This is a genomic window from Pseudoalteromonas sp. A25 (genome assembly GCF_009176705.1).
GTDB lineage: Bacteria > Pseudomonadota > Gammaproteobacteria > Enterobacterales > Alteromonadaceae > Pseudoalteromonas.
The window spans coordinates 207,501-265,171 of the sequence record NZ_AP021846.1; the positions used below are offsets into that span (position 1 = coordinate 207,501).

At 43.6% G+C, this 57,671-nt stretch carries 50 protein-coding genes and 2 rRNA genes (2 of these 52 cut by a window edge); 37 read left to right on the forward strand and 15 right to left on the reverse strand.

Going from position 1 to position 57,671, the window contains the following annotated elements:
• Both GDK41_RS00985 and rrf read left to right on the forward strand, forming a co-directional pair.
• Nucleotides 1-1,970, forward strand: a 23S ribosomal RNA gene (locus GDK41_RS00985) (it extends 915 nt beyond the left edge of the window).
• A gap of 191 nt (nt 1,971-2,161) precedes the next feature.
• Nucleotides 2,162-2,276, forward strand: a 5S ribosomal RNA gene (gene rrf, locus GDK41_RS00990).
• 189 nt (nt 2,277-2,465) lie between these two features.
• Here the strand turns inward: rrf and GDK41_RS00995 are convergent.
• The gene (locus GDK41_RS00995) at nt 2,466-3,110 is read right to left on the reverse strand and encodes a DUF2959 domain-containing protein (RefSeq protein WP_152084661.1); all 645 of its coding nucleotides are present in this window, start codon (nt 3,108-3,110) and stop codon (nt 2,466-2,468) included.
• An 85-nt stretch (nt 3,111-3,195) separates the two neighbouring features.
• Here GDK41_RS00995 and GDK41_RS01000 point away from each other — a divergent pair, with 85 nt between their 5' ends.
• The 3 genes from GDK41_RS01000 (at nt 3,196) to dtd (ending at nt 5,560) form a co-directional block, all read left to right on the forward strand.
• Nucleotides 3,196-4,092, forward strand: coding sequence for a virulence factor BrkB family protein (locus GDK41_RS01000; RefSeq protein WP_152084662.1), 897 nt, complete (start codon nt 3,196-3,198; stop codon nt 4,090-4,092).
• A gap of 9 nt (nt 4,093-4,101) precedes the next feature.
• Nucleotides 4,102-5,046, forward strand: coding sequence for an alpha/beta fold hydrolase (locus GDK41_RS01005; RefSeq protein ID WP_232056498.1), 945 nt, complete (start codon nt 4,102-4,104; stop codon nt 5,044-5,046).
• Nucleotides 5,047-5,122: 76 nt separating this feature from the next.
• Entirely contained in the window at nt 5,123-5,560 is a 438-nt protein-coding gene (dtd, locus tag GDK41_RS01010) for a D-aminoacyl-tRNA deacylase (protein ID WP_152084663.1), read from the forward strand.
• On the opposite strand, the gene GDK41_RS01015 is transcribed toward dtd, so the two are convergent.
• On the reverse strand, nt 5,557-6,246 hold the full coding sequence (locus GDK41_RS01015) for a spermidine synthase (RefSeq protein WP_152084664.1): 690 nt from the start codon (nt 6,244-6,246) through the stop codon (nt 5,557-5,559). The genes dtd and GDK41_RS01015 overlap by 4 nt on opposite strands.
• A 158-nt stretch (nt 6,247-6,404) precedes the next feature.
• On the opposite strand from GDK41_RS01015, the gene GDK41_RS01020 reads away from it, so the two are divergent.
• Complete coding sequence (locus GDK41_RS01020; protein WP_152084665.1) at nt 6,405-7,298, forward strand: bifunctional GNAT family N-acetyltransferase/hotdog fold thioesterase; 894 nt, start codon at nt 6,405-6,407, stop codon at nt 7,296-7,298.
• Nucleotides 7,299-7,368: 70 nt separating this feature from the next.
• On the opposite strand, the gene GDK41_RS01025 is transcribed toward GDK41_RS01020, so the two are convergent.
• Nucleotides 7,369-8,109, reverse strand: a complete 741-nt coding sequence (locus GDK41_RS01025; RefSeq protein WP_152084666.1) for a substrate-binding periplasmic protein — start codon at nt 8,107-8,109, stop codon at nt 7,369-7,371.
• Nucleotides 8,110-8,218: 109 nt separating this feature from the next.
• Nucleotides 8,219-9,025: an AraC family transcriptional regulator gene (locus GDK41_RS01030; protein ID WP_152084667.1), complete on the reverse strand. Its 807-nt coding sequence runs from the start codon at nt 9,023-9,025 to the stop codon at nt 8,219-8,221.
• A 76-nt stretch (nt 9,026-9,101) separates the two neighbouring features.
• Here GDK41_RS01030 and GDK41_RS01035 point away from each other — a divergent pair, with 76 nt between their 5' ends.
• Nucleotides 9,102-10,295 (forward strand): MFS transporter, encoded by a 1,194-nt coding sequence (locus tag GDK41_RS01035; protein ID WP_152084668.1) that lies wholly within the window; start codon nt 9,102-9,104, stop codon nt 10,293-10,295.
• A gap of 16 nt (nt 10,296-10,311) precedes the next feature.
• Here the strand turns inward: GDK41_RS01035 and GDK41_RS01040 are convergent, their stop codons facing one another.
• Entirely contained in the window at nt 10,312-11,202 is an 891-nt protein-coding gene (locus GDK41_RS01040; RefSeq protein WP_152084669.1) for a LysR family transcriptional regulator, read from the reverse strand.
• Between the two features lie 99 nt (nt 11,203-11,301).
• On the opposite strand from GDK41_RS01040, the gene GDK41_RS01045 reads away from it, so the two are divergent.
• Together GDK41_RS01045 and GDK41_RS01050 are read left to right on the forward strand one after the other, a co-directional pair.
• Nucleotides 11,302-12,513: an MFS transporter gene (locus GDK41_RS01045; protein WP_152084670.1), complete on the forward strand. Its 1,212-nt coding sequence runs from the start codon at nt 11,302-11,304 to the stop codon at nt 12,511-12,513.
• On the forward strand, nt 12,513-13,034 hold the full coding sequence (locus GDK41_RS01050) for a GNAT family N-acetyltransferase (protein ID WP_152084671.1): 522 nt from the start codon (nt 12,513-12,515) through the stop codon (nt 13,032-13,034). Before GDK41_RS01045 ends, GDK41_RS01050 begins: the two co-directional genes overlap by 1 nt.
• Before the next feature lie 33 nt (nt 13,035-13,067).
• Here GDK41_RS01050 and GDK41_RS01055 read toward each other — a convergent pair whose 3' ends face one another.
• Both GDK41_RS01055 and GDK41_RS01060 read right to left on the reverse strand, forming a co-directional pair.
• Entirely contained in the window at nt 13,068-13,739 is a 672-nt protein-coding gene (locus GDK41_RS01055) for a DUF1707 SHOCT-like domain-containing protein (RefSeq protein WP_152084672.1), read from the reverse strand.
• A 246-nt stretch (nt 13,740-13,985) separates the two neighbouring features.
• Complete coding sequence (locus GDK41_RS01060) at nt 13,986-16,028, reverse strand: glycoside hydrolase family 97 protein (protein ID WP_152084673.1); 2,043 nt, start codon at nt 16,026-16,028, stop codon at nt 13,986-13,988.
• 187 nt (nt 16,029-16,215) lie between these two features.
• On the opposite strand from GDK41_RS01060, the gene GDK41_RS01065 reads away from it, so the two are divergent.
• Both GDK41_RS01065 and GDK41_RS01070 read left to right on the forward strand, forming a co-directional pair.
• Nucleotides 16,216-16,854 carry a methylamine utilization protein gene (locus tag GDK41_RS01065; protein WP_152084674.1) on the forward strand — a complete coding sequence of 213 codons (639 nt, stop codon included), beginning with the start codon at nt 16,216-16,218 and terminating at the stop codon, nt 16,852-16,854.
• Nucleotides 16,832-18,079: a hypothetical protein gene (locus GDK41_RS01070; RefSeq protein ID WP_152084675.1), complete on the forward strand. Its 1,248-nt coding sequence runs from the start codon at nt 16,832-16,834 to the stop codon at nt 18,077-18,079. The genes GDK41_RS01065 and GDK41_RS01070 overlap by 23 nt, the downstream gene beginning before the upstream one ends.
• 58 nt (nt 18,080-18,137) lie before the next feature.
• Here the strand turns inward: GDK41_RS01070 and sthA are convergent, their stop codons facing one another.
• Both sthA and GDK41_RS01080 read right to left on the reverse strand, forming a co-directional pair.
• Nucleotides 18,138-19,580: a Si-specific NAD(P)(+) transhydrogenase gene (gene sthA, locus GDK41_RS01075; RefSeq protein ID WP_152084676.1), complete on the reverse strand. Its 1,443-nt coding sequence runs from the start codon at nt 19,578-19,580 to the stop codon at nt 18,138-18,140.
• Between the two features lie 37 nt (nt 19,581-19,617).
• Nucleotides 19,618-20,763 (reverse strand): acyl-CoA desaturase, encoded by a 1,146-nt coding sequence (locus GDK41_RS01080; RefSeq protein WP_152084677.1) that lies wholly within the window; start codon nt 20,761-20,763, stop codon nt 19,618-19,620.
• Between the two features lie 107 nt (nt 20,764-20,870).
• On the opposite strand from GDK41_RS01080, the gene fabR reads away from it, so the two are divergent.
• The 13 genes from fabR to GDK41_RS01145 all read left to right on the forward strand — a co-directional run bounded on the left by fabR (nt 20,871) and on the right by GDK41_RS01145 (nt 38,262).
• On the forward strand, nt 20,871-21,479 hold the full coding sequence (fabR, locus tag GDK41_RS01085) for an HTH-type transcriptional repressor FabR (protein WP_152084678.1): 609 nt from the start codon (nt 20,871-20,873) through the stop codon (nt 21,477-21,479).
• Between the two features lie 368 nt (nt 21,480-21,847).
• The gene (locus GDK41_RS01090; protein ID WP_152084679.1) at nt 21,848-25,111 is read left to right on the forward strand and encodes a M4 family metallopeptidase; all 3,264 of its coding nucleotides are present in this window, start codon (nt 21,848-21,850) and stop codon (nt 25,109-25,111) included.
• 105 nt (nt 25,112-25,216) lie between these two features.
• Nucleotides 25,217-27,199, forward strand: coding sequence for a Hint domain-containing protein (locus tag GDK41_RS01095; protein WP_152084680.1), 1,983 nt, complete (start codon nt 25,217-25,219; stop codon nt 27,197-27,199).
• 38 nt (nt 27,200-27,237) lie between these two features.
• Nucleotides 27,238-28,473 carry a hypothetical protein gene (locus GDK41_RS01100; protein WP_152084681.1) on the forward strand — a complete coding sequence of 412 codons (1,236 nt, stop codon included), beginning with the start codon at nt 27,238-27,240 and terminating at the stop codon, nt 28,471-28,473.
• Between the two features lie 10 nt (nt 28,474-28,483).
• Nucleotides 28,484-29,329, forward strand: a complete 846-nt coding sequence (locus GDK41_RS01105; RefSeq protein WP_152084682.1) for a GEVED domain-containing protein — start codon at nt 28,484-28,486, stop codon at nt 29,327-29,329.
• A 10-nt stretch (nt 29,330-29,339) separates the two neighbouring features.
• Nucleotides 29,340-30,821 carry an internalin gene (locus GDK41_RS01110; RefSeq protein ID WP_152084683.1) on the forward strand — a complete coding sequence of 494 codons (1,482 nt, stop codon included), beginning with the start codon at nt 29,340-29,342 and terminating at the stop codon, nt 30,819-30,821.
• Nucleotides 30,822-30,883: 62 nt separating this feature from the next.
• The gene (locus GDK41_RS01115) at nt 30,884-31,933 is read left to right on the forward strand and encodes a hypothetical protein (protein WP_232056499.1); all 1,050 of its coding nucleotides are present in this window, start codon (nt 30,884-30,886) and stop codon (nt 31,931-31,933) included.
• A 402-nt stretch (nt 31,934-32,335) separates the two neighbouring features.
• On the forward strand, nt 32,336-33,883 hold the full coding sequence (leuA, locus tag GDK41_RS01120; RefSeq protein WP_152084684.1) for a 2-isopropylmalate synthase: 1,548 nt from the start codon (nt 32,336-32,338) through the stop codon (nt 33,881-33,883).
• On the forward strand, nt 33,880-34,956 hold the full coding sequence (gene leuB / locus GDK41_RS01125) for a 3-isopropylmalate dehydrogenase (RefSeq protein WP_152084685.1): 1,077 nt from the start codon (nt 33,880-33,882) through the stop codon (nt 34,954-34,956). The genes leuA and leuB overlap by 4 nt, the downstream gene beginning before the upstream one ends.
• Nucleotides 34,957-35,011: 55 nt before the next feature.
• Nucleotides 35,012-36,412, forward strand: a complete 1,401-nt coding sequence (gene leuC, locus GDK41_RS01130; RefSeq protein ID WP_152084686.1) for a 3-isopropylmalate dehydratase large subunit — start codon at nt 35,012-35,014, stop codon at nt 36,410-36,412.
• The gene (leuD, locus tag GDK41_RS01135) at nt 36,412-37,011 is read left to right on the forward strand and encodes a 3-isopropylmalate dehydratase small subunit (RefSeq protein ID WP_152084687.1); all 600 of its coding nucleotides are present in this window, start codon (nt 36,412-36,414) and stop codon (nt 37,009-37,011) included. Before leuC ends, leuD begins: the two co-directional genes overlap by 1 nt.
• A 126-nt stretch (nt 37,012-37,137) precedes the next feature.
• Nucleotides 37,138-37,731, forward strand: a complete 594-nt coding sequence (locus GDK41_RS01140) for a hypothetical protein (RefSeq protein ID WP_152084688.1) — start codon at nt 37,138-37,140, stop codon at nt 37,729-37,731.
• 114 nt (nt 37,732-37,845) lie between these two features.
• Complete coding sequence (locus GDK41_RS01145; protein WP_152084689.1) at nt 37,846-38,262, forward strand: globin family protein; 417 nt, start codon at nt 37,846-37,848, stop codon at nt 38,260-38,262.
• 25 nt (nt 38,263-38,287) lie between these two features.
• On the opposite strand, the gene GDK41_RS01150 is transcribed toward GDK41_RS01145, so the two are convergent.
• A complete protein-coding gene (locus GDK41_RS01150) occupies nt 38,288-38,668 on the reverse strand; it encodes a hypothetical protein (RefSeq protein ID WP_232056500.1) in 381 nt (126 codons plus the stop codon).
• Between the two features lie 63 nt (nt 38,669-38,731).
• Between GDK41_RS01150 and GDK41_RS01155 the strand changes: the two genes are divergently transcribed.
• Nucleotides 38,732-39,184: a tellurite resistance TerB family protein gene (locus tag GDK41_RS01155; protein ID WP_152084690.1), complete on the forward strand. Its 453-nt coding sequence runs from the start codon at nt 38,732-38,734 to the stop codon at nt 39,182-39,184.
• 86 nt (nt 39,185-39,270) lie between these two features.
• Here the strand turns inward: GDK41_RS01155 and hemN are convergent, their stop codons facing one another.
• The 5 genes from hemN to hslR form a co-directional block, all read right to left on the reverse strand.
• Nucleotides 39,271-40,641, reverse strand: a complete 1,371-nt coding sequence (hemN, locus tag GDK41_RS01160; RefSeq protein ID WP_152087473.1) for an oxygen-independent coproporphyrinogen III oxidase — start codon at nt 40,639-40,641, stop codon at nt 39,271-39,273.
• Nucleotides 40,642-40,760: 119 nt separating this feature from the next.
• Nucleotides 40,761-42,791, reverse strand: coding sequence for a methyl-accepting chemotaxis protein (locus GDK41_RS01165; protein WP_152084691.1), 2,031 nt, complete (start codon nt 42,789-42,791; stop codon nt 40,761-40,763).
• A gap of 252 nt (nt 42,792-43,043) precedes the next feature.
• Nucleotides 43,044-44,582: a phosphoenolpyruvate carboxykinase gene (locus GDK41_RS01170; protein WP_152084692.1), complete on the reverse strand. Its 1,539-nt coding sequence runs from the start codon at nt 44,580-44,582 to the stop codon at nt 43,044-43,046.
• 261 nt (nt 44,583-44,843) lie between these two features.
• Entirely contained in the window at nt 44,844-45,689 is an 846-nt protein-coding gene (hslO, locus tag GDK41_RS01175; RefSeq protein ID WP_152084693.1) for an Hsp33 family molecular chaperone HslO, read from the reverse strand.
• A 10-nt stretch (nt 45,690-45,699) separates the two neighbouring features.
• Nucleotides 45,700-46,110 (reverse strand): ribosome-associated heat shock protein Hsp15, encoded by a 411-nt coding sequence (hslR, locus tag GDK41_RS01180; RefSeq protein ID WP_152084694.1) that lies wholly within the window; start codon nt 46,108-46,110, stop codon nt 45,700-45,702.
• 209 nt (nt 46,111-46,319) lie between these two features.
• Here hslR and gspC point away from each other — a divergent pair, with 209 nt between their 5' ends.
• From gspC to GDK41_RS01240, 12 genes are all read left to right on the forward strand, one after another.
• Entirely contained in the window at nt 46,320-47,207 is an 888-nt protein-coding gene (gene gspC / locus GDK41_RS01185; RefSeq protein WP_152084695.1) for a type II secretion system protein GspC, read from the forward strand.
• A gap of 27 nt (nt 47,208-47,234) precedes the next feature.
• The gene (gspD, locus tag GDK41_RS01190) at nt 47,235-49,304 is read left to right on the forward strand and encodes a type II secretion system secretin GspD (protein WP_152084696.1); all 2,070 of its coding nucleotides are present in this window, start codon (nt 47,235-47,237) and stop codon (nt 49,302-49,304) included.
• 136 nt (nt 49,305-49,440) lie between these two features.
• Complete coding sequence (gene gspE / locus GDK41_RS01195) at nt 49,441-50,868, forward strand: type II secretion system ATPase GspE (protein ID WP_442960203.1); 1,428 nt, start codon at nt 49,441-49,443, stop codon at nt 50,866-50,868.
• Nucleotides 50,869-50,870: 2 nt separating this feature from the next.
• Nucleotides 50,871-52,097 carry a type II secretion system inner membrane protein GspF gene (gene gspF / locus GDK41_RS01200; RefSeq protein WP_152084697.1) on the forward strand — a complete coding sequence of 409 codons (1,227 nt, stop codon included), beginning with the start codon at nt 50,871-50,873 and terminating at the stop codon, nt 52,095-52,097.
• A gap of 66 nt (nt 52,098-52,163) precedes the next feature.
• Nucleotides 52,164-52,583, forward strand: a complete 420-nt coding sequence (gspG, locus tag GDK41_RS01205; protein ID WP_152084698.1) for a type II secretion system major pseudopilin GspG — start codon at nt 52,164-52,166, stop codon at nt 52,581-52,583.
• Nucleotides 52,584-52,605: 22 nt separating this feature from the next.
• Nucleotides 52,606-53,193 (forward strand): prepilin-type N-terminal cleavage/methylation domain-containing protein, encoded by a 588-nt coding sequence (locus tag GDK41_RS01210; RefSeq protein ID WP_152087475.1) that lies wholly within the window; start codon nt 52,606-52,608, stop codon nt 53,191-53,193.
• Complete coding sequence (gspI, locus tag GDK41_RS01215) at nt 53,193-53,567, forward strand: type II secretion system minor pseudopilin GspI (protein WP_152087476.1); 375 nt, start codon at nt 53,193-53,195, stop codon at nt 53,565-53,567. The genes GDK41_RS01210 and gspI overlap by 1 nt, the downstream gene beginning before the upstream one ends.
• Nucleotides 53,567-54,271, forward strand: a complete 705-nt coding sequence (gene gspJ, locus GDK41_RS01220) for a type II secretion system minor pseudopilin GspJ (RefSeq protein ID WP_152084699.1) — start codon at nt 53,567-53,569, stop codon at nt 54,269-54,271. The genes gspI and gspJ overlap by 1 nt, the downstream gene beginning before the upstream one ends.
• Nucleotides 54,268-55,251, forward strand: coding sequence for a type II secretion system minor pseudopilin GspK (gspK, locus tag GDK41_RS01225; protein ID WP_152084700.1), 984 nt, complete (start codon nt 54,268-54,270; stop codon nt 55,249-55,251). Before gspJ ends, gspK begins: the two co-directional genes overlap by 4 nt.
• A complete protein-coding gene (gene gspL / locus GDK41_RS01230) occupies nt 55,248-56,456 on the forward strand; it encodes a type II secretion system protein GspL (RefSeq protein WP_152084701.1) in 1,209 nt (402 codons plus the stop codon). Before gspK ends, gspL begins: the two co-directional genes overlap by 4 nt.
• Entirely contained in the window at nt 56,453-56,929 is a 477-nt protein-coding gene (gene gspM / locus GDK41_RS01235; RefSeq protein ID WP_152084702.1) for a type II secretion system protein GspM, read from the forward strand. Before gspL ends, gspM begins: the two co-directional genes overlap by 4 nt.
• Nucleotide 56,930: 1 nt before the next feature.
• Nucleotides 56,931-57,671, forward strand: the 5' portion of a protein-coding gene (locus GDK41_RS01240) for a type II secretion system protein N (RefSeq protein WP_152084703.1). It continues 18 nt past the right edge of the window; the window shows 741 of its 759 coding nt (coding positions 1-741); its start codon is at nt 56,931-56,933; its stop codon lies beyond the right edge, outside the window.

Genomic DNA, 57,671 nt, shown 5'->3' on the forward strand with positions numbered 1-57,671 from the left:
ATATCCGGGAGACACACGGCGGGTGCTAACGTCCGTCGTGAAGAGGGAAACAACCCAGACCGCCAGCTAAGGTCCCAAAGTGTATGTTAAGTGGGAAACGATGTGGGAAGGCTAAAACAGCTAGGAGGTTGGCTTAGAAGCAGCCACCCTTTAAAGAAAGCGTAATAGCTCACTAGTCGAGTCGGCCTGCGCGGAAGATGTAACGGGGCTAAACATACCACCGAAGCTGCGGCTGCGAACTTTGTTCGCGGGGTAGGGGAGCGTTCTGTAAGCGGTTGAAGGTGTACCGGGAGGTATGCTGGACGTATCAGAAGTGCGAATGCTGACATGAGTAACGATAATGCGGGTGAAAAACCCGCACGCCGGAAGACCAAGGGTTCCTATCCCATGTTAATCAGGGTAGGGTAAGTCGACCCCTAAGGCGAGGCTGAAGAGCGTAGTCGATGGGAAACGGGTTAATATTCCCGTACTTGGAATAATTGCGATGGGGGGACGGAGCAGGCTAAGTAAGCATGGCGTTGGTTGTCCATGTGAAAGTGTGTAGGCTGGCGACTTAGGAAAATCCGGGTTGCTAAGGCTGAGACACGAGACGAGCCACTACGGTGGTGAAGTTACTGATGCCCTACTTCCAGGAAAAGCCTCTAAGCTTCAGATTATTTCGAATCGTACCCCAAACCGACACAGGTGGTCAGGTAGAGAATACTAAGGCGCTTGAGAGAACTCGGGTGAAGGAACTAGGCAAAATCGTACCGTAACTTCGGGAGAAGGTACGCTGACATTAGGTGAAGAGCTTCGCGCTTGGAGCTGAAGTCAGCCGCAGTGACCAGGTGGCTGGGACTGTTTATTAAAAACACAGCACTGTGCAAAATCGTAAGATGACGTATACGGTGTGACACCTGCCCGGTGCCGGAAGGTTAATTGATGGGGTTAGACTTAGGTCGAAGCTCTTGATCGAAGCCCCGGTAAACGGCGGCCGTAACTATAACGGTCCTAAGGTAGCGAAATTCCTTGTCGGGTAAGTTCCGACCTGCACGAATGGTGTAACCATGGCCACGCTGTCTCCACCCGAGACTCAGTGAAATTGAAATCGCAGTGAAGATGCTGTGTACCCGCGGCTAGACGGAAAGACCCCGTGAACCTTTACTACAGCTTGGCACTGAACATTGACCCTACATGTGTAGGATAGGTGGGAGGCTTTGAAGCACAGACGCTAGTTTGTGTGGAGCCGACCTTGAAATACCACCCTTGTAGTGTTGATGTTCTAACTTAGGTCCCTTATCGGGATTGAGGACAGTGCCTGGTGGGTAGTTTGACTGGGGCGGTCTCCTCCCAAAGAGTAACGGAGGAGCACGAAGGTTGGCTAAGTACGGTCGGACATCGTACGGTTAGTGTAATGGTAGAAGCCAGCTTAACTGCGAGACAGACACGTCGAGCAGGTACGAAAGTAGGTCATAGTGATCCGGTGGTTCTGAATGGAAGGGCCATCGCTCAACGGATAAAAGGTACTCCGGGGATAACAGGCTGATACCGCCCAAGAGTTCATATCGACGGCGGTGTTTGGCACCTCGATGTCGGCTCATCACATCCTGGGGCTGAAGTCGGTCCCAAGGGTATGGCTGTTCGCCATTTAAAGTGGTACGCGAGCTGGGTTTAGAACGTCGTGAGACAGTTCGGTCCCTATCTGCCGTGGGCGTTTGAGAATTGAGAGGGGCTGCTCCTAGTACGAGAGGACCGGAGTGGACGAACCGCTGGTGTTCGGGTTGTGATGCCAATTGCATTGCCCGGTAGCTACGTTCGGAATCGATAACCGCTGAAAGCATCTAAGCGGGAAGCGAGCCTCGAGATGAGTTCTCACTTTAACTTTAAGTTAACTGAAGGGCCGTTGAAGACTACAACGTTGATAGGCTGGGTGTGGAAGCATGGTGACATGTTAAGCTAACCAGTACTAATTACCCGTGAGGCTTAACCATACAACGCCAAAGTGGTTTTGCACGTTAGAAGTTAGTATTACTAGAGTAGTGTTTTACGAATTATCAGAATTTCCGAATTTAAGAATTAAACAAGGTGAACGACGAAGCGGTATCGCGAAATTGATTCACCTTGCGCAAATGGAATGCTCGTGCGATGCACGATGTCATTAAACATTTGCACTAAGAATTTGCTTGGTGAACATAGCGTTTTGGAACCACCTGACCCCATGCCGAACTCAGAAGTGAAACGAAACAGCGTCGATGATAGTGTGGCAGCTGCCATGTGAAAGTAGAACATCGCCAAGCACCTAATTAGAGAAAGCCCGATTCGAAAGAGTCGGGCTTTTTTGCGTTTGGGGTTTATAGGTTTTGATAAGCGCAGCGCCATCCAACATTTGAGGTGAGCTCATTGGCATTCGACAAACTGGCCCATTTTACCTTGCGCAAAGGAAGCAATCTCACTGAGTTCGATGTCGTTAGCCCTTTACACATTAATTATTTATTACTGTTCATTTGTTCAATAAACTTATTAGAATCTGCAATGGAGCGGTTCATATCATCAATGAGTGTTTTAATATCTGTTTGTAGGTTTTTGAATTCGCCTCTGATCGCTGCGATAGCTTGGGCATTTAGGTTATGTTTTAGATACAAAACATTGTCTTTTAATGACGCGAGCACCGGCTGCATCTTGCTTTCACTGCTGCGCATTGACCTTAGCAATCTGTCAAACTGACGCTGTGTTTGTTTTAACTTCTTTTCACTTTCACGCTTGAGTTTATCACTAGAATATTGTGTCAATTCGTCTTGCCACTCATCAAAAAGGGCCTGTGCAACATCTTCAACTTTATTAATATTTACACTGACTTCTTCTGCCGATGCTAAGCTTGCTTCATAGTCATCATTTAATTGCTCATAGGCTGATTGTAACTCGCCTCCATCAAAATTGATGAGTGTACTGAGCCTTTCAAGGGCTGATTGAAACTCTTGTTGCGACTCTTGCTGTGATTCTTTTGTCGCTTCAACTCTATCAACTAGTATTTCGCGTTTGTGTATGCCTACTTTCTCCATAGCTGAGTAGTATGCTGTTTGACAACCAGAGAGCATGCAGACGAATGTTGTCACAAGTGTAAAGTGTTTCATATTAAGCCTATTTAATATCCATCATGCTGTAAATTATGTAACTGATTGCTATGATGTGCAAAGTGTTTCGAGAAATTAAGCAATTATGAATTTTCAGTTTGAAGTTTGGCCAGACAAAATTAAACAAATAATAGTGATGCAACCTAGATGGTGGCGATGTTATTTCTCTCGCTGTATTGAAGATCAGATCACTATTAATGCGGGTTATCTAGCATATGTAACATTGTTATCTCTTGTGCCTTTAATAGCTGTCGGTGTGGCTATATTTTCAGCGTTTCCTGGTTTTGAAGATACGCGACTGGCGATAGAGAACTTTATTTTTAATAACTTTGTACCAACATCTACAGACAGCATTAAATCACATATAAGCGCATTCACAGGTAACGCTAATCAAATGACAGCTGTGGGAATTGGTTTTCTTGCGAGCATTGCTTTGCTGCTGATACGCAATGTTGATGCTGCCCTTAATCGCATTTGGCGAGTCGAAAAAAAGCGACCATTAATGATCTCGTTTGCAATCTATTGGATGGTACTTACATTAGGCCCTGTTCTGTTAGGAGCGAGTATTGGTGTAACCTCGTATATTGTTTCATTAGTATCGTTCGCTGATCAAGGGATCCCCGGCTTCAGTGGCTTTTTGTTGAAACTGTTGCCTTACGCAATTTCTATGGCTGGCTTTATTATGCTCTATACTTTAGTGCCTAACACTCGAGTATCGTTTCGTGCCGCGGTGCCAGGTGCATTATTTGCTGCAATGCTATTTGAATTGTCAAAAAAAGGCTTCGCTGCTTATATCAGTCACTTTCCATCTTACGAAGTGATTTACGGGGCGTTAGCAACCGTGCCGATTTTGTTTGTCTGGGTCTACTTATCATGGGTAGTTGTACTCTTAGGGGCAGAGTTTACTGTGTGCTTGAGTGAACACGATTCTTGGTTCAATGAGCTAGATGAACAAAGTGAGGAGCAAAATATTTCCAGTTAAAGAGGTGTCATGATGGCACAAGGTTATCGAGTTGGAGAAGTATCCCGTCAATTTCATTTTGCCGTAGGTGATGGTCATCAAATCTATGTAGAAGAATATGGAAAAGCCGATGGTTTACCCGTCATCGTTAATCATGGCGGTCCAGGATGTGGGCTCAGTCGTGATTCAGCACAGTACTTTAACCCACAACGTTATCGTATAATTTTGTTCAGTCAAAGGGGCTGTGGCGGCTCCACACCACTGGAGCTTGATAACAACACACCAAAACATCTGGTCAGTGATATCGTGAGCTTATTAGATCATTTAGAAATTAAACAATCTGTTTTAGCTGGCGGCTCGTGGGGGGCTACTTTAAGTTTGTTGTTTGCTCATCTATATCCTGAACGAGTTAGAGGGTTAATTTTGTGGGCAAGCTTTTTAGCAACAGACGATGATTTGAGGTGGCTTTATTCAACACAAGGAGCGGGAGCACAGTTTTATCCGGAAAGTTACAGCGCATTTAGTCAAGGGCTCAGCTGTGAACACGACATTTTAGCTTATTATAGAGACGCTTTGTTTAGCCAAGACGAGTTGTTACAGCATAAGGCTGCACAGCATTGGCATGACTGGGATAGACAGGTCACAATGGCTGCATCGCTCAGTCGCTATCACTTAGAGCAACCAAGTTGTATTACCCAACAAGCAAAACTGATGTGTCATTACTTTAGCCCTGAAATATTTTCACAGCTCAAAGGTTTAGATATAGCGCCAGATGCTCTAAGAGGCATACCTAGTTGGTTTATTCATGGACGTCATGACCTTGTTTGCCGATTTGCGCCGGTGCAAAGGCTCGCTGAAGAACTAAACGCACAGTTATATATATTGGATGGCTTGGGGCACAGCGGTGCTAATGACGCTTACTTTGAAGCGATACGACGGGCAGCGGATTTACTCGCCTGTAAATTACACACTTAATTATATGATAGCTAGCGATTATCTGGTCATTCCCCTATAGTTGTGCACTTTGTTGTTGGAAATAAAGGGGAAGTGAGTGCAAGGTCTTATACAGAGGGTGTCGCAGGCGAAAGTTGAAGTAGATGGCCGAATTGTTGGTGAGATTGGCACGGGCATACTGGTGTTGTTAGGTGTTGAAAAAAATGACGATGTAGGTCATGTTACCAAGCTACTGCACAAGATCAGTAACTACCGTATTTTTACCGATACAGAAGGTAAAATGAATCTGAGCCTTAGGGATATTTCAGGGCAGATGTTGGTGGTATCACAATTTACGTTAGCTGCTGATACAAGAAAAGGCATGCGTCCCAGCTTTTCATCAGCGGCCACACCAGAGCAAGCGAGGCATTTATATGAGTTATTTGTTGCGCAAGCAAAAGAGTCTGGCCTACCGGTTGCAACAGGAGAGTTTGCTGCTGATATGCAAGTAACATTATGCAACGATGGGCCTGTTACGTTCAATCTGACTGTTTAGCGTTTAATAGCAATAATATGATTTGCGTAATCTGTAACAGTTTCTATATGTGGCTTTTTGCCAAAATTAGTGATGAGTAAATGTTCTAGATGCTGCTTTTGAGATGCATGCTCACATAGAAAGTTAATGAATAGCCAGCCATTGGCATTAAGTGCGGCGCGTAATAGTTGGTAAAATGGGTGTTGATATAAAAAAAGTGGTGCGTCTAGTTCACTAAATAGGTCTAAGATGATCCAGTCATAGCTTTTTTTGCCTGAAAGTGCGGTATCGGCATTCATGCACGCGACATTGCAACCTTGTTCAGTACTAAAGTATTTTTTATAACAATGAACGATGTCTGGGTTATTATCTACAGAAAGGACTTTACAATCTGGATAAGTTACATGCAGATAGTCTCTAATAGCGCCCCCTCCAAGGCCTAGCTCTAACACATTTTTTGGCGATGGTAGATCGCGCCATATTTTTTCAAGTACTTGTAAATGAGGAAAAAGGAGGTGCTCTGGGTGGTTTCTCTCCACCACAGATTGTAAGGTGTTATTGATCAGCAACCAGCGCAGAGTTTTGTCCTGTCTTACCTGAATACTGACATCGCCGTGTTTGTGCCAATAAAGCAGATGCCCTAACTGATGGCTTTGCTGGACAAACTGGTTGGCGATCGTGCCGCTTGCAGTTACAAAATTATGCATAGTAACATGAGCATAGCTTAGGTTTTAAATTGTGCACATTTTGTGTGGTATTTTTTACACTCTTAAATCGGCTTCTGCCAGTAGAGTATGTTCAGATACTAAGATTTCTTGTATGGTTTATGATTCATCAGCACGAAAAATGAATAACAGGAGTACATATGTTTAAGGTTAGCTCACCTCAAAGTAGTGAAGACTGGCAAGCTTATTATCAATTGCGTTGGCAGGTACTCCGTGCCCCTTGGGGGCAACCTAGGGGCTCTGAGCAGGATGATTTAGAGCAAGAATCTGAGCATTTGTACATCAAAAATAATGAAGGAGAGGTGTTGGCGGTTGCGCGTTTGCACTTTAATAATCAACAGCAAGCACAAGTTCGCTACATGGCGGTATCAGAACAGCACAGAGGTCAGCATTTAGGAAGCCGTTTATTACATGAGCTAGAGAAGAGCGCTTGGCGACAAAACGCTGAAGAACTTGTGTTATTTGCTCGGGAGCGGGCATTGGCTTTTTATGAACGACATGGCTATCAGATGGTTGAAAAAGCACATCTTGCTTATAACGATATCCAACACTGGAAGATGGTAAAACAAAAACCAACAGAACCAGGCTGGTTTCGCCACCCAGATTGGACGCAAGTTTTACAAAACACATGGCGAGAATCGATTCCGATCAGTGACGCTATGGGAATAAAAGTTGAAAGCTATACCGACTGGCAGTTTTCAACTCGCGCAGATCTAAAAGCAAATTTAAACCTTCATAATTCTATGTTCGCGGGTTCAATTTATAGTATGGCCACGTTAACAGGATGGGGCGCAACGTATTTGGCACTCAAAGAGCGGAACCTTGAAGGAAATATCGTCCTCGCCGATGCGAATATTAAATACTTAAAACCTCTCACTACGGCACCGAGTGCAACGGTGTCTATAGCCGATTGTAAAGGTGTACTCGATGAAGTCACAAGCCAAGGTAAGGCCAAGTACTATGTGCCTGTGAAGGTCTATGATGGCGATGTATTGGTTGCGACATTTGATGGGACATTTGTTGTCGTAAAATGAATGAGAAGCGAGTGAACACTCGCTTTTAGTAGCAAATAGTGAGTGCTTGCAGGAGTAAATCGCTCACTATTTATTGTAAGTTATACTTCGTTAGTAATTGCTGGATCAGGCGTTGGGAATTGAGTTGCGCTGCTCGGGTATCGAAGGTTTGCATCATAGCGTCAATACTATGTTGGTTTTTTGTCGCAGGTGTAAAGGCCATGAATATTTCTGTTCTACTCACACAGCCTGCTAGTTTATAGTCATGCCACATATTTGCCTGTTTAAGCTCATAGCGCGTTGAGTTTTTGGTAAACAAGAATGCATCGATACGTTTTTTGGATAGCATTTGCGCGCTCTGTTTAATGTACCTTTCATGATATGGCTGGAAGACAAACTGCTCAGTGTGGTTTGACACATATTGGTTTAGCTCCTCAATGGAAGTGTCAATCGCAATACCTATTTGCATTTTATTGAGTGAATCAACACCCCGATACTGCCATTGATTGTCTGCAGTGGTAAAAAAACACATTTCTTGCTGCCCAACCGCAGTATTGGGGTAGCGTAATTGCGGCGCTTCTGCTTTTGCTGGTGCCAGAAGGGCATGGTACTTACCTGCGAGCACATATTTAATTGCTCTTGACCAAGGGAAGTAGTCTATTTTGAGTTGATAATCTGAATTGCGATAAATTTCTTCGACTAAATCTATTACATAGCCTTTTTCTGTTTGTTTTGGGCATATTTGTGGACACCAATCGATGGCTGCCACTTTGATAGTTTTAGCAAAAACACTGGTATTGAAAATGAGGAACATTAACAGCCATACTCTCATTACTAATCCTCGAAGTAATAAATAGATGTTTATTATTGTAATGCTTTAACTTTAGGCGATGATGTAGATAAATGACAGCTCGTCTTGTGGCCTTGATTAGGCAGCCACTTTATTTTCGTAAATATTGTCCAGGGGTGCAGTTAAACACTTTTTTAAAGGCGGTATTAAAGGCTGAGCTTGACTCAAAGCCAAGTTGCTCAGCGATGATTTGTTGGCTGTAACCAGCTTCAATCATTTCGACTGCCCGAAGCCCTCTTAGTTTTTGTTTCCACTGACTGAAGTTCATCGTAAAACTTTTATTGAATAGACGATTTAGTGTTCGAGTTGAGGCTCCAACTTCTTCACCCCACTGTTGCAATGTTTTATTGCAACCAGGGTTGGCATAAAGCTCGCTTATTATGGGTAGTAACCGAGAGTCTTGAGCGGTTGGCATAAAAAAGGCGCTGGTTGGCGCTGACTCAAGTCTGTCTATAAAAACGTCGATAAAGCGTCGTTTTTTTTCATCAGGTGTATAGTTAGGATCCCATTGACATATTTCTAAAATAATCGCTTTGAGCAGCTCGTCTACATGCAGAAGTTTGGCTTTGTGACCTAACACGTCTACATATTCATCATCAATGTATACACTTCGAAAGTGTCCACCGTAGCGGCAAAACGTTTCGTGAGGTAAGTGTGGCGGTAGCCAAAGCGCCTGATTGGGAGGAATAACAAAATTACCAGCAGGTGTACTAATACTCATTACTCCATTACTGGTGTAGGCAAGTTGCCCCCATGTATGTTGGTGAGTTTGTACATGCTGCCAAGGCGGCATGCTGCTTGCCCTAGGGTAAACGGGTTTGCCAAGCGCCTTTAAATTGAATCGCGTTCTTATACTTACCCATTTAGATGTTGTCTGATCTGATAAACTTTCTGTCATAGTGTTACATTTTGGTCATGTCAAAGTGAGCATACAATGAGCAGCATATACAATCAATGTGCTTATTGGAGAGACAATGGAAGAGATACCTAATCAAAAATGGAAAACCCCCTTTGGTTTTTTGACTTTAGCAACTATTGTGATGGCCGTCACATTCGCAGCTTGGACTGCATTGCTAAATAACTTTGCCATAGAGGCTGCTCAGTTTACAGGGGCCAATATGGGAATGTTGCAATCGTTAAGAGAGATCCCTGGCTTTTTAGCTTTCACAGCTGTCTTTATCTTGTTGGTTTTAAAAGAACAAACATTTGCCTTAGTCAGTTTATGCTTGCTGTCAGTGGGGGTTGCGATCACTGGTTTTTTTCCCACAATTTATGGTTTATATGCAACAACAGTACTGATGTCGATTGGCTTTCACTATTTTGAAACGCTTAATCAATCATTAAGTTTGCAATGGTTTAATAAAGAGGAAGCGGCCCATAAACTAGGGCAGCTCTTATCAATAAAGTCTATGGCTTCACTGGTCACATTTGCCTTGATCTGGCTGTGTGTCACTTTTTTAACGAAAAGCTACGAGTGGTTATATCTTGTTCTGGGTGGAGTGGGCTTACTACTGACGTTGTTTATGATCAGTGCATTTCCGCACTTTGAAGCAAAAAGCACGCAACACAAAAAGCTCATACTACGCAAAGAATACAGTTTGTATTATTTGCTGTTGTTCTTTTCTGGTGCACGCAGACAAATTTTTATGGTGTTCGCTGGCTTTTTAATGGTTGAAAAGTTTGGCTTTGATGTGGCTCAAATTACACTGCTATATATGCTCAATCATGTGATCAATATTTTTGCTGCGCCAGCGATTGGCAAAATGATCGGTAGAATTGGAGAGCAAAAGGCACTAACGATAGAATATACAGGGCTCATACTGGTATTTACTGGTTATGCGCTTGTTGAATCAGCTGATTTGGCGGCGGTGCTTTACGTTGTTGATCATCTGTTTTTTGCCATGGCAATTGCTTTGAAAACATATTTTCAGAAAATAGCCAGACCTGAAGATATCGCCTCCACAGCGGGTGTTAGCTTTACAATCAATCATATTGCAGCCGTTATTATTCCAGCAAGTTTTGGCATCGTATGGCTTTACGACAATTCCTTGGTGTTTTACTTTGGCGCTGGATTAGCTGCATGTTCGCTAATTTTAAGTCAATTCATTGGCTGGCACTTACAGCGTAGGCAAGCTCAGTTGCCAATTGCAGAGCAACATATAAGCTAAAACAAATATAGAGGCGTCAGGTTTGCATAGAGCTCAATCGCTGTTTTAAATGATCAATAAACATGCGAGTTTTTAGAGGCGTAAAAGCACTTTTTGGGTAGTATGCCCATAACTGCTTTTTAGCAGATTGAATGGCAGGTAAAACGGGTACTAACGTACCTGCGTCGAGCTGTTTTGTAAGGTAACTTGGTGATATAAAAATTAATCCCATACCTTGTTCTGCTGCCTCTAGCATCACATCTAAGTGGTCAGACACGAAGTTATAATGTGTGAAATCAAATTTGCTTCCATCATTTAAAACAATATGACCTTTTTGTTGATAATAGCTGCTCAGCAGCATGTTATGACCAGCCAAGTCCTCTAATTTATCAATGTTGGGATGTTGCAGTAAGTAGCTAGGGGACGCAAATAGACTCATTTGATATGTTAATAAGCTACACCCTTTATGGGCAATAGAGTCAAACTCGTCATAGTGGCGAGTGATAACTAAATCATGATGCAAATCCGGCGGGGCACCAGGGGCGAGCACATTTAGCTGGATACTGATCTCTGGATAAGTGGCCAAAAAGCTCTGGATACTCGGCATTAAGATACTATTACCCACCGCTAAGGTAGCGGCAATTTTCAATGTGCCAGTAGGAATTTGATTCATTTCTTGAGTGTGTGTCATAACAGACTCAAACTGCGCCAGTAATGCCCGAGCTTTGGGTAGAAACACTTGCCCAGACTCACTTAAAGTAACTTGTCTTGTTGTACGAATGAGCAAACTGGTACCTAGTTGTCTTTCTAGCCAATCAATGCGCTTGCTCACTGCAGATGATGAAATACCAAGCTGCTGGGCAGCCTGTGTAAAACTTGCTTGTTCTGCAATCAGTACAAAGCTTTTGGCTGCTGTTAACCAATCCATATTAGTTCTTGTTAGGATGTAATGTTATTCCAATTACATGCTTTTTAATCATTAAAGTAAAGCCTATATTAACGGCTCATTGTTTGTTGAGTGGATATAATGATGGTATGGGTGGCAGTGTTACTTTTGTCTTGCTCTCAATTAGCGAGCCAAATATTTTTGCCGGTGTTGCCCCAGATTGCCAGTCAACTGGCACTCAGTATTGGGCAAAGTCAAATGATGATCACTGGGTACTTCCTATGTTTAGGGATATCACAATTGGTTGTTGGCCCACTGCGAGATAAGTATGGTGATAGGCAAGTCTTTATTATTGGCCAGTCGCTGTTTGTCTTGGGGTGTGTGTTATGTGCGATGGCAAACAATGTGGCGTGGTTTGCTTTAGGCCGAGTGCTTCAAGGGTTGGGGGCTGCAGCACCACTGCTAATAAGCAGAACCTTGCTGGGTGTTGTATACCAAGGCAAGTATTTACAAAGCGCCATAAACAGTTTAGCAATGGCTGCGAGTGGTATCGCGATATTGTCACCTTATTTAGGGGGGGCTTTGGGGCAGTGGTCAAGTTGGCAAGCTGTTGCTTGGTCATTAGCGGGTTATGTGTTTCTTGTCGCTTTGATTGGATTAAAGCTGTTGCCTCGCAGCAAACTGTATCAAGCGCCTATTTCATTGCACCCAAGGCAGCTGCTAGAGCGTTATAGTTTGCTGTTGTTTGCGCCACAATTTATCGCGGTTGCGTTATTTAAATGGGGACCCACTTTCATATATTTAACTATCCAACTGTACTACCCATTTGTATTACAGTCACAATTTGCCATGACGCAAAGTGATTTTGGCCAGTTTATGATGTTACCTATGGTTGGGTTATTAGTGGGCGCTATGCTGACTAAGTATTTTCAAAGTCGGTGTGGTGTGGGCAAAACACTTGCGCTTTTTTGGCCTTTATTGCTGATAAGCGGTAGCTGTTTTTTGATTTTACCATTCACGTTGGTTACTGCGTTGTTTGGATATGCATTGGTAATGATTGTTTTTGGCGGTTACTTTTCTTTGTATATGCGCCTTGTGAGTAGGCTTTTCCCTTCTCAGGCTGGTACTGCCAATGCGCTAATTGGTGCTATCGAGTTACTGCTATTTACGTTACTGGCAGTGGCTCTTAATACCTACTTTATAAATGTGCCCAGTGATATCGCTTGGCTTATCTGGGCTGTAGCTGCGTTGCTGATATGGGCTTGGGGAACCTTGTTTATAGAGCAAGAACAAGCGAGCGTTTATTGCCAGCATTTAAAGCAAACAGTAAAAATTAAAAAAAGGAGTCGCTAATGCAATTTAGTACAGCAAGACTTGCAATTCGTTTAGTCACACCAGATGACTTACAAGCTAGCTATGAGCATCGTAGTTGTGCGCAAACCTCTCGCTATATAGGTGATCCCGTTACCTTTGAGCAAGCAAAAACACGGTTATTAGAAGGTTGTAAACCATGGTTAGCGCACGAACATCAACGTTTAGCGCTGGCAATTACTTTGCAAGAGGGTGGTAAGCTGATAGGCGAATTGATGTTTAAATATGTCAATAAGGAGAGCTTAATTGGTGAAATAGGGTATAGATTACATAAAGATTATATTGGTCAAGGGTATGCGTTTGAGGCGGTTGATGCATTCGTTAAAACGCTATTTGAACAATTGCCCGTAATGAAAGTTACTGCGCTATGCGCCACTGAAAATACGGCATCATGGAAGTTAATGGAAAAGCTAGGAATGCAAAGAGAGGGGCACTTGCGCAGTCATATCAAATTAGGAAATGCGCGCGCAGATGCCTATTATTACGGTTTGTGTCGAAATTAGAGCTCAGAGGCTGAACGAGGATACACGCATAAGTTATGAGTGTTTTCCTTCATCAAATAGCGATTTTAGGCTATGTGCAAACTGCTTAACCTTTTCTTGCATAGTTTGTTTAACGCTAATATCAACGGAGCCTAAAATTACTTTACCTTGAATATAAAGTTTGGGACGTTGGGCGGTATGAGTATTTGATGAGAGCCCTACACGGTTATTGCTCACATGGCCTAGGATATTTGTGGTGCTAGTGATGACGTCAATGTTGTCAGGGACAATAATTTCATCACTGCCACTGATACAGTTTATTTCTATGGTTACCTCTGGGTGCGTAAACACTGCATTTCTAAAATCTAACTCTATGCTACCCAGATAGTTATTTAGTTTTATATGCTTAGGAACAACCCACTCGCCGCTGCGTTGATCAGCGCTTAAAATTGAGGTGATGCTGAGTGTATCAGGATGATCAGTCGAGGCGGTAAATTTTGGTTGCATTCTCGCTTGCTTTTCACTGTGATAGCGCGGATCAGATTGAAGCGGTAAGTCGGCTGCTAAAGCTTGAAGTTGCTCTGCATCATCTATGCTATACGCCTTGTCTAAACGACGTTCAAAGGCATCTGCTGATATTTCGCCATGACTGTAGTTAAGGATAAGTTGATCGATCACTTCTTCTCTGACGGCATCAACAGGTCTATCTTTAGTGGGTACTGGCATTTTACTCTCCCTATAGTGCAATAATCATCATTTTACATGTACTAGCAATGACCGGGCCATGATTTAAATTGTTTTTTATCAGATACTTATGTTTTAGTGTTGGGTTGATAGATGGTGATAAGTACCAAAGAGTAGGCAATTTCACCAATTATATGTAGTTATAACAGCAAGAACGACAGGATGCGAGGTGTGATTATTGACAGGATAGGTCGATACCCGCAGGTATCGACCTTGATTGTTCAAGTATTACAGTGCTTTAAATCGAATGGCTGTACCACCGCTGGTAGCCAACTTCAAAGTTAATGTATCTTTTGCCGTAACAATGCGTTTGCTGATTTGTATATCATATGGGTTATTTTTCCACTCAGCATTTTTACCGTCTTGGTATATTTGTGCTTCGAATTTTTTATTTTCTTCTAAAAAGCTTAGTGGCACTGTTATTGTTCGGGCTTGCTCATCGGTTATGGCTCCTAGATACCAGTCGTTGCCAGGGTATTTTCCTCGCTGTCTTTCTTTTCTAGCAAACACCACGTAATCACCCACCTCCCCCAACAGAGCGAGACTGTGCTCCCAGTCAGTGGGGACATCTTTGATAAACTGAAAGGCATCAGCTTTGGCGAGGTAATTGTTCGGCAGATCTGCTGCCATTTGAATAGGGCTATATAGCACAACATATAAAGCTAGCTGCTTAGCTAATGTGGTTTGAGGGCGGTTAGTTTTATCGCCCAAGCCATTGAAGCCCATGTCAAAAATTCCGGGTGTAAAATCCATTGGCCCTGCTAGCATACGCGTAAACGCCAACATTGGCGTATGCTCTGGAGGGTTGGGTGGTGTACCCCAAGCATTAAACTCTTGACCTCTTGCCCCCTCACGGCTTAACCAGTTTGGATATGTGCGGCGCAATCCGGTATCTTTGATGGGTTCGTGACTATTAATACTAATTTGATACTTGGATGCACGCTTTACGTTATCTAGATATTCGTTGACCATGAATTGACCATCATGCCATTCAAAGCGAGGGATGCCTCGCTCGTCTATACGTTTGATGTTGCCACCATCAGCAACATAGCCAGTTTTGACCTGGCGCACACCAACTTGTTGGTATAGTTTAAATGCATCATCCATTTGGTTGCGATAGTTGCTGACATTACCAGATGTCTCGTGATGGCCAATAAGGCGCGCCCCGACTTTTTTGCCATGCTCACTAATGGCTGCAATATCAAAATCTGGATAGGTTTGAGTGAAGCTAAACACATCGCCGTTATAGAACCAGTCACCGTCCCATCCAGTATTCCAGCCTTCAACTAATACGCCATCGAATCCATGCTTTGCCGCAAAGCTCAAGTATTCTTTAGTGCGTTCGGTAGTGGCGCCATGTTTTTCACCACTGCCCCAGGTATTTTTGCCGATATGCATACCCCACCAAATACCCAAATATTTACCAGGCTCGATCCATGACGTATCTGCTAATTTATTGGGCTCATTTAGGTTTAAAATGAGATGAGAGTTGAGCAAGTCAGTGGCTTTATCGCCTATCTGCAAGGTTCTCCATGGCGTTTTAAATTGCCCATTGGTTTTAACTTTTATACCATCAGACCAAGGTGTTAAGTCAGCTATAAAAGTGCCTGGACGGCGTTGATTTAAAGTCATTGCTGCATAGTCAACGAGTGCAGCTTCATGCACGCTAATGTGCACGCCATCAGCATTTTTTAGTGTGAAGGGAGTGTGTACGTGTGCTGCATCGTGTAAGCTGGTGGTGTTGTAGGTGTATTCATAACGGTTCCAGCCTCGTGCTGGGATCCACCATGCTGTGCTACTTTCACTCGTTGCAAAATTAAACTCAGTGAGTTCTTTGGTGATGTATAATGCATTGTTTTTATTTACTTCATAGCGAAAGCCTAGACCATCATTAAATACTCTAACACGCAGTATATAGGCTGATTCTTTGTTGTTTTTATCACGCAGCTTAACTTCTAATTCATTGTGTGAATCTTCAATGATACGTGTTTCGCCCCAAGGTTGTTGCCAAGTGCTATGATGCTTGCTGGTGGTTGATGTCGAAATTTCGATGTTGTCTTTCATTGGTGCGGCGCGCTGAAACTCAAAGCCCAATTTAGACCCGTTTAGTAATGGCTTATTGTTAAACGTAACCTGATACTGAGGTTGAGCGTGGTTGTCATCAACTGTGAACTTGATGTTGCCATCGGGAGAGCTGACCGAGTAGCTTGCTGCTTGCGTTGCTGCACAAAACAAACTGCCACACAGTGTTAGAGTGCTGATTAAGCGCATGATGTTACCTAATTTGTTGTCATAAGTGGTGTTTTACTAGCATACTGCCCCAACCCCAAAACTCGGAAATATCTGCATACGTATTCATGTTGAAAGAGTTAGAGTGCACCTCTGGTCTAACTAGGAAGTCACATAGTTAGCAAGCTTGCTCTATACTGATCAGCAAAGCACATGTAAGGAATGCTGGATGAAAAAAATACTCTTGTTGCTTGGATTATTGAGCAGTGCAACACAGGCGCTGGAAATAACCATCACTGACGCACAAGGTGAGCCTGTTGCTGGGGCTGCAGTGTGGTTGACCGGCAAAAATTGGCAAGCTAGCCCATCACAAAAGCAGCGGTTATACAGTATGGGGCAAAAAAATAGGGCGTTTACTCCGCATATCTTAATTGTACCAAACGATAGCCAAGTAGATTTTCCTAACCTAGACTCGATTTTGCATCATGTATACTCATTTTCTCAAGCAAAGTCATTTGAGTTAAAACTGTATAGGGATAAACCTCTTGCACCGGTACAGTTTGAACAAACAGGCGTGATAGAACTGGGTTGTAACATTCATGATTGGATGCTTGGGTATATCATTGTGGTTGACTCTGGTGTTTATGGGCTGACTAACAACAATGGTAAGGTCTCTTTTGCTATAGATAGTTCGCAGGTCGGTAATGCACAATTGAACGTCTGGCATGAGCGATTTGAAAACTTGAATATGCCAGAAAGTGAGCCTTTAACTATCGTTCAAGTTTCTCAGGTCATGCAATATCAGATCAAACAACCTTTGCTCGAAAAATTGGAGTTCCTTAGTGATGAAACGGATGATTACGAGTAAGTATATAAGGCTATTTGTCAGTGCACTGATGATAAGCCCCTGTGTGGCTGCGCAAGGTGTGTCTGCACAGTTTAAGGGCGCGTTGGATGTTTCTTTAACCAATACCAATGATATGCCAGCGTGGCACCAACAAGGCTGGGGAGTTGTGCGCTTTTCTGATGACCATCAGCGTTTAAATATCAGTCGCTTTGCCCTCAGTACTCGGCTGGACTTGAGTTCAGCATGGTCAGCGCACGCAGTAGCACAATATGTTCCAGATCCAAATGATAAAATTGGATTAACCGAAGCCTATGTGCAATATCAGCCCTTGGCGCAGGGTTACCAATTAAGTGCTCGGTTTGGTGGGTTTTACCCTCGTATGTCGTTAGAAAACCCCGCGCTTGGATGGTCATCGCCGTACACTTATCACTATTCTGGCTTGAATGCATGGCTGGGAGAAGAAGTACGTGCCTTTGGTGCAGAGTTTGAACTTAAACGAGCCGCACGTCGGTTTCGCTCTAAGCACGATTTAAGTGTTATCGGCGCTTTATTTAAAGGAAATGATCCTGCCGGTACTTTAGTTGCGTGGCGCGGTTTTGTGCCACATGATAGGCAATCTGTTTTTAATGAGCGTATCGGGTTTGCGCCATTAAAATCTCTGACTTGGCCACAATTGAGACGTCAAGGGCAATATGTAGAACCATTCACCGAAGTGGATGGCCGTTTTGGCTATTATTTAGGCGCGCATTGGAGCTACTTAAAGCGTCACTCTGTGCGCTTTTATTGGTATGACAATAATGGCGATCCTGCGGCTATCAACTATGTCACTAAGCAGTACGCATGGGATACCAAGTTTTGGAGTCTAGCATGGCGGACAAAGTTTAATACACAAACTCAGCTTATCATGCAGGCGATGTTAGGAAACACGGCAATGGGCCCAACACGCGGTGTCGATAATGACTTTTACAGTTGGTTTGCTATGGTTAGCCACACCTTTGATGATTATCGATTTAGCCTAAGAGCAGAGCAATCTAAAGTGATAGATAAAGACGCTTGGCAGTTTGATGAAAATGCCAGTTTTAGCAAAGGTTTGACAATGAATATACAAAAGTCACTGTCAGATAAATGGCAATTGGGTGCAGAATTACAGCTTATTGATTATGAAGCTGATGCGCGTTTGGCAGTCGGCAGAGCGCTAGGCCTAGATGAGCAAGTATGGCGCATCACTGCTCAGTACAAGTTTTAAAAAAGCCAATGCCGTTCACCTTAAGTGAACGGCATTAGTCAATAAGGCGCTTTAATTACTAATCACATAGGCGATTTAAGCCATTTAACGCTGCGACTCGGTATGCCTCAGCCATAGTTGGGTAATTAAAAGTGGTGTTGACGAAGTACTCAACATTATTACCAGGCCCTTTTTGCTCCATAATGGCTTGGCCGATATGTACAATTTCGGAGGCTCTTTCTCCAAAGCAATGCACCCCAAGCAGTTCTTTTGTCTCAGCGTGAAATAGTAATTTTAGGCTACCAACTTCCGTGCCTGTGATCTGAGCGCGAGCCAGGTGCTTAAATTGTGCACGGCCCACTTCATAGGGAATTTTTGCAGCTGTAAGTTGTTGCTCTGTTTTACCAACTGAGCTCATTTCTGGGATGGTATAAATGCCCGCAGGAATATCGATGATCAACTTGTCTGCACATTCGCCATGGGCAATTGCATCTGCAGCAATACGGCCTTGATCGAATGCCGCACTGGCTAAACTGGGGTAACCAATGACATCACCAACCGCATACACATTTTTAACGTCGGTTTGGTAGTTTTCGTTTACTTTTAATTGCCCGCGACCATCTGCCTGTAAGCCGATGGCTGCTAAGTTCAGGTCATCAGTGTTACCTGTGCGTCCATTAGCGAATAAAATACAGTCGGCTTTAACACGTTTGCCCGATTTTAAATGCAAGATCACACAATCATCTCGGGTTTCTACGCGAGCAAAGTCTTCATTATGACGAATAACAATACCACTATTCCAAAAGTGATAGCTGAGCGCATCAGATATCTCAGCATCCATGAATGCTAGTAAGCGGTCGCGGGTATTTACTAAGTCAACTTTTGCGCCTAAGCCTTTAAAAATAGATGCATATTCACAGCCAATTACACCCGCACCGTAGATCAATACGCGTTGTGGATTGTGCTTTAAGCTTAAAATGGTGTCACTGTCGTAAATACGTGGGTGAGCAAAGTCTACTTCTGGTGGCCGATATGGACGAGACCCAGTAGCAATAACGATGGTGTGCGCGGTGATCAGCTCTTGAGAGCCATCGATATGCTCGACCTTTATGGTGTGCTGATCAACAAAGCTGGCATTGCCTTGATACAAATGGATCCGATTACGTTCATAAAAGCTACTACGCAGGTTTGACTGTTTTGAAATCACGGTACTAGCATGGTTCAAAATATCTTGAAATGTATGTCGCTGTGGCTTTTCAGTAAATCGGTATAAAGGGTTAGCCTTGTACTCAATTAATCGACTCACGGAGTGACGGAGTGCTTTCGAGGGGATTGTTCCCCAGTGTACGCATCCACCGCCTACGGCTTGTTGCCTTTCAATAACAGCGACTTTTTTTTGGCTTTTAGATAAGTTCATAGCCGCCCCTTCACCCCCGGGGCCCGTGCCAATGATAATTGCATCGTATTGATATGTGTCAGCAGCTTCTGTCGTCGCTGCTGGTTTACTTTTTGGCTTAGCCACGGCCTCTCCTCATTCTATTTTAGAGGCCGCTAAAGTGTTAGCTAAAAGACGGTTTTAGCAGCCTCGCATTTAATGCTAACCACGCTTGTTTTTGAGTTTGCCAAGCCGCTTCCAATTCTTGATATTGCTTCATTAAGGCGGACTTTTCACAGTGCTCAAGCATGGAGTCTTTTCTTGCTTCAATTAATTGCTTTTGTACACCACAAAAGGTCTGGAGCTTTTTCAGAAGCAATTCATACTCTTGATGTAACAATGTAAGCTTATCTTGCGCTAAAGGCAATTTTGCAAGACGTACTTTTGTTTTTAGGAGTAAAGTTTCTGCTTTGGCCTTTTCAATTCGCTCAATCGGCGTGCGCTTAAGTTTAGACGCAAGTCCAACAGCGGCCATTGCTCGAATGATCCATTTAGTCGGATCATAGTGGTACCATCGAATACCATTACGATAGTCACTGGCAAAAATATGGTGAAAATTATGGTAGCCTTCGCCATAAGTGAACAGCGCTAAAAAGCCATTATCACGCGCGGTGTTTTTTTCGGTATAAGGGCGAGAGCCCCAGATGTGTGCTAGTGAGTTGATAAAAAAGGTGAAATGCTGGCTTAGTACCAATCTAAGCACCCCAGCTAACAGTAGCATACCAATGATTTCCGACACACTATTAGAAAATAGCAGGCCTAGCATGAGTGGAATACCAATATTGGTGAGTAAAACCAGCTTTAGATAATGGCGATGCTGAAACATCACTATCTTGTTACGTTGTAAGTCGCGCGCATTGTTATAATTACTGTAACTCTCACCTTGATAATCTCTAAGCATCCACCCTATATGACTGTACCAAAACCCATTAGTTGCGGCGTATGGATCTTTGACGGGATCGTCAACCTGTCCATGGTGAACGCGATGGTCACTACTCCAATGTAGTGCGCTGTTTTGCAGGGCAAAGGCCCCTCCAATGGCAAATACCCATTGAACGGCAGGGTGGGCGTCATATGCTTTGTGCGCCCAGAGTCGGTGATAGCCTGCGGTAATTGATAAGCCAGCAAAGAACATACAACACACAAATGCAATCCAGTGAGTTGCGGTAAATCCATAGGTAAAGCCGTACCAAGGAACGAGTGTGATGGCTGCCAAGAATGACAGACTAAAAAATATGACATTGGTCCAAATAATGGGTGGTTTTTTCATGATTTGTTAATTTCAGCGTACACTTGTAAGCTAAAATAATATTTCATTCTGCTGCCGTCAAGTATTAGACTTGAGATCGTTTGAAAAAATTGCGATTGGAGTAGAGGATGTCGGGTGTTCGCGCACAACAAAAACAAAAAACAAGGCAAGCATTGATTGAAGCTGCATTCAATCAACTTAGTGCAGAACACAGTTTTTCTAACCTTAGCTTACGTGAAGTTGCACGAGAGGCTGGAATTGCACCCACCTCATTTTATCGACATTTTAAAGATATGAATGAGCTTGGGTTAACCATGGTAGATGAAGCAGGTTTAACCCTGCGTCAATTGATGCGCCAAGCGCGCAGACGAATCGCCAGTGGTGGCAGTGTGATCATCACCTCCGTTGAAACTTTTATGGAATTTATTGATACTTCAAGCAACCAGTTTAGATTACTACTGAGGGAGCGTTCAGGTACTTCTAAAGCCTTTAGAGCCGCGGTTGCCAGAGAGATTAAACATTTCATTCTCGAACTTGCACATTATCTCGAAAGTGAAACACCTTGTGATAAAAACCATGCTTACATGCAAGCAGAAGCCATGGTTACGTTGGTTTTTAATGCGGGTGCAGAAGCGTTAGATCAAGATGCTCAGCAAAGAGCAGAACTCACAGAAAGGTTAATTTGGCAGTTGCGTTATATCGCGCGCGGTGCCAACCACTATGGGGCACAGTCATAAAGTGATGTGCCAACATTCTTATTTATTCAGTCAATGAAGTGAGAAAATGTTGCCTTTTAGCCACTAAAGGGCAGCTTGTTGCGATTTATTTCTAGTGTTTTAATGCTAAAAATCACCCATTTTTACTATATTTGTACCCGATTAATCAGTGAATTTATAGTGGAATAGATTATTCCTTCTCACCAACCCCGTTTGTAACAAAAAAGTTTTCTTTCTGTTTTTTATTTGTTTCAGCGGCTTATCGATATTGTAAAGTTATTCATTCTTTTTTGTTATTTAATTGTTAAATTTGATGCATTACTCTATATCACAATTAACCACCCTTGGTTCTAGAAGGGGAGGAGTAATAAGTTTAACAAGGAATTGAAATGAACAAGTTTTCGGTTTTTATTGCCTCTGGGTTACTCAGTATAACCACAACGGCTCAGGCTGTTCAGAGCCACACTTTACTTAATCAAGCACATGTTTGGCAGGTGTTAGAGCAGTCGATAGCCAAGCAAGGGCTTGGTTTAACAAAGCACTCTAATGTGCGAAATGCCACTGACGGATATGACGCTGCATTTAGCTATCAACTAATTAAACAAACAGGAAAGCAAAAAGAGTATCGCCATTATCAAACCTATTTGGGCCAGTGGCCTGTGTTGGGTGGGCGTTTTGTGCTGGTCAGTAATGATCATGGGCAGGTTAAGCAAGGGCTAGGCAAAGCAATCCTAGCAAAAGGCACTGTGCGCTATGCAACCCCAAAACGCTTTTTACAGTCAGACGAACAGGTGTTAGCGGATATCGCTAAACAGCAAAATGTAATCGCACCAGGCGCTAAACTAACGCGAGCTTATGAGATCAGCAATGGACAATTGAACCCTGTTATCGTGCTAAAAGCGCGTGCCTATCGCTATATTTTTGATGCAAGAACACTACAAATTCTTAGTCGTAAGCCAGACTTAGATGCGTTAACCAGCGATTTGGTCGCAGGCGGTGGGATTGGGGGGAATGAAAAGCTCGGTGCAATTTGCTACTCACCTCAGCCACAAAGTATGAGTAAATGCTTAGATTATCAATTCGACTCTAGCACGCCTAAAGGTCAGGAATTACTATTCCAAGTTCAAGAAAGCGCAATATTTCAGGCATTTTCAGGTTACCCGTTTATTGTCAGTAAGCGCAGCGGTACCTGCACGCTAGAAAACCCTTATGTTAAAACCATTGATTACATGAACGATAAATCGGTCGCTGCAAGTTATCAATGCGACAGTACAAACGAGCATTTTGATAAGCAGCGTATCGACGATCAGTTCTATGACTATTACAGCTATTTAGCGGTCAATGAAGCGCATTTTAATGCCGGTGTGGTGATGCAGTATTACCACACTTTGCTTAAACAAATGTATCCACAGCAAACATCAGATTGTGACTACAATGGCTTTTGTTTAAAACAGTTGAAACAAAATGTGGGTAATAACACCTACGGTAATACCCAAGCTAACTGGGACGACTCTCACGTAAATTACGGCACTGGAAATTACGGCGGTACTCATTATTTTCACACAACTTTGGATGTTGTGGCACATGAGGCAAGTCATGCTGTGACATTTTGGAATAGCCAGCTAGGCGCTGCGGATCAAGATGGGGCAATAAACGAAGCATTCTCTGATATTGCCAGCGTGGCGATATTGGATCACTTACAAGCAAACGTGTCTGGCGCCTATAGCCAATCCGTGGCTTATTTAAATCAAATTAGTGATAGTGCTCAAAATCATCAGAAAAACCGTAAATGGTGGTACGGTTGGGATGTTATGTATGAAGACAAAGGGGCTCGATTCTTCGAGATGCCTTCATGGGATGGACGCAGTATTGATCATTTCAAAGATTATCAAACAGGGCTATCCACCTACCATATCGGAGGCGTGTTAAGAAAAGCATTCTATGAGCTAGTCAAAACACAGCATTGGTCAATTGAAGATGCTTTTAAGTTATTTTTACGTGCCAATATAGAGTGCTTTTTTCCAGGTGCTAGCATCGAAGATGCGGGGCAATGCTTACTTTCTCAAGCCGGCAATTTCACGTATTTAGGTGCTGAGTCTAAGTTAAAAGCCGATATTGATGAAACTTTACATTCTGTGGGTGTGATCGCGCGCAGCTCAGACATATCAACATTGGATTTTACCAGTAGCATTAACTACAACACGGTAATTTACCGCGTTGCAAGTGTACCAGTAAACGATATTGCAAGGATTGATATTGCTTGGGGCGATGGCACCGAAGAGCGTTGGCAAGAAGGAGATTTGAGCAATATTTATGATTATCTTGAGCGCTCTCGTCAAGTCAATGTGGATGATTTAGTACGCTTTAAACTGACGGTGACACTTAAAAATGGCCAGCAAAAAGAGGGCTACCGGCACTTTTACAGTCGTGCAGTGGGGGCTTCTTGCGAACCATATTTTAATCAAGGTCAAGTGCACACCACCGATGTGAGTGTCAATGGTACACCACTTACGCTCAGCAGTGAGCGTTATCAAAGTTTGCTAGCTAATGCAGTTTCATTTAATAGGCATAACGAACAGGCCTTAACGTTACCATCATCACTGAGCGATAAGCGCGTCACTTTGTTAGTTGACAGTAATCGCAATGGTTTATTCTCAGCCGATGAAATGGTTTTAAACAATCAACTAATTGGTAGTGGTACGGTGAATTTTACTTTGCCAGAGACACTCTCTGCTGGCGTTACTATGTTGCGTATCGCTATTGGTAGTGAATATAACTTCTACGACACGTGTGGACATACCAAACTAGCTCAGGTGATTGATTTAAAAGCAGACATAGACGTGCCTGAGCTTCCAATCAAGGCGAGCTTTGACTATCAAGTTCTAGCAGATAATCGCGTTGAATTTACCAATACTTCACAGGCTAATATGTTGCGCCAGCCTAAGTATCAATGGCAGTTTGGCTTTGATGGCCGCACCAGCTCAGCGCAAAATCCAGGCGTTATTGATTACCCTAAAGTGGCAGGCAATTACACGGCGACCTTATCGGTAAGTTACCAAGATGGCAGCGGTGAAACAGACACGGCTAGTAAAAACATCTCATTGTCTGAGCCTCAGCAATGTGTGGTTGCTATAAGCGATCAAAATAATGCCAATGCGTTTTATATCGATCAAATCATGATGTGGACATCGATCAATGACCGCCTATCGGTTACCGGTGCGCAAGGCACTAATAGCGCAGGCTACGTACTGCATAAACCTAACTTTAGTTTCACTCGCTCACAAGAGCTTACGGTCGATATTGTCAGCAATGAGATCAGTGAATCAACAGCTGAACGTCTTTTGAACAATCGAGAAAATGAGCTGCGTTTCACGATCTGGCTGGATAAGGATGAAGACAAAAAGTTTGAGCTCGGTGAAGAAAACTTTAGCGACATGAATAGCAATTACCTCAAAGAGTGCAGTAATGGTCGTTGTCGTATTAAAGCCAGTCAATCACTGTTCTTGCCGTATGTTCGCTGGTGGGAAGGTAAAGACTATGTGATCCGCGCGCGCTTAGAAGAGCTACCTCAAGCAAGTAAAGGTCAAGATGGCTGTCATAACTTCCATTACGGTGAAGTCTCCGACATCAAGTTCTCAGTCACCGGCTGGTAGATAACACCGCTTTTGCAGTAAGGGCCCTTGTATCAATTGATACAAGGTTCCTGAGCTTGTGCTCAAAAAACGTCAATAAAGGTAAAAATAACATAGGGAATCAAGATGAAATTACTCAGTTTATCTGTCGCGCTGGCATTAGGTGCGGCTACGTCAATAGCACAAGCACAAAGTGATGTTGTGCAGGTTAATGCCAGCTCACCGGTACTTGAAATTAAGCAAGGGTTCGTAAAATCAGACTTAACCAGCAAGCAAAATATACAAGCGCTAAAACAGCGTTTAAACAAATATGGGCTTAACAAGCAAAATAGACCCCATTTGTTTAACGTGATCGACAAGCAGTATGCACGTAGCTTAGCTGCACCAAGCTTGGCCATACCCAGCGTGAGTATGGCGAATGATTGTAATGCACATAACTCAAGTTTGTGTTCTTTTTTCAAGCATATGGGCATTGAAGTTGCGACTTTACCTGGTACCAATGAAGAATATCTCGTGGTATCTGCACTGAACAGCGAAAAAAAACCAACCAACTATACGTTCATTGATATCACTTTGGTAAACGAAAAAGGTGAATCGATCACGTTACCGCGCTATGCCGAGTTTTTTGGCGATGGTGAGCAAGAGAAAAAACGTAAGTCAATTTATTCATCAGCGCGACTAAGTGACGCTTTGGCTAAGTTACAAAGTGCCGAACAAATTTACGCTGATGCGTGGGTTACCGTGGTATATACCGACGCAAATGGTAACGAAGTTGTCGAAGATAGAAACTCCAAAGTCGAATATTCAAAAGATACTATCTTAGGAGAGTTGGGCTTGATAACCCCTGAAGTACAAAGCGGCGCGCCAATGGTATCAGTGCAAAATGCGGGTACATTAACCACCGACTTTGGCTCGACTTTATCTCATCCTAAAGACTTACGTTCAAAAGAAGCTGGGCAGCTAGACAATAAAATAATTGTTTGTTTAAACCGTAATTATGGTGATTGTGACTACGAGAATATTTACCCAGCTGGTACGCCTAATGATCAGTTAAAGTTGAAGATCCCATTTGTGGGTGAATACATCATGATGGGTAAAGTAACGCGTATCTATCGACCTGATTGGAGCGTCATTGATGTGGTTGATAACGGTGATGGTAGTACGACCCTTAAAAGTGGCCCTCAGGTACAAAAGCCTGATGTGATCGACTTTGGCTCTAATATCTTTATTCAGACTAAAGAGGGCGGCGGTGCCACGTCGATTTCCGGTGATCAGTACAACGATATTCAAAACTTCTTCGCGGATAACATCCAAGTGGAATACATCCCATTTGGTCGGCGGACCAAGACCAAATTGTCATGGAATATCACTCGCAACCAAGGGGTGTTTGGTGATGCAACCTTATATGGGCGTTACCAAGATGCCAACTGGATAATGAATATCGCAGTGGATAATGAACCGCGTCCTGGTCAAACAGCCCGTGCTGAGACCGTCGTAATTGGCTCTGCTGGGTTAGGTTCGTGGGAAGATATCGACTACCCACAAATGCAAATTGTGTATAGCTGTTTAGCACAAGGCAGTTTGATCACCTTGCCTGATGGTTCGCAAATGCCGATTGAAAAGCTTGCCGTAGGCGACCTAGTAATGGGCGCGAGCCAATACAACCCTGCGAATCGTTTAGCGCTTGAAATAAAAGATATTTCAGTTGGAGTTGAAGCCATTCCAATGATTGAAATTAAAACCAAATCAGGCAAAAAGTTACTGTTGACCGAATCTCACCCAGTGATCATGCAATCGGGGGAGTCTATTTGGGCTAACGAAGTGCAGCTAGGTGACCGTATTCATACCCAAGATGGTATTGAATTTGTAAGCAAAATTAAGGAAGTGAAATTTAAAGATAAAGTTTATAACTTACGTTTATCACGCAGCAAAGACGACCCAAATTACTTAGAGGGTGAAACCTTCAGTATGTTTGCTAACGGTCTGCAAGTTGGGGATTTGGCCATGCAAAGTAACAATGAGTTTAAGGAAAAAGTTGAAACGCAGCAGGATGTTTTGAATCGCTTACCTGAACCTTGGCACAAAGACTACCTTAACAGCATTAAGTAATAGGAATGGCCTCAGAAGGCCATCTCATGGAGTGAATTATGAATAAATTTATAAACATAAATATCTTAGTCGCTGCACTGTGTTCCACGTCAGCGTTTGCTTTGGATGAATCGCAAGAGACTAAGAAAAGCTTAATTAAACCTAGCACCATTGATGCGGTGCCGCTGGGCACGGCCTATCACAGTAAAGGTGAAAACTACCTTGGTCTACAGTCGGTTAAAGGAGTACAGGCTGAGCATTTGGGTAACACTAAAATCGACTTTCGTGTTGGTGTTGATTTAGGTTATGAGCAAGCACTTAAGCTGATTGACGGTAAGGTGGATGCAGGTTTTAAATTTCCTGCGGTGCGGGTTGATGCTGGGGCTAACTATGCCAAAGATATCAGCGCTGATAAATACACCGGCACCTATACCGTTTATTCATCGATGAAACCGAAATCTCGTATGTTGATGCCAAATGGTATGGTGGGTTATGAGCCGACTCAAGCGGCGCTTGATTTGGCTCAAGCGCAACCTGGCAATCGCGAAAAGAACTTAGGTGATGGCTTTGTACATGGCTTTGCCTATGGCTCAAACGTGGTGATCAATATGAAAATTGATTATCGCAATGAAGAAGACAAACGTTCTATAGGCGGTTACTTGAGTGTTGACTGGATTGGTAAAGTCAAAGTGGATGGACAGCTGCAAAAGCTTGATGACAGCAAGCGTCAATCAGTAAAGATCACCATCAGTGGGTATCAAAGTGGTGGCGATCCAAACCGGTTATTAAACATCATACCTAACGGCATTATGCGTTGTACTTTACTCAACCCAGAGCCTTGCTTTGAACTGTTTGAATCTGCGATTAACTATTTGAAAAATGATTATATTAATCAGTTTGATTCACTAGATAGTTATAACGTTACCGAAGCCTACATTGCTGAGTATCAAGACTCAGGCCCGGCTTTACAAGCGTTAGTACCAGCACAAGGCTATGAAGGAGCAAATTACTTAACCAAGTTGGTTGTAAAAGAGCTAACAGCTCGCTGGATTGAAGAGCGTTTAACTTACCGCCGTGCTAAGAACCTGCAGCGTTACTACGCCTCACAGTTTAATAATGAGCAATTAGCTCAGTTGAGTAACATCGAATCAGCCAGCCGTAATAACGCCAATTTATTTGCCGATATGGTTGACTATTGCGAGCAAAATCCAGAAGGGAATTATTGCACTGAATATGAAGCTGCGAATTTGGTTTATTACACCGACTACAGTAGCTACAGCGATGTTTTGAAGTAAGGAAACGATCATGATGAAACCACTATTTATTGCCACATCTGTGATGTGTGCAGCAACACAAGTACAAGCGGCGACGGCGCTTGAACAGCAAGCAAGTTACAACGAAGTTGGAGAGTTTTTAACGGTTGCGCAAGCGCAAGGGCGCTTTGCATGGCTGGAAAAGTGTTACGACGGGTTGCTCGTTGAGATTTGGGAGCAATCTCATGACACCACGCAAATTGTGAGCAAGGAAGAGAAGCTTAAGCAGCTCAGAGCGCTTTGGCTATCAGCGGACAAAATTGCGCAAGGTCGCGTGAACTATTTAACGTTTGCCAATAGCGATTTTAGTAACCCGTATCAATGGCGAGCGGGTAACAGTGTAAACGACGCTTGTGGCACGATGCCGCCAGAGTATGTGCCTGTCGCTTTGCATACCACCTTATTGAAAAACCAATATTGCGAGAACCAAAGTTACGACAATGAATGGGAGTGGATTGAAAAAATCACGATAGAGGGGTTTAGCCATGAATCTCAAAGTCATGGGTACAGCGCTATCACAGGAAAAGTGGTGACTTTACCCGCTGGTAGGGCGGTCAAAATGTCAGTTACACCAGGAAATAAAGAGCCACAGTATCCTTCGTATGTGGCAATGCGTGTTTGGATTGATTGGGATCAGGATGGGGTGATGAGTGAATCAGAAATGGTCCATAAATCAGCATCCGATGGCCCTTTTCAATTTACTTTTGAAGTACCTACAGAGGTGCCTGATGGTGTCACCTTGATGCGTATTGCCAGTGATGCTGGTGGCGGTTCTGATAACGCATGTAAGCGTATTCAGTATGGTGAGGTGGAAGACTACCTGGTGACAATTCGTTAAGGACAAAACAATGAAACCAATTTATTCAACAATGCTATTACTTGGCCTGTGCACGAATTCTGCAATGGCTAAATACAACGATGTTATTGCAAAAGAAACGATTAATTCAGGTTCGTCTATTTCAGGCTTAATCAATGACCATATTGCCATAGGTACGGCTTATGACAGCCAAACCAAGCGCTTTTTGAATGTACAGCCTGTTGCTGGGCGGATTGATGAAACATACGGTAACAGTGAAGTGACGTTTAAAACGGGCATTGATATGAGCTACGATGATTTGCTCAGCACACTCAATGGTAGCGTTGACTTAGATGTAAACTTCCCTGTCGTGCGCGTATCAGCAGGGGCGTCACTGGCTAAAGAAATGGCCTCAAGTACATATTCAAGTTCGTATACCTTTAGTGCTCGTAGTACCCCTAAAAAACGTTTGTTCTTACCACAAGATAGTAATATTGGTTATACCCTGTCACAAGCCGGAGAGGAAATTGCGAACAAGCACCAAGCTAAGTTGCAACAGCTCGCTGGCGATGAGTTTGTGTCGGCAATCGAATATGGTGCCAATATTATGGTGAACCTGAAGATAGATTACGGCAGCAACAAAGATAAGTCAGAAATTGGTGGTTATCTTGATGTGGACTTATATGGTGGGGTATTCAACGTAGGTGGGCAACTTAAATACTTACAGGATGATACCAAATCGTCGGTAAAAATCACTGTGAGAGCTATCCAAAATGGTGGTGACCCTAAGCAGTTATTAAGCATTATTCCCAATAATATTATTACCTGTTCATTAGACAACCCTAAACCATGTTTTGATATGTTTTATGAAGCGGTGCAATATGCCAAGACAGGATTTGGCTCACAGTTAAATTCACTGAGTGACTATAACGTCGTGCGCTATTACACCACACGTTATGACAGTGCTTCTTTGGCGCTGCGCCCTTTGGTTGCTGATTATCAAACCATTCGCAATGCCACTAAGTGGTTGATCAGTGAATTAGAAGATGACTTTAAGCAAGCGGTACTTGATGAGCAACGAGCTTCTAATTTATTGACTAGTTACTATGCATATTTACCCGAAACTCAGCGCAGTGCTGTCGAGACGATTAGAAACCTTGCCTATGACAACGCATGGTTTTTATTCAACGCCGCACAGTTTTGTCGCGATAATCCTTTTGGTACTGCGTGTGAAGACGAAGTGCAAAAAATGAAAGATGATTGTGCCCGTCGTGGCAAAGTATGTCCTGCAAGCTATGATGTGACGCAGCTCCAGTTGCCACAGTCGGACCGCTTAGATTGGAAGCAGTGCGAACTGGCACGTCAAGAGGCCGTGCGCGCAGGTATTGTCAGTGAAAACGACAGTGTGAAATATCGTAATATGCGCTGGGCACCTACTTTTATCAATATCAATGCACCTGCTTTGGGTATTTTAAATTGGCGCTTGTGTGAGGGGGCTTTAAGCACCTACGGTAACGCGTTCAATGCGGGTTAAACAAACCCGTAGACCAAGGTGCATCCCCTAGTGTGCCTTGGTCATTTTACAAAGGATCTATCATGAAATTAATAGCAGTATTAATGCTTGTGCTGACCTTTAATGTGTCGGCGAAGCGCTATTATAGCGAACAATTCAACGAGCAAGATTTAGGTAAAGCATTTGATACCCAACTACATCAGCCATCCACTCACTGTCTCACTGGCACTGTTAAGTTTCATCAAGAAAGTGCTGGGCAACTGGATTACCTGCAGCATTTAAACGAAACTCAGATCAGGCGGCGTACGTTTGGTGAAGTGCATGGTGGTGTGAATTTGTTTATCGTGGCGGGCAGCGTGTCGACGTCTATTACTCACCGCAATGCAACAGATAATTTGACCTTAACATCGCAACTACATCTCAACATGTCGCAAGGACACAGTACCTTAGAAAATCGTCATGTGCTTAAAGGTGCTGCGCACTGTGGCGACCAGTTTATTTATCAAGTGAACTTCGGACGGGACCTTTTTATCAACACTCGCTTGCACTTTCGCTCTGAAGCTGATTACAAGAAGTACGTGACAAAAATAAAAATTAGATTGCTGTTTTTCAAAAAAACTAAAACCAAGGTCAAAGAGATAGAAAAATTTGCACAAAATGCGGTGCTGACTATTGATGCTAACTCGAGTGGCACTTTACCTCCTAGCCTCCAGCAAATACTTAATACCAACCCAATACACTGTCGAGGTGCGAATATTTCACCTTGTTTAAATACGTTACAAATGTTGGCTGATTACACATTTGGTGGTCAGTTAAGTAATGACTTACAAGCCCTGCCAAAACTGCCACGTAGCATTGTGACTAAAAGTTACGAAGAGTCAGGGCATTTTGAAGTAAACAATGATATATCAGTAGACACCCAACAATATGAACAGATTTGGCATGATATAGAACAGCGTTATGGCGCAGCAGTTCGACGTCAGCAGCGCGCTGAAGCATTTCTAGCTGTTGCCACAGAGCAGGAGCAACAGAATGCCCAAGCTGAGTATGAAGCTGCTTGGCAACAAGTAACTCAGCTACAAGCATTACGTAATGTCTGTCTTGCACAACCTTGGTTAGGGCAATGCTTGTAATGTATAAAAAATGGCTAAACAGCGTGAGTTTTGTATTTTTGTTTAAAAAGTAATTCTAAGCAGGTAATCAATGCGCAGCTCCATTTTCATTCATTGAGAGCAAGTTGACTGTATTGATTATTTATATTTTGTTGCTTTAATGAATGTATCTTGCTTTTGTTATCGGGTTTTATTCTTTTTGGCGGTTTTTTTATGCTTGATCTTACTTTGTGACCCATGTTACAACATAGCCAATCCATCAACAGGACAACTTTGCTCTATGAAAAACATCACGCTTTTGTCACTACTGCTTAACCTCTTACTGATTAATTGTGTCAGTGGGGTGTAGTGCGCGTAAATAGAGCTACTACTTTTAACCCCGCAGTTGCGGGGTTTTTTATTTTTGGGGATGAGGAATAAGTTATGCAGGATAAAGTGTGGATATTTGATACGACATTGCGTGATGGTGAGCAAGCGTTAAAAGCCAGCCTGACAGAAAACGACAAAATTCAGTTAGCTCACGCGATTAGCCGCCTAAATGTTGACGTAATGGAAGTTGGATTTCCCGTATCTAGTCCAGCAGACTTTAGAGCGGTACAGCGTATTGCAACTGAAGTGAGAAACCCGATTATCTGCGGGTTGGCCCGAGCAGTGAGCAAAGATATTGAAGCGTGCGGTGAAGCACTAAAACCAGCACAACGCAGTCGTATTCATACTTTTATCGCGACCAGCCCACTGCATTTAGAGCATAAACTACGCATGAGCTTGGATGATGCAACGGCCATGGCGGTTAAATCAATAAAGCTTGCGCGTAATTACACAGATGATGTTGAGTTTTCCTGTGAAGATGCGGGGCGCACACCTCATGCTGATTTATGTCGAATTGTAGAGGCCGCGATAAACGCAGGAGCCTCTACCATCAACTTGCCCGATACAGTTGGTTACGTGACGCCTGATGAATATGCGGCAATGATCCACCATTTAATGAACAATGTACCAAATATAGATAAAGCACGTCTTAGCGTGCATTGTCATAATGATTTAGGTTTGGCTGTGGCTAACTCGATTGCGGCAGTACAAGCAGGCGCAAGGCAAATTGAATGCACCGTAAATGGCATTGGTGAGCGCGCGGGTAATTGTTCGCTAGAAGAAGTGGCGATGATCATGAAAATGCGCCAAGACCACTTAAAAGTACATACTGATATTCACAGTGAAGAAATTTATCGTGCTTCTCGGCAAGTGGCAAAAATTTGCAACATGGCGGTACAACCGAATAAAGCCATTGTCGGCGAAAATGCCTTTGCACACAGCTCTGGTATTCACCAAGATGGCGTGCTTAAAGCACAAAATACTTACGAGATCATGTCACCTGAAAGTGTCGGGGTGCCAAACAACCAATTGAACATGACTTCACGTTCAGGTCGCCATGTTATCGAACATCGTTTAACAGAATTGGGCTATCAAAAGTCTGATTATGATATGGACAAGCTCTATGAAAGCTTTTTGGCTTTGGCTGACCAAAAGGGGACGGTTTACGACTACGATCTTGAGGCGATGATCTACTTTAATCAGATCAACGATGACGATGACCATTACCAATTGGAGTTTGTTAATTCCACTTCTAATTCGCAATCAGTGGCCAGCTCAACTATTGGGATGACTGTGGGTGAGCAGTCTAAGCAAGAAGCAGCGACGGGGAACGGTCCGGTTGAAGCCTCATTTCTAGCCATTGAACGAATTACCGGCATGGCGGTTGAGGTCATTGAATATAACTTAGATGCAACCGGACAAGGTGCCAGCTCCTTGGGGCAAGTTGACATTATTGCCAAATATAACGGACGACAATATCACGGTGCAGGTCTTGCCGCTGACATTGTTGAAGCATCGGTGCGGGCTATGATCCGCGTTTACAATCTTATCGATAGAGCGCAAAAAGTCTCTAGTTTAAAACAACAAAGGAAAGCAGGATGAGCCAAGCAAGTTACCAAGTTGCCGTACTTCCCGGAGATGGCATTGGCCCAGAAGTAATGGCGGCGGCACTGAAGGTGCTGGATGCGGTCAGTGATAAATTTAATTTTAAAATAACGCGTGCAGAATATGCCATTGGTGGTGCGGCTATTGATGCGCATGGCCAAGCACTTCCCGCCTCAACGCTTGCGGCGTGCGAGGCTGCCGACGCGATTTTATTTGGCTCGGTAGGTGGTCCAAAGTGGGAACATCTGCCTCCAGAGCAACAACCTGAGCGGGCTTCTTTGTTACCCCTTCGCAAGCATTTTGGCTTGTTCTGTAACTTACGCCCTGCGCAGTTGCTACCAGCATTAAGTGCGGCGTCGCCACTTCGTGCCGATATCAGCGAACAAGGCTTTGATATTCTATGTGTTCGTGAGCTTACGGGCGGTATTTATTTTGGCGAAAAAGGGCGAGAGGGAGCAGGGCAAGAAGAATCGGCTTTTGATACTCAGCGTTATTCACGTCATGAAATTGAGCGCATAGCACGCTTTGCCTTTGAAGCGGCCAAATTGCGTCACAACCACGTAACGTCTGTAGATAAAGCGAATGTGTTGGCATCCAGTGTACTGTGGCGAGAAGTTGTCACTGAAGTCAGTCAAGATTATCCGGAGGTTAAGCTTGATTATATCTATGTAGATAATGCGGCAATGCAGCTTGTTAAGCAGCCTCAGCAGTTTGATGTGCTGCTATGCGACAACTTGTTCGGCGATATCTTATCTGACGAGTGCGCCATGATCACCGGCTCTATGGGGCTGCTCCCTTCGGCCAGCTTGAATCAATCAGGGTTTGGATTATACGAACCAGCTGGGGGCTCAGCACCTGATATTGCAGGAAAAGGGATTGCTAACCCGATTGCACAAATTTTAAGTGCCGCTTTAATGCTACGTTATTCGCTTAGTCAAGATGAAGCCGCTCGAAGTATCGAAAAAGCCGTTGCAGAAGCGGTAGCCGCGGGTGTCGGTACGCCCGATATATTCCCGCAAGCGGGCTATACCACACAAGATGTCGCACAGGCGATAGTTGCAAGAATTTAACCTATTTTGACAGCAGCCTTCCGTCAGGCTGCTGTTTTAGCTGAGGATGTAGCAAGTGGCACAAACCTTATACGATAAAATATGGCAATCTCATGTGGTTGCCAAAATTAATGAACAAACCGATTTACTATACATTGATAGGCACTTAGTACACGAAGTCACGTCACCGCAAGCGTTTTCTGGCTTGAGAGAAAAAAATCGCGCGGTTAGATGCCCCGAGAAAACCTTTGCGACGATGGATCATAATGTTTCTACTAAAAGCCGCTCTTTGGATGCTGCCAGTGAGGTATCAAAAAATCAGCTAATGGCGCTTGCTAAGAATTGTGAAGAGTTTGGGATTGTGCTGTACGACTTAAACTCTATCAATCAAGGCATTGTACATGTAATGGGTCCTGAGCAAGGGATCACGTTACCGGGCACAACCATTGTATGCGGTGATAGCCATACGTCGACCCATGGCGCATTTGGTGCGTTGGCGCATGGTATTGGAACCTCAGAAGTTGAGCATGTGTTGGCAACGCAAACATTGCAGCAAAAAAAAGCCAAATCACTAAAAATTCAAGTTAATGGCCTATTGCGTCCAACGGTGACGGCAAAAGATTTAATTATGGCGGTCATAGGTAAATTGGGCACCGCAGGTGGCACCGGGTATGTGGCTGAGTTTTGTGGCTCAGCTATTGAGGCGTTGTCGATGGAAGCGCGTATGACCCTGTGTAATATGAGTATTGAAATGGGCGCAAAAGCGGGGCTTATCGCCCCAGATGAAACAACTTATGAATACATAAAAGGTCGACCTTTTGCACCAAAAGGGGATGACTTTGAAGCAGCCGTTGCCTATTGGCGAACACTGTGCACAGACGAAGGTGCTCAGTTTGATTATGTGGTTGAGCTAGATGCCGAAGATATCCAGCCACAAGTGACCTGGGGCACGAGCCCTGAGCAAGTGATCGGCATTGATGAGCTGGTACCAGACCCTGACCAAGAGCCAAATCTTATCAAAGCACAAGCTATTCGCAGTGCATTGCAATACATGGGCTTGCAGGCAGGGCAAAAGTTGTCAGATGCCAAGGTGGATACCGTATTTATAGGCTCGTGTACCAACAGTCGTATTGAGGACTTACGTGCCGCTGCTGATATTGTTAAAGGTAAGCAAGTGGCCAAAGGCGTTGAAGCTTTAATCGTGCCGGGCTCAGGTCTTGTAAAGCAACAAGCCGAACAAGAAGGGCTGGCTGACATTTTTAAAGCCGCTGGCTTTGAATGGCGTGAGCCGGGCTGTTCGATGTGCTTAGCAATGAATGATGATCGTTTAGGTGCGGGTAAGCGCTGTGCTTCAACGTCGAATCGTAATTTTGAAGGTCGTCAGGGGCGTGGTGGTCGCACTCATCTTGTTAGCCCCGCGATGGCGGCAGCAGCAGCAATTGCAGGTCACTTTACTGATATTCGAGGAGAAGCCTAATGAGTTGTTATCATCAAGGGCTGTTGGCACCATTAGATAAAAACAATGTGGATACCGACCAGATCATCCCCAAACAATTTTTGACATCAACAAGTCGAGACGGATTTGATAAAGCGCTATTTTATGATTGGCGCTATCTTGAAGATGGTTCACAAAACCCAGATTTTGTGCTCAATGATGCATGCTACCAAGGTGCGTCGATATTATTGACACGTGATAATTTTGGCTGTGGCTCTTCCCGTGAGCATGCGCCTTGGGCACTGAAGCAGTATGGCTTTAGTGTTATTTTGGCACAGAGCTTTGCTGATATCTTTTTTAACAACTGTGGCAATAACCAAATGCTGTGCATTGCGTTGTCAGCAGAGGTGCTCGAGCAGCTATTTCAATTGACACAGCAGCATAACGATATTCAAATTGAAGTAGACTTGGCCAATCAGCAACTAAAAAGTCAGTATTTTGATGCCATTGACTTTGATGTACGTGCTGATATCAAAGCACGCTTGCTCAGTGGTTTAGATTTTATTGGCGAGACAGAGCAGTTAAACGATAAGATCAATGCCTTTGAGCAGCAGTTAGCGTCTCAAAGACCATGGCAATAGTCTCGGGCATACTCTAGCCTAGTCAATTGCTTTGGCTTTAGGTCTGTTGAGCCTAATTAATTGCAACCAACCAAAGGGTCGATTACCCTTTGGTTTTTTGTATCTGGCTTTTTTGGGATCTCGTCTATGAAATTCACCGCATTAAGCGTTTTGGCGCTTTCTAGTTCGCTCGCGTTGGCACGTCCAGCGCCTTTGGTTTCCATTCCAACACATGATGCATTTTTTAAGCACATTGCTGCACACTGTGGTAAAGCTTTTGAAGGAGAAGTTGTTGTTGATAATGCGCAAGGTCCTAGTTCATTTGCAGGTAAAAAGCTCATAATGCATGTTCGTCGTTGTGATGAGCGCCAACTTCAGGTTCCTTTTCATGTTGGTGATGATGCTTCACGGACTTGGATAATTACAAAAACAGGGAGCGGCTTAAGTTTAAAGCATGATCATCGCCACGAAGATGGTACTGATGATGCATCAACCATGTATGGCGGTCATACCGTGGATGCTGGCTTTGACAATGTGCAGTCATTTCCTGCTGATCAATATTCCAAAGAGCTTTTTGTGCGTCAGGGGATCCCGCAGTCAATGGGTAACACTTGGCAAATGTTTATCTACGATGAGTCGTTTAGCTATCGGATGGTACGAGAAGGCAGAGAGTTTCGTGTCGACTTTGATCTTACACAACCTATCAAACCCCCTGCCGCGCCTTGGGGCTACAAAGATTAGCTTGTTATTTTGAGTGAAACTTGCAGGTAAAGTTCGCGCTAATGTATATAGCTGTCTATTTTTAATAGGTTACTAAAACGCCGATATTAATCGGTACTTGAAAAAGGAACCATTATGGCGATAACAGCGCGACAAAAAAAACTGGTACAACAAAGTTTTGCTAAAGTTGAGCCAATTGCAGAGCAAGCGGCTGAAATTTTTTACACCACGTTATTTGAATATGACCCCTCATTAAAACCATTATTTAAAAATAGTATTAAGAGCCAAGGACAAAAGTTAATGGCTACATTAAAACTGGCGGTTGCGGGGTTAGACGATTTAGATAAATTAGTGCCAGTTTTGCAAAATCTCGCCGAGCGTCATGTGGGATATGGCGTAAAGGCAAAAGATTTTACCCCTGTGGGGAATGCGCTACTACATACGTTAAAAGTGGGTTTGGGCGAGCAGTGGAACGCTGAATTGCGCCAAGCTTGGGTCGACACGATTCATATTGTAGCTGATGTAATGAAAGCACATGCATTTTCAAAGTAAGTGCGTTAGATAAAGTTTTGCGTGATTACTTGTTCACGCACTTAACCTCGACATGTAAATCACTTTGATAAGGTCTGGGTGTTGAAGGCAGCCTATCAAAATGCTGTATGCCTTTGAGTATGGTCAGCTGTGGATTTCTTCCTTGGCATAACTTTGCGCTATGGCGCAGTAAAAACACACTTTGTTGCAAAAAATGCTCGTAGCTATCAGATTTTACCTGTAATAAGTAGTGCCCGTTATTATACTTAGTTTGTTCGTAATGCACTTTGTGATCAAAGTCGTAGAGTTTCTCGGGCGTGATATCTTTGGCTAAGGCACTGGTGCCAGCCGTGAGTGTGATAATCATTAAAAACTGCTTTAGAGTCATAGTGAAGGCCGCCAGCTTATCTTGATATACTCTGTGCATATAAACTCCATAACAGCAAAAATTACTTGTTGCTGTTAAGTGTAACATAGTGGAGACGTTTACTTGTTAAATCATCTTAAAAAGCTATTACAAAATAACACCCCTAGAGCTGTTGGACATGAGGGGTTAGATTTCAATACAGCGCTTGCAGCTTTGCTCGTTGAGGTGATGCGTGCTGATGGAAAGCTCTTAGAGAGTGAGTTTGATAAAATCGCTCAAATTCTTACACAGCGCTGTCAGCTAACGACTGAACAAACGTCTGCACTTATTAACAAAGCGCAAAAGCAAGTTGAACAGGCTATTGACCTTTTTGCATTTGTAAAACAAATTAATCGACACACCAGCGATATTGAACGCATTGAGATTATTGAGTTACTTTGGCACGTTGCGTTTGCGGATGGTCACTTAGATAGCCATGAAGATCATATAATTCGCAAAATATCTGGGTTGCTCTATGTTGCTCACCCCGATTTTATAAGCGCGAAGCTTGCTGCACAAGAGCGAGCTTCTGGTTGAGGCTTGCTTGTTTAAAGTTACAGCCCGCTTGTGAGGGCTGTTTAGTCACTAAACTCTATGCTCTTTCTTGCCAAAAGCCACACGCGCTAGATAACGCGTGAAAAACGAGAGGTTTTTAGCTGTTGTTGTAAATACTCATCAAAGCACATACATATGATGCGGATAAATAAGTTACCTCGGCTCGTTACTGCTATTTTATGGTCGCTTATTTCAACCAAGCCATCTTGTACTAGGGGGCTGAGTGCTTCAAGCGCCTGTACAAAATGGGTCTTGAACTCGATTTGATAGCGTCTTTCAAAAGCCGTCATGTCCAACTCAAAGTGACAGATCAGCTGTTTAATTATGTCTGCACGTAACTGATCTTCATCAGTTAGTTGCATGCCTTTGCTAATCGCAAAGCCAGTTTGGTTTATTGCATCATAATAGCTTCGTAAGTCTTTTTCGTTTTGCAAAATCGCGTTACCGATTTGTGAGATAGATGAGACGCCCAGGCCCAGTAAATCGCAGTCGCCGTGTGTTGTATACCCTTGGAAATTACGATGCAACTGACCATGTTGTTGCGCTATGGCTAATTCTTCTTGTTTTTTGGCAAAGTGGTCCATACCAATAAACTGATACCCAGCTTGGCTCATTTGCTGCAACGTATTTTTAAACATAGTCAGCTTTTGCTGTGGGCTGGGCATGTCAGCTTCTTTGAGTTTACGCTGCGCTGCAAACTTGTCCGGCAGGTGAGCGTAGTTGAAGACCGACACTCTATCTGGGCTTAGCGCAATAAGTTGGTCAATGCTTTGGGCAAAGCTGTCTGGTGTTTGGTGTGGCAGGCCATAAATCATGTCGGCATTGATTGATTTAAACCCCAAATCCCGTGCATGTTGAAGTAGAGCAATGACATCACTCATATGCTGTGGGCGGTTCACCGCTTCTTGTACTTGGTCATTGAAATCTTGAATCCCAAACGACACTCGATTGAAACCTAATACTTTTAGGTGTGCCAGCATATTACTCGCTAAGGACCTTGGGTCTACTTCAATACTGCGTTGGGCTTGATGATTAAATTTAAAGTATCGCTCTAGCATTGTGATCAGGCGTGTCATTTGCTCGGTGGTTAGAAATGTAGGGGTTCCACCTCCTAAATGAAGTTGTTCAACTGTGTAGTGTTTGAATAAGGGAGCTTGAGCTTGTATCTCACGTTCTAAGTTATCTAAATAAGTATCTGCTTTATGTTGATGACGAGTAACTATTTTATTGCAGCCACAGTAATAGCAAAGCTGATGACAAAATGGAATATGCACATAGAGTGATAGTACATGACTATTTGATGCGCTAATTGCTGAGCGCAAAGTATTATCATCATACCCTGGCGCTAACGATAATGCGGTCGGGTAAGACGTATATCTTGGGCCAGAGACATTGTATTTTTTAATTAGGGACTCATCCCATGTAGGTAAATTAATCACGATACGCACTCGCACTGTTTGCTTATAATATGGATAGCATGAGTGTACCGAGTATCACTAAGTCAGGTATTGATCTGGGGCAAAAAGAAGTGAGCCGCATAGTTGCGGCTCATACATTGTTAGAGTTTAAATTGATTCACCGTGCCGTTTAAGGCTTTGGCCAAATCGTTTAAGTCGCGCGCTTCACTGGCTAGCGTTTGAGCATGGTGGGCTGTGCTATTGACCAAGTCATTGATGGTGTTAAGGCTATTGTTAATATCTTCAGCAACCACCGTTTGCTCTTCGGTAGATGTGGCAATTTGATGGCTCTGGTCTTGCACAGTTACTACTGATTCTGCAATTTCTTTTAGAGAGTCTAATACGCCCTGAGTTTGCTCGACGGTGCTTTGTGCTTGATCTTGTCCTTGTTGCATCATGGTTGATGCCTGCTGCGCAATTTGCTGCAGGCGAGAGATCATATTGCGAATATCATCGGTTGATTCTTGTGTTCTACTTGCCAAAGAGCGAACTTCATCTGCAACCACTGCAAAACCCCTGCCTTGTTCACCAGCACGCGCAGCTTCAATTGCGGCATTTAATGCCAGAAGGTTGGTCTGCTCGGCAATACCGTTGATCACGTCGATCACGGCACCAATGTTACTGGTTTCTTGCTCAAGACCAGACACCACTTTAGCTGCCTCTCCAATGTGTGCTGAAAGCTCAACCATAACTTGCTGCGCTTGATTCGAACGAGCTGCACCATCTTGTGTCATTCGCTGAACGGTTTCAGCTGCTTGGTTTGTTTCTTGCGCGTTACGAGATATCTCGGTCACCGTTGCGGCCATTTCGGTTACGGCGGCACTCACGCTGTCTACTTGCTCTTTTTCTTGCTGAATTTCATGGTTAGTGTTGGCTGACACTTCACTTAATTGCGCCGACGCATTACCTAATTGTGAAGCCTGCGCCGCAGTATCGAGCATCATTGCACGTAGCTTATCAATGAAAGTGTTCATATGATGCGCTAACTGACCCACTTCGTCTTGGCTTTTGATGTCTATGCGCTGAGTTAAGTCGCCATCACCCGATGCTATATCGCGCATGATATAGGTTAGCTTAGTGATGGGTTTTGCAATCATATGTGTTGCCCACCAAATCATGGCAACAACGATAGCAAGAATTACGATAACGGAGGTGATAGTGGTCATCACGGCTTGCTCGACAGGCTCTTCAATTAGGCTTACTGGGATCAAAATACCCACATGCCAATCTAGAATCGGTGTATCTAGCTTAACGCTATTGAAAACAACGTAGTAGTCTCTACCCTTAAGGGTGACTTTGGCAGTGCCTGATTGATTACTCTTGATTTTTTTATTGAGCGCGCTAAACCCTTGGGTATTTGCAAAGCGGCTTTCTAATGCCTCTAAACCTTCTTTACCATTTGGACCTTCATCAGTGATTGAAAGGTCATGGCCAGTCTGCTTGGATAGGTGAACAACCTTTAAATCACTATCGAGTAAAAAACCATAGCCTTGTCCGTTAAAGCGGATATCTTCAACCATTGCACTAATGCGGTTAATTTGTAAGTCAACGCCACCAATACCGACTAATTCCCCACGGCTATTGCGAACGGGTTGTTGAACGACGGCAGACACGGCACCGGTATTAATATCAACGGTAGGCGTTCCGACATACAAACCGTTTTTACTCAGGGCGTTTTGCCACCAACTACGCTTATAGGCATAGTAAGGATTACCATCGGCAAATTTTGAAGTACGTTCGTTTTCTTTAAAGTACTCACCGGTTTTAGCGGAGCCAAAAAATGCGGATAATACATTCTCGTCATTGCTGCTAATGCGGATGAAATCTTTGTTGATATTGTCATAACCGTCTAAGGCAGATAGGTTGCTTTCTCTAGTATCGTAACGCTCAAAGAATTCAATCATATGCGGGCTGGTAATAAAGGATTTTACCAATTTGCCATACTGAGCAAAAAACGATTCCATAGAGAGCTTTTCGCTCAGGATGTAGCTTTGAGCTTCTCTTTCGACACCTTGCCTTGAAAGTGTGGCAATGTGATTGACAAAGTAGCTAGACGCAATGATCAGTAGCACAGAGATTGTGCCACCAATAAGTAGGAGGATCTTCTTTCTAAGCGATAAATTTTCAAGCATGATCTATTCTTTTTCTTGGTAATGCGTAAACCCTAATAAAACCATATCTATAACAGCTTTGCTACCGTTTGCGCCAAGCGATGTTAAACAAGTATGGTAGAAAATGGGGTATTTTTCACGCTAGCCGCCCATAAGTCGTAGATAAAAGTGTAGTTACCAGCCAAAGGTATGGATCAGCAGCGAAATATAAGCACAAAAAAACGCCCAACGAGGGGCGCTTTTGATAAAGGAATTTGTGCTTAGTGGCTGTATTTAGCCGCGCGGACCAGCTTGCTTGATAGCGTCTGATACGTCATATTTAGCAAAGTTCTCTTGGAAGTCTGCGGCAAGTTTAGCTGCATATTCTGCGTACTTTGCTTTGTCTTCCCATGTATTAATAGGGTTCAGTAGCTCACTATTAACACCTGGTACAGCAACAGGAACATTGAGGTTTAATGACTCAATATGTGTTGTTTCAACATCGGCAAGCTTACCCGATACGATGGCATCAATAACTGCACGTGTAGTCGGAATATCAAAACGCTTACCAATACCGTAAGGGCCGCCAGTCCAACCTGTGTTAACTAGGTACACTTTTGCGCCAAACTCACGTACGCGCTTCATAAGTAGTTCAGCATAAACACCTGCAGGACGTGGGAAGAAAGGCGCGCCAAAACAGGTTGAGAATGTTGATTCAATGTCAGACGTTGAACCGATTTCAGTTGAGCCTACTTTCGCTGTGTAACCACTTAAGAAGTGATAAGCGGCTGCTTCTTCTGATAACACAGATACCGGTGGTAATACGCCACTTACATCACATGTTAAAAATACAACGGCTTTAGGCTCGCCAGCGCGGTTTTCAACTTTACGTTTTTCAACGTGCTCAAGCGGGTAAGCTGCACGGGTGTTTTGCGTTAAGCTAGTGTCTTTAAAATCAGGTACGCGGTTTTCATCTAAAACCACGTTCTCTAAAATGGTACCGAACTTGATAGCGTTCCAGATCACCGGCTCATTTTTTTGAGATAAGTCGATACATTTTGCGTAACAGCCACCTTCAATGTTAAATACACTGCCAGGTGCCCAGCCATGCTCGTCATCACCAATTAGGAAACGAGTTGGATCTGCTGAAAGCGTTGTTTTACCTGTACCAGATAAACCGAAGAATAAAGCAGTATCGCCTGCTTCACCAACGTTTGCACTACAGTGCATAGGAAGTACACCTTTAGCTGGCAGCAGGAAGTTCTGTACAGAGAACATAGACTTTTTCATTTCGCCCGCATAGTGCATACCAGCAAGCAATACTTTTCTTTCAGCGAAGTTAATGATCACCGTGCCATCGCTGTTTGTGCCATCGCGCTCTGGGTCGCAAACAAATGAAGGTACATTCATTACTTGCCACTGAGGTAAATCTGAGGCGTTGTAACGAACTGGTTCGATAAACATGTTTTTTGCAAAGATATGGTGCCATGCAGTTTCAGTGGTTACCACTACCGGTAGGTAATGTTCAGGATCTGCGCCCACTTCAAGGTGAGAGACGAAGTGGTCTTTACTTTGTACGTGTGCTTCAACACGAGCCCATAATGCATCAAATTTTTCGGCATCGAATGGGCGGTTTACATTGCCCCATTGGATGTCATTTTCAGTGCTTGGCTCTTTTACGATAAAACGGTCACTTGGTGAACGGCCTGTACGACGGCCAGTTTTAGCAACGAAAGCTCCATTTGCGGCTAAAGTGCCTTCGCCACGGCTGATGGCGTGTTCGACAAGTTCGGCTGCAGTTAAATCGACAAAACGAGTAGCGCTTGAAGTCATGTTATTACCTAAATGTGAGATTGAACGGGATAGCTCTGAAGTTCTGACTAACTTTAAGCTGAATTTATATTACCAGATGGTTTTGAGATATTCGAGCTTTTGCAGGCCCTAAAAAGGCATAAAAGTGTCAAAAAACTTAAATAATTTCAATGATACCGGTGTCATAAAAGTTGCTGATTTTTTGATACCGGTGTCATTTTTTAAGAACAAAAAAGCCGTCATTTTGACGGCTTGATAATGGAAACGCATAATAAGGCTAATTTAGTTAAAAATTGCTTTTACTTCGTCTTCATTAAAGGTGTAGTTTTTTAGGCAATAGTGACAGCTAATATTAATCTCGCCTTGTTGTTTGATATCTTCAAGTAACGCTTCTTGACCCACATTGACGAGCGCATTGATTGTTTTCTCTCGGCTGCACCCACAAACAAAGTTGATTTGTTGTGGTTCAAAAAGTTGCGGGTTGTCTTCATGATAAAGACGTGTCAGAACGGTTTGCGCGTCTAGATCAAGCAATTCTTCATCTTTAATGGTATTACTCAATGCTTCTAAGTGCCTAAAGTCTTCAATAGACTTTTCTTTGTCAACGGGCAAAACTTGTAAGAACAAGCCGGATGCTTTTACTCGTTCACCTGTGGTACGAGTTGCAAACCACAAACGCGTTTTTAGTTGCTCAGACTGAGTGAAGTAATCTTCTAAGCAGGCAGCAAGCGAGTCTGATGTTAAAGGCACGATACCTTGATAACGCTCTCCTTTTATAGGGGTAATTGTTATCACCATATAACCTTTACCCATTAACTCAGGAATTGAGTCGCCAGTGATCTCACCTTGTAATCTTGCTACACCGCGCATGTTCTGCTCGTGGTCGCCATTGATAACAGCATACTTTACTGGACCATCGCCTTGTAATTGCACAGCAATGTCACCTTCAAATTTGAGTGTCGCTGTCAGTAAGCTGGTCGCGACCAATAGCTCGCCAATTAAAGCTTGAACGGCTTGCGGGTAATCGTGCCCAGCAATGATCTCGTTAAAAGTTTGATCGATTTGTACCAGCTCTCCGCGCACATCGAGTTTTTCGAAAATATAGCGGTGTAGTAAATCAGATTGCATTTATTAAATCCTAGCTTGATTTTAATTTGAGTAATTCGCGTCTTTGCTTTTTATCCGGTTTGTTAACAGGATGTGGTGCAAAAAAGCTGTTGTTTTTGCGTGCTATTGCGTTTTGTTCACGTTTTTCAATACTTTGTTCCGATTCAAGGTATGCTTGTTGGGCAATGACAGCGGATTGACGTTTGTCGAGCAGCACCAAAATGGTTACTTCTTTTTCGTCAAACCCTTGAGCTAGCTTAACCTTGGCTCCGACTTCAACACATTTACTGGGTTTACAGCGTTGCCCGTTATAGTGTACTTTACCCCCTTGAATCATTTCCCGAGCGAGTGCTCGAGTCTTGTAAAACCGTGCAGCCCACAGCCATTTATCAAGTCTAACGGCCTCAATTTGCTTGGGTTTTTCGGGGGATTTTTTAGTCACAATTTATTAACCATGAAGAACGTGCAATAATGATGCAAATTTAGCATATTTTCACGGTCAAAAAAAGCATGTGAAACTCTTGCGATCCACTGTGTGGGAAGGGGAGCCATGGGGTGTGACAGTAAACGTAAACTGTCATATTAGTGCGCTTGTTGTATTTTCACCGAAAAGGTACACTTGGTCGCTCAACAGAATAAGAAAAGACGGATATGGAATTACAATTACAACAGTTACAAAAAGCATTGCTTTCTTTGCCTCATGCCAAACTGAGCCGTTTAGTGGTTTATTTGTCTGTTGTTTACATAGCTTATTTATTGTCACAGCTGTTTTGGTTGTTGTGGCCTCAGCCTGTCACTCAGCCGCTACCATCCATGTCATCTGTCTATGCATCTAGTAGCTCAGCGGTGAGTAGCCAAGCAATTATTCAACAACACTTGTTTGGTAATGCACAAAGTAAGCCGGTAGAGCAGCCACAAACCATTGTATCTGATGCGCCACAAACTGCATTAAATGTTCGCCTTACGGGTATAGTCGCAGTAAGCCTTAATGATAGAGCTGGGCTGGCAATTATTGAGTCGCAGGGTCGCCAAGTTACCTATGAGGTACAACAAGCGATTGAAGGAACGCGCGCTAAGCTTGCGCAGGTGTTACCTGATAGAGTTATTTTAGATGTGGGTGGTCGGTTTGAGACGCTTATGTTGGATGGCTTAGAGTATTCAAAGAACGTTGCAATGCCTGTGGCTGCAAAGGCGCCTGAAAAACGTCCCGCTTTGGTGCGAACCACTGTCCCTAGCGAGTTAATCGAGAATAAAGACGCGTTATTAAAAGACCCTGGTAAATTGCTCGATTACATTCGCATTACCCCTTATAGAAGTTCAGGCGAGCTGATGGGTTATCGCTTGAGCCCGGGTAAAGACCCAGCCTTGTTTAACAAAATGGGTTTAAAAAATAATGATTTAGCTGTTGCTATCAACGGTTATCAACTCACGGATATGAAACAGGCCATGGCAGCTATGAGTGAGCTAAAAAACAGCACAGAAGCGACTATTACGGTTGAGCGTGATGGTCAAGTCATGAGCGTGCAATTTAGCCTGTAACGATACTAAATTTGGAGTTTAAAAATAATGGGTAAAAAGCTACACCTCACAAAAATCAAAAAAGGGTTAGCTAGATATGCAGCTCTGATGTTAGCAGCTGGTTTGTCGCTTTCTGTGTCTGCTGTTGAGTATGCTGCCAACTTCAAAGGCACTGACATTAATGAATTCATTAATATTGTCGGTAAAAACCTGAATAAAACCATCATCATCGACCCTAATGTACGGGGCAATATTAATGTTCGTAGTTATGAGTTGATGGATGAATCTCTGTATTATCAATTCTTCTTAAATGTTCTAGAAGTGTATGGTTATTCAGTAACTGAAATGGACAGTGGTGTACTCAAGGTCGTACGTAGCTCCGATGGCAAAAAAGGCAATGTGCCTTTGGTTGAAGGAGAAGAAGCGGGTAATGGAGATGTCATGATCACCCGTGTGGTACGCGTTAAAAATGTAAGCGTACAGGAGCTTGGGCCACTTATTCGTCAATTTAGTGACCAAAAAGATGGGGGGCATGTAACCAACTTAAACTCAGCGAACGTGATGATGTTAACTGGTCATGCTGCGTCCGTTAATCGTTTGGTAGATATTATTAAGTCTGTAGATCAGGCTGGTGACAAGCGTGTAGATATCGTAAAGCTTAACCATGCAACGGCAGATGACGTGGTGTCGGTTGTTGAAAGCATTTACAAAGATAGTGGCAAAGGGGCCATTCCTGACTTTCTGATCCCGAAGGTGGTTGCTGATAGCCGCACAAATAGTGTGATTGTAAGTGGTGAGTCGCAAGCACGTAGCCGCGCCACCGATTTAATTAAGCGCTTAGATAATGAACTTGAAAATCAAGGCAATACCAAGGTGTTTTACCTAAACTACGCAAAAGCGGAAGATTTGGTAAAAGTGCTGCAAGGTGTGAGCAAAACTTTGCAAGAAGATGCGCAAGGGGGAGGTAATAAAACCCGCAGCAGCTCGAATAAAAACGAGACCAGTATAGAAGCCCACCCTGACTCTAACTCGCTGGTGATCACCGCTCAACCTGATACGATGCGTTCGCTATCTCAGGTTATCGAAAAGTTAGATATTCGCCGAGCACAGGTATTGGTTGAAGCCATTGTGGTTGAAGTATTCGAAAGTGACGGTATTAACTTTGGCTTGCAGTGGATCTCTGAGCAAGGCGGCATGTTGCAGTTTAATAACGGCAGTACGGTACCCATTGGTTCATTGGCAGTGGCTGCAGAGCAAGCGCGTGATAAAGAAATTAAAAAGAACATAATTGGTTCTGATACTGGTAATGCTACGCCTTATACAGAGACCGTAGAAGGTGATTTAGGCCCACTCGGTCAGTTGCTGGGCGGCGTGAATGGTTTGGCGATGGGTATCATTAAAAATGACTGGGGCGCGATAGTACAAGCCATTTCAACCGATACCAAATCAAACATTCTCGCGACGCCTTCGGTAACCACGATGGATAATGAAGAAGCGTCGATGATTGTGGGTCAAGAAGTACCCATTATTACCGGCTCAACATCGGGCGATAATAACTCGAATCCATTCCAAACCGTCGACCGCCAAGAAGTAGGTATTAAGTTAAAAGTAACGCCACAAATTAATGATGGCTCAGCGGTTCAACTGACCATAGAGCAAGAAGTGTCAAGTGTCAGTGGCGCAACAGCGGTAGATATTTCGGTAAACAAGCGTGCTATCAACACCACCGTGATCGCCGATGATGGTGGCATGGTGATCTTAGGCGGTTTGATTGACGAAGACGTACAAGAAAGTGTTTCGAAAGTACCGCTTTTGGGCGATATTCCGGTATTGGGTCATCTGTTCAAATCTACTGGCACCACAAAACGTAAACGTAACTTATTGGTATTTATTCGTCCGACCATTATCCGCGATAGTCGCAGTATGAATGAGCTAAGCCACTCTAAATATAACTTTATTCGTTCAGAGCAACAGATCCAACAAGATGATGGTATTGATTTAATGCCGTTTGAAGAGACTCCTGTATTGCCAGAGTGGAATGATGCGCTGGTGTTACCGCCAACATATGAAGAGTTTTTAAATAAACAAAACATTAAAGAGCGTAATAATGATGACTGAGAGTAAGGTTGAGGCGGTCACAGAAATGTCTGTGAATGAGTTGTCCGCAGATTTGCCTGCTGAAGTACTCGAACAGTCTGAACACGTTGCGCAATCACCACTTCGTTTACCATTTGGATATGCGCGTCGAGCAGGCATGTTATTGAGCCAGCAGCCAGATGGACTGGTTGTTTACTATCGCGGTGAGCTTGAAATTGAAACCTTGCTGGAAGTTCGCCGCATTGCGGGTGAGGCATTTAAGCTTGAGCATTTAGACGACGACAAATTTGAATTATTACTTGAAGCATCGTACCAACGTGATAGCTCTGAAACTCAGCAGATGATGGAAGACATTGGCAACGAAGTGGACTTGTTTTCATTGGCTGAAGAGTTACCACAAACAGAAGACTTACTTGCAGCAGATGATGATGCACCGATTATAAAGCTTATTAATGCAATGTTGAGCGAAGCCATCAAAGAAGGTGCTTCGGATATTCACATTGAGACATTTGAGCAAGATTTGGTGATCCGTTTTCGTGTCGATGGTGTGCTCAAAGAGGTACTTAAGCCAAACCGCAAGTTAGCCTCTTTATTGGTGTCACGTATTAAAGTTATGGCTAAACTGGACATCGCTGAAAAGCGTATCCCACAAGATGGCCGTATCAGTTTGCGTATCGCTGGGCGTGCGGTTGATGTGCGTGTTTCAACCATGCCATCAAGCTTTGGTGAACGTGTAGTACTGCGTTTATTAGATAAGAATAATGCTCGCTTAAACCTTGAAGACTTGGGTATGACCGAGCGCAACCGAGAGTTGTTTGCAGATATCATTAATAAGCCACATGGTATTATTTTGGTAACTGGACCAACGGGGTCGGGTAAAAGTACGACCTTGTATGCGGGTATGAGTCAAATAAATTCAAAAGACCGCAACATTTTGACTGTTGAAGACCCAATTGAATATGAAATTCCAGGTATTGGTCAAACTCAAGTAAACACCAAGGTAGATATGACCTTCGCTCGAGGCCTGCGTGCCATTCTTCGTCAAGACCCTGATGTGGTTATGGTGGGGGAAATACGAGATCTAGAGACCGGGCAAATAGCCGTTCAAGCGTCTTTAACGGGTCACTTGGTGATGTCAACGCTGCATACTAACACGGCAGCGGGTGCCATAACCCGTATGGAAGATATGGGCGTAGAGCCTTTCTTGCTGTCTTCATCACTATTGGGTGTGTTGTCACAACGCTTAGTAAGAACGCTGTGTCCAAACTGTAAAGAAGCCCATCAAGCAGATGAGCGAGAATGTGAGCTATTAGGGCAATCATTTACTAGTGCGCCGACAATATATAGAGCGATTGGCTGTGAAGAATGTAACTTTAATGGCTACAAAGGGCGGACTGGTATTCATGAGCTGTTGGTGGTTGATGAGACTATTCGTGAACTTATCCACAATGGTAAGGGTGAGCAAGCGGTAGAAAAGTATATTAGAAAGAACAGCCCAAGTATTCGCCAAGATGGCTTAGCTCGTGTGCTTAAAGGTCAAACTACCTTGGAAGAAGTGTTACGTGTAACGCGTGAGGAAGGGTAGTTATGGCAGCGTTTGAGTATCGCGCTTTAGATAAAAAGGGCAAGGAAAAGTCTGGCATTTTAGAGGCTGATACAGCAAAGCAGGTCAGGCAAATGCTGCGTGAAAAGGCCATGATGCCACTTGAGGTATCACCTGCGGCTGAAAGAGATAAGCAACACTCTGGTGGTGGCTTCAAACTATTTCAAGGTTATAAGCCATCAGTGGCCGATCTCGCCTTGATAACGCGTCAACTTGCAACGTTGATCCAATCATCATTACCCGTTGAAGCGGCGGTAATGGCGGTCGCTGAGCAATGCGAAAAGCCACGTTTAAAACGTATGTTGATGTCTGTGCGTTCCAAAGTGGTTGAAGGTTATACGTTAGCTGATGGTATGTCAGAGTTTCCGCATGTTTTTGATAATTTGTATCGCTCTATGGTCGCTGCGGGTGAAAAGTCGGGCCATTTAGATCAAGTGTTAAATCGTTTGGCTGATTACACTGAGCAGCGCCAGCATATGCGCAGTCAAATTACTCAGGCGATGGTTTACCCCACTATTTTGGTTATTTTTGCCATCGCGATTGTCTCTGTATTACTTGGGACAGTTGTACCAAAAATTTTGAAAACCTTCGAGAAATCTAACCAAGTACTGCCGTGGACTACTGAGTGGGTGATGGCGGCGAGTAATTTTGTTCAGGATTATTGGCTTGCGAGCCTAGTGGTGATAACCGGCAGCATCATAATGATGAAGCGTGCATTACAGCAACCTAAAGTGCGCTTTTGGTTTGATAGCAAGCTGTTAGTGATGCCGGGTATTGGCAAGGTCAGTCGCGGCATTAATACAGCGCGTTTTGCACGTACCTTGAGTATTTTATCCTCGAGTTCAGTTCCGCTTCTAGAAGGAATGAAAATTTCTGGCCAGGTACTCGAAAATGAAAAAATTAAAGCGGCGGTGGCAGAGGCGGCAACACGCGTGAGTGAAGGGGCGAGTTTGCGAGCAGCATTGCAGCAAACCAAGCTATTCCCGCCTATGATGCTGCATATGATCGCCAGCGGTGAAAAGTCGGGTGAGCTTGAGCAAATGCTAGAACGCGCCGCAAATAACCAAGATAGAGAGTTTGAAAGCATGGTGAGCGTGTCACTTAAGCTTTTGGAGCCTGCGATGATAGCCAGTATGGCCGTGATCGTGTTGTTCATTGTAATGGCTATCTTACAACCAATTATGGCTATGAACAAAGCGGTTGGTTTGTAGTCAAAAATAACGCATATGCATGTAATTCACATGCTGCATTAAGTATTAACTTTGAGGGAAAATATCGTGAAGAAACAATCAGGTTTTTCATTATTAGAAGTAATGGTGGTATTGGTGATCATCGGTATGATCATGTCTATCGTTGCACCAAACATTATGGGTTCACAAGAAGAAGCTGCGATTGATAAAGCACATCTGGATATTCAGCAGCTTGAAGACGCAATGAATATGTACAAGTTAAAGAACAAAGCGTTTCCAACAACAGAGCAAGGCTTAGAAGCGCTTGTGACACAAACGACAATAGATCCAGTACCAAAGCGTTTTCCTGATGGTGGATTTATCTCTAAATTACCAGAAGACCCTTGGGGCAACCCTTATCAACTAGTTAGCCCAGGTGAAATGGGTAAAATTGACATCTTCTCAATGGGCCCAGACGGCGAAGTTGGCACTGAAGATGATATTGGTAACTGGGACGAAGAGAAGTAGCGAATCATTTTATATGAGCAACATGTCACCTGAGCTGAGCACAGTAAAAACACAGCACGGATTTAGCTTAATTGAGATCCTTGTTGTGATTGTCATCATTGCATTTGCCACCAAAATGGTGACTTATAGCTTTGGCGGTGACATGGAAGAAGAGCTAGAAAAAAAGGCACTGCGTACGCACAGTGTCTTAAATATGGCCTCTGAGTTTGCTGTGCTAAATCAGGTTGAGCTAGGTTTACATTTAGATAAGAACACACTTGAGCTACTGGTTTTTGATGGTGATAAGTGGACGACTCTTGAGTCAGAAGAATTGTATAAACCCATCGAGTTTAGTGAGCACTACCGCGTTGAGTTGAAAATAGAAGACTTGGCCTGGGCGCAAGATAACTTGCTAGAGCAGGCAAATTGGCGAGAGCTGATGGGGACAAGTGATGATGAAAGTTTATTAGAACTGAAAAAGCTTAAAGTCCCTCAAGTGCTTATATTATCTTCTGGAGAAGTGAGCGCATTTCAGCTGACAATTGAATTGGCTGAGCAAAGCGAGCCTGTCTATTTCATTGAAGGTGAGTTTATGGCGCCCGTTAATTTGCGTATGGAGCCTGAGGCATGATGCGTACCAGTCGTGGTTTTACATTATTGGAAGTGATGGTTGCGATGAGCATTTGTGCGATGGCAGGCATTGCTGCCATGCAAGCCACAGGGGAGCATATAACCCATATTTCAACACTTGAAGATCAAACCTATGCTTCATGGGTGGCCGAAAACCGCCTTGTTGAGATGCGCGCTAGTGGCGACAAGTGGTCGGGTACCAATGGCCAAAAGGGCGAAGAAGAGCTCGCTGAAAGAACATGGTACTGGCAACAAAAAGTCACAGCAACGGCGGATCCAAGCTTTGTTAAAGTGACTGTCGAAGTGTTTAGTGATGAAGCTCTCAAACATTCAGTTTACGATTTAACGACGTTTATGCTAAAGGACAAGTCGTAATGCGTCAGCGTGGCTTTACTTTATTAGAGGTGATGGTTGCGCTGGGGATTCTAGCGTTTGTGGTGATGTCTACCCATCAAATTTTGGACTCTACACTCAAAGCCAAAGAAGCGTCAGAGTCGACCATTGCTGAACTTGAAGCCTTGCAGACAACCTTTCGGTTAATGGACCAAGATTTTAGCCAGATGACTAAGCGCGAAGTGCGTAACGAAGCCGGAGATGTTAATCCAACTTACGTGTTACATGGTCGCTATGAATTACAAAGCCAATTTGATGGTATTGCCTTTGTTCGTGATGGCTGGACAAATCCGATTAGTTTATTACCGCGTTCCGAGTTGCAAGCGGTTGGTTATCGAGTGGTTGATGATAATTTGGAGCGCATATACCGGATTTATGTGGACGAACTTGATGGTGCAGAGCCAAAAGCGCAAGTCGTAATTGAAGACATTGAAGAACTCAAATTTGAATTTATGGATGATAAGCAACAGTGGCAAGAGGACTGGAAAAAGAAAGCGTTGCCTGTCGCTGTTGCGGTAACGTTGCAAGTTAAAGGGGCTGCGCCTATTCGTCGTTTGTTTTTAACCCCTGGCGATGGCAAAGAGCAGCAAGCGCAAAGTGGCGACGGGCAATCTCGCAATGGCAATGCCAATAGTCGCAGTGGCGATACCCAAAATGGACGTTCAGATTTTAGGGGCCGTCAATGAGAAAAGCACAACGCGGTGCGGCGCTTATCATCGTATTATTTATCGTCGCATTAGCAGCAACGATCGCAGCCGAAATGGCGGCTAATTTAATGGTGCAAGTACAACGGGCGCAAAATATTCAAACTCATCAACAAGCTAAATGGTATAGCTATGGTGCTGAAGAGCTTGTTAAAAAGGTACTGTTAGAGAGTAAAAAAGACGAGCCAGAAAAAGTACACCTTGGTCAGCCTTGGGCATTGAGTGATGTGCCATACCCTGTCGATCATGGCACGTTAAGCGGTGAGGTAACCGACTTACAGGCGTGCTTAAATTTGAATGCCTTAAGAGCGCCAAAAAAGCAGGGAAGTAGTGTCAGTGATACGAATCCTGCGCATAAGGCTTTGTTATCTCTTTTAAATAATATTGAAGATTTACCCGTGGAAGAAAGCGAAGAGGCGTTAGCTGATAGTGTCTATGACTGGCTTGATGAAGACAGTATCACCTTTCGCTCTGGCGCAGAAGAAGATGAATATATGTCTAGAACGATGCCGTACTTAAGTGCGAATAATTTAATGGCGTCGGAGTCTGAGCTTAGGGTAATAAAAGGGTTTAACCCCTTGGTGATGGAGAAACTGTTACCGTATGTGTGTGTTATTCCAGGTAACACCGAACTCAAAGTGAATGTAAATACTATCAAATCAGAACAAGCTTTATTGTTAAGTGGTTTGTTAGATGGATTGAGTGCCTCAGGTGCGGAAGCGGTTATCGCTTCTCGGCCTGAAAAAGGGTTTGATAGCGTCGAGGACTTCTTCGTTGAAGCCAGAGATCAAGGCGCTAAAGTTGATAAGCAAAGCAATGAATTATTTACCGTAGATAGTAATTATTTTAAGTTACGCGCAAAAGCGCTATTTGATGATAGACGCTTTTCAATGACCTCAATTATTCAAATAAATCAAGGTCAAGCAACCATACTGGCGCGAAAATTTGGAGGCGTACAGTGACAGAGAAATTAGTGATCCGAGTGGGTCAGTCACACCAAAACCCGATTCATTGGCTGATATACTCATCCTCGGATGAACAGATCATTGCCAGTGGCGAATTAGATAATGCAGAGCAACTAGCACAACTTTCAGACAAGGCGGTGAGCCGAGATGTTAGTTTGTTATTGAGTGCTTCGCAAGTACAGTTAAAGCGTGTGCCGTTGCCGACAAAGTGGAATCGAAAGCTAGAGCAAGCTTTACCATTTATGCTCGAAGAACAAATCGCCTGTGACGTTGATGAACTATTTATTGCTATAGGGCAACCCACATTAGATGGTGAGCAGCACTGTATCGATGTTGCAATATGCAATAAGCAATGGCTGAAGGACTGGTTAAGCGTATTTAACGAGCTTGATATAGAGCTGACGCGCGTTGTGCCGGATGCGCTGTTATTACCAGAACAACAAGATAATGGGTTATCAATGATAGAGCTCGGACAGCAGTGGTTATGCCGTTTGGGACAGTGGCATATTAGTGCCATTGAAAAAAGCTGGGGTGCTGATTATTTATATGCACTACAACCAAGTAAAATTGTTCATTACAGCCCTGCTGAGGGAATACCTGACGTTGCCCCAAAAGAAGCAAAAGAGAGCGAATATGAATTGCCACTGGCATTATTTGCAAAGCACTTAAATAGTACTTCTTTTAACTTACGCCAAGGTGTGTTCGCTGCTAAGAAAAAGCAACCACAATGGTGGCGAGACTGGCGAAGTGGATTACTTGCAGCAAGCATTACCATAGGGTGTTTTGTCATCGTCAAAGGGGCCCAATTGGTGATGCTACAAACACAAGCTGATGAACTCAAAGCACAAGCCGTGGCTACTTACCAGCAGGCGTTCCCTGGAAAGGTTGTGCGACCTCATTTGTTGAAAAAGCAAATTGAGGGGGAGCTTGCAGGGCTCGGTAATACTGAACATGGTGGCTTTTTGGAGTTAACAAATCATTTAGTTGCCGTGTATGGAGAGGTTGAAGATTTTACGCCAGAGACATTGCGTTACGATCGCCGTAGAAATGAATTAAGAATTCGTGCACGCGCTAGTGGTTTCCAAGTATTTGGTCAAGTAAAAGCTGTCTTGGAACAGCGCGGATTAACGGTACAACAAGGGTCGCTTAATAATGACGGAGATGTTGTTATTGGTGAAATCCGATTGCGAGGTGATTCATGAAAGAACAAGCGATAAAGTACTGGCAATCACTTAAAGAGCAAGAGCAAAAGTTATTGATTGTAGCTGCCATTGTATTTGTTATTTTTTCGTTAGTTATGGGTGTATTTAAGCCACTGAATGCAGCGGTAGAAAAAGCCCAAAAGGATAAACAGCGTAACCAAGAGCTTGTAGCTTGGGTTAATAATAGCGTTACAAAACTTAAAAGCGGCGCGTCTACACGTCAAACCACCACTACCAGTAATTTGTCTGTACTTGTAAACCGCACACGTGGTCAATACCAAGTGAATATCAGCAAAATGCAGCCAAGTGATAATGCTTTAAGGTTAACGATTGACTCTGTTGAGTTTAATAAACTGGTCGCATGGCTCGATGAGTTAACGAACAAACATGGTGTGAAAATAGATAGTTTAGATTTAGCGCAAGATAGTATGCCAGGATACGTGCGTGTTAGTCGTTTGCTGTTAGAGAATTGATATGAAAAAAACAATTAGCTTAGTCGTCATTTTTGTCGTTGCTTTTGGCTTGTTTACGGCTTACAACATGCCAGCTTCAGTGGCCCTTCAACTGGTTGGTAAACAATTGCCGCCAAGTTTACAGATAGGTGCTGTGAGTGGCACTCTCTGGCAAGGGCAGGTTAGTGAAGTTAGGGTGAGCAATGTGCAACTTAACAATGTCCGCTGGAGCATTGAAGCCCCGGCATTATTGTTAGGTGATATGCATGGTCATGTCCGCTTTGGTAATGTCAGAGATAAATCAGATATCTCGGGTCGAGGAGAGTTTACTGTTGGTTTGATGAACCAAAGTGTTTCGCTATCTGACGCTTCTGTACGTTTTAGTGTCGAACAAGCCATGTCTCAAGTAACACTGCCATTACCCGTTAAAGCAAAAGGAAGGGTGTTACTGGATATTGATGACTATCAAAGCGGTGCGCCATACTGTGAAGGGCTAAAAGGAGAGATCCGAAGCCCTGGGATCACGGTTGAAGGGCTCACTGGTTGGTTTGATATCGGTCAACTTGGTGGTGAGTTAAGTTGTAAGTCTGGCGATATTGCAGTGTTAGTTGACCCTGATAACCGTTTGGGATTGCAAGCAGATGCCATCCTAGCTGATAATTTTCAGTTCCGTGTCGCTGGCAATATTAAGCCTGAAGCTTCGTTACCAAAAGAAGTGCATGATGCTGTTAAGTTTTTGGGCCGACCTGACAGCGATGGCCGC

What these genes read in the sequence shown, in the direction of transcription:
- GDK41_RS01115 (WP_232056499.1), top strand. Translation starts at nt 30,884, where the DNA reads ATGAAATTAATAGCAGTATTAATGCTTGTGCTGACCTTTAATGTGTCG.
- GDK41_RS01100 (WP_152084681.1), top strand. Translation starts at nt 27,238, where the DNA reads ATGAATAAATTTATAAACATAAATATCTTAGTCGCTGCACTGTGTTCC.
- hslO (WP_152084693.1), bottom strand. Translation starts at nt 45,689, where the DNA reads ATGCAATCTGATTTACTACACCGCTATATTTTCGAAAAACTCGATGTG.
- fabR (WP_152084678.1), top strand. Translation starts at nt 20,871, where the DNA reads ATGTCGGGTGTTCGCGCACAACAAAAACAAAAAACAAGGCAAGCATTG.
- GDK41_RS01145 (WP_152084689.1), top strand. Translation starts at nt 37,846, where the DNA reads ATGGCGATAACAGCGCGACAAAAAAAACTGGTACAACAAAGTTTTGCT.
- GDK41_RS01005 (WP_232056498.1), top strand. Translation starts at nt 4,102, where the DNA reads ATGATGGCACAAGGTTATCGAGTTGGAGAAGTATCCCGTCAATTTCAT.
- GDK41_RS01210 (WP_152087475.1), top strand. Translation starts at nt 52,606, where the DNA reads ATGTCACCTGAGCTGAGCACAGTAAAAACACAGCACGGATTTAGCTTA.
- GDK41_RS01060 (WP_152084673.1), bottom strand. Translation starts at nt 16,028, where the DNA reads ATGCGCTTAATCAGCACTCTAACACTGTGTGGCAGTTTGTTTTGTGCA.
- GDK41_RS01110 (WP_152084683.1), top strand. Translation starts at nt 29,340, where the DNA reads ATGAAACCAATTTATTCAACAATGCTATTACTTGGCCTGTGCACGAAT.
- GDK41_RS01070 (WP_152084675.1), top strand. Translation starts at nt 16,832, where the DNA reads ATGAAACGGATGATTACGAGTAAGTATATAAGGCTATTTGTCAGTGCA.
- GDK41_RS01055 (WP_152084672.1), bottom strand. Translation starts at nt 13,739, where the DNA reads ATGCCAGTACCCACTAAAGATAGACCTGTTGATGCCGTCAGAGAAGAA.
- gspJ (WP_152084699.1), top strand. Translation starts at nt 53,567, where the DNA reads ATGCGTCAGCGTGGCTTTACTTTATTAGAGGTGATGGTTGCGCTGGGG.
- gspF (WP_152084697.1), top strand. Translation starts at nt 50,871, where the DNA reads ATGGCAGCGTTTGAGTATCGCGCTTTAGATAAAAAGGGCAAGGAAAAG.
- GDK41_RS01050 (WP_152084671.1), top strand. Translation starts at nt 12,513, where the DNA reads ATGCAATTTAGTACAGCAAGACTTGCAATTCGTTTAGTCACACCAGAT.
- gspM (WP_152084702.1), top strand. Translation starts at nt 56,453, where the DNA reads ATGAAAGAACAAGCGATAAAGTACTGGCAATCACTTAAAGAGCAAGAG.
- GDK41_RS01090 (WP_152084679.1), top strand. Translation starts at nt 21,848, where the DNA reads ATGAACAAGTTTTCGGTTTTTATTGCCTCTGGGTTACTCAGTATAACC.
- GDK41_RS01040 (WP_152084669.1), bottom strand. Translation starts at nt 11,202, where the DNA reads ATGGATTGGTTAACAGCAGCCAAAAGCTTTGTACTGATTGCAGAACAA.
- GDK41_RS00995 (WP_152084661.1), bottom strand. Translation starts at nt 3,110, where the DNA reads ATGAAACACTTTACACTTGTGACAACATTCGTCTGCATGCTCTCTGGT.
- leuA (WP_152084684.1), top strand. Translation starts at nt 32,336, where the DNA reads ATGCAGGATAAAGTGTGGATATTTGATACGACATTGCGTGATGGTGAG.
- GDK41_RS01025 (WP_152084666.1), bottom strand. Translation starts at nt 8,109, where the DNA reads ATGAGAGTATGGCTGTTAATGTTCCTCATTTTCAATACCAGTGTTTTT.
- gspC (WP_152084695.1), top strand. Translation starts at nt 46,320, where the DNA reads ATGGAATTACAATTACAACAGTTACAAAAAGCATTGCTTTCTTTGCCT.
- leuB (WP_152084685.1), top strand. Translation starts at nt 33,880, where the DNA reads ATGAGCCAAGCAAGTTACCAAGTTGCCGTACTTCCCGGAGATGGCATT.
- leuD (WP_152084687.1), top strand. Translation starts at nt 36,412, where the DNA reads ATGAGTTGTTATCATCAAGGGCTGTTGGCACCATTAGATAAAAACAAT.
- GDK41_RS01095 (WP_152084680.1), top strand. Translation starts at nt 25,217, where the DNA reads ATGAAATTACTCAGTTTATCTGTCGCGCTGGCATTAGGTGCGGCTACG.
- GDK41_RS01065 (WP_152084674.1), top strand. Translation starts at nt 16,216, where the DNA reads ATGAAAAAAATACTCTTGTTGCTTGGATTATTGAGCAGTGCAACACAG.
- GDK41_RS01035 (WP_152084668.1), top strand. Translation starts at nt 9,102, where the DNA reads ATGGAAGAGATACCTAATCAAAAATGGAAAACCCCCTTTGGTTTTTTG.
- gspD (WP_152084696.1), top strand. Translation starts at nt 47,235, where the DNA reads ATGGGTAAAAAGCTACACCTCACAAAAATCAAAAAAGGGTTAGCTAGA.
- GDK41_RS01105 (WP_152084682.1), top strand. Translation starts at nt 28,484, where the DNA reads ATGATGAAACCACTATTTATTGCCACATCTGTGATGTGTGCAGCAACA.
- GDK41_RS01140 (WP_152084688.1), top strand. Translation starts at nt 37,138, where the DNA reads ATGAAATTCACCGCATTAAGCGTTTTGGCGCTTTCTAGTTCGCTCGCG.
- gspK (WP_152084700.1), top strand. Translation starts at nt 54,268, where the DNA reads ATGAGAAAAGCACAACGCGGTGCGGCGCTTATCATCGTATTATTTATC.
- gspE (WP_442960203.1), top strand. Translation starts at nt 49,441, where the DNA reads ATGTTATTGAGCCAGCAGCCAGATGGACTGGTTGTTTACTATCGCGGT.
- gspI (WP_152087476.1), top strand. Translation starts at nt 53,193, where the DNA reads ATGCGTACCAGTCGTGGTTTTACATTATTGGAAGTGATGGTTGCGATG.
- GDK41_RS01080 (WP_152084677.1), bottom strand. Translation starts at nt 20,763, where the DNA reads ATGAAAAAACCACCCATTATTTGGACCAATGTCATATTTTTTAGTCTG.
- GDK41_RS01000 (WP_152084662.1), top strand. Translation starts at nt 3,196, where the DNA reads ATGAATTTTCAGTTTGAAGTTTGGCCAGACAAAATTAAACAAATAATA.
- GDK41_RS01165 (WP_152084691.1), bottom strand. Translation starts at nt 42,791, where the DNA reads ATGCTTGAAAATTTATCGCTTAGAAAGAAGATCCTCCTACTTATTGGT.
- GDK41_RS01015 (WP_152084664.1), bottom strand. Translation starts at nt 6,246, where the DNA reads ATGCATAATTTTGTAACTGCAAGCGGCACGATCGCCAACCAGTTTGTC.
- GDK41_RS01030 (WP_152084667.1), bottom strand. Translation starts at nt 9,025, where the DNA reads ATGACAGAAAGTTTATCAGATCAGACAACATCTAAATGGGTAAGTATA.
- GDK41_RS01150 (WP_232056500.1), bottom strand. Translation starts at nt 38,668, where the DNA reads ATGCACAGAGTATATCAAGATAAGCTGGCGGCCTTCACTATGACTCTA.
- GDK41_RS01020 (WP_152084665.1), top strand. Translation starts at nt 6,405, where the DNA reads ATGTTTAAGGTTAGCTCACCTCAAAGTAGTGAAGACTGGCAAGCTTAT.
- GDK41_RS01045 (WP_152084670.1), top strand. Translation starts at nt 11,302, where the DNA reads ATGATGGTATGGGTGGCAGTGTTACTTTTGTCTTGCTCTCAATTAGCG.
- GDK41_RS01170 (WP_152084692.1), bottom strand. Translation starts at nt 44,582, where the DNA reads ATGACTTCAAGCGCTACTCGTTTTGTCGATTTAACTGCAGCCGAACTT.